At 47.5% G+C, this 57,671-nt stretch carries 44 protein-coding genes, 2 tRNA genes and 1 pseudogene (1 of these 47 running past the window's edge); 28 read left to right on the forward strand and 19 right to left on the reverse strand.

What is annotated here, in order from left to right:
- The coding region (locus B0I18_RS25225; RefSeq protein WP_219905987.1) for a hypothetical protein at nucleotides 1–195 on the forward strand (195 nt) is incomplete at its 5' end.
- Between the two features lie 41 nt (nucleotides 196–236).
- The gene (locus B0I18_RS25510; protein WP_425444929.1) at nucleotides 237–494 is read left to right on the forward strand and encodes a DUF4209 domain-containing protein; all 258 of its coding nucleotides are present in this window, start codon (nucleotides 237–239) and stop codon (nucleotides 492–494) included.
- 33 nt (nucleotides 495–527) lie between these two features.
- Here the strand turns inward: B0I18_RS25510 and B0I18_RS15270 are convergent, their stop codons facing one another.
- On the reverse strand, nucleotides 528–1,967 hold the full coding sequence (locus tag B0I18_RS15270) for a hypothetical protein (RefSeq protein WP_106523605.1): 1,440 nt from the start codon (nucleotides 1,965–1,967) through the stop codon (nucleotides 528–530).
- A gap of 212 nt (nucleotides 1,968–2,179) precedes the next feature.
- Here B0I18_RS15270 and B0I18_RS15275 point away from each other — a divergent pair, with 212 nt between their 5' ends.
- Both B0I18_RS15275 and B0I18_RS15280 read left to right on the forward strand, forming a co-directional pair.
- The gene (locus B0I18_RS15275; protein ID WP_106523606.1) at nucleotides 2,180–2,509 is read left to right on the forward strand and encodes a nucleotide pyrophosphohydrolase; all 330 of its coding nucleotides are present in this window, start codon (nucleotides 2,180–2,182) and stop codon (nucleotides 2,507–2,509) included.
- Nucleotides 2,506–4,716, forward strand: a complete 2,211-nt coding sequence (locus B0I18_RS15280) for a DNA/RNA helicase domain-containing protein (protein ID WP_106523607.1) — start codon at nucleotides 2,506–2,508, stop codon at nucleotides 4,714–4,716. Before B0I18_RS15275 ends, B0I18_RS15280 begins: the two co-directional genes overlap by 4 nt.
- Before the next feature lie 232 nt (nucleotides 4,717–4,948).
- Here B0I18_RS15280 and B0I18_RS15285 read toward each other — a convergent pair whose 3' ends face one another.
- The 7 genes from B0I18_RS15285 to B0I18_RS15315 all read right to left on the reverse strand — a co-directional run bounded on the left by B0I18_RS15285 (nucleotide 4,949) and on the right by B0I18_RS15315 (nucleotide 17,260).
- Nucleotides 4,949–9,754, reverse strand: a complete 4,806-nt coding sequence (locus B0I18_RS15285; protein WP_106523608.1) for a RecQ family ATP-dependent DNA helicase — start codon at nucleotides 9,752–9,754, stop codon at nucleotides 4,949–4,951.
- Between the two features lie 269 nt (nucleotides 9,755–10,023).
- Nucleotides 10,024–10,662: a ligase-associated DNA damage response endonuclease PdeM gene (pdeM, locus tag B0I18_RS15290; RefSeq protein WP_106523609.1), complete on the reverse strand. Its 639-nt coding sequence runs from the start codon at nucleotides 10,660–10,662 to the stop codon at nucleotides 10,024–10,026.
- Nucleotides 10,663–10,689: 27 nt separating this feature from the next.
- Nucleotides 10,690–13,113, reverse strand: a complete 2,424-nt coding sequence (locus tag B0I18_RS15295) for a ligase-associated DNA damage response DEXH box helicase (RefSeq protein ID WP_106523610.1) — start codon at nucleotides 13,111–13,113, stop codon at nucleotides 10,690–10,692.
- Nucleotides 13,110–14,705, reverse strand: coding sequence for an ATP-dependent DNA ligase (locus B0I18_RS15300; RefSeq protein WP_106523611.1), 1,596 nt, complete (start codon nucleotides 14,703–14,705; stop codon nucleotides 13,110–13,112). The genes B0I18_RS15295 and B0I18_RS15300 overlap by 4 nt, the downstream gene beginning before the upstream one ends.
- Complete coding sequence (locus tag B0I18_RS15305) at nucleotides 14,702–15,742, reverse strand: ligase-associated DNA damage response exonuclease (RefSeq protein ID WP_106523861.1); 1,041 nt, start codon at nucleotides 15,740–15,742, stop codon at nucleotides 14,702–14,704. Before B0I18_RS15305 ends, B0I18_RS15300 begins: the two co-directional genes overlap by 4 nt.
- 28 nt (nucleotides 15,743–15,770) lie before the next feature.
- Nucleotides 15,771–16,511, reverse strand: a complete 741-nt coding sequence (locus tag B0I18_RS15310; RefSeq protein ID WP_106523612.1) for a metallophosphoesterase family protein — start codon at nucleotides 16,509–16,511, stop codon at nucleotides 15,771–15,773.
- Nucleotides 16,512–16,516: 5 nt separating this feature from the next.
- A complete protein-coding gene (locus B0I18_RS15315) occupies nucleotides 16,517–17,260 on the reverse strand; it encodes a nucleotidyltransferase (protein WP_106523613.1) in 744 nt (247 codons plus the stop codon).
- Between the two features lie 359 nt (nucleotides 17,261–17,619).
- Between B0I18_RS15315 and dinB the strand changes: the two genes are divergently transcribed.
- The 3 genes from dinB (at nucleotide 17,620) to B0I18_RS15330 (ending at nucleotide 22,727) form a co-directional block, all read left to right on the forward strand.
- Nucleotides 17,620–18,834, forward strand: coding sequence for a DNA polymerase IV (gene dinB, locus B0I18_RS15320; RefSeq protein ID WP_106523614.1), 1,215 nt, complete (start codon nucleotides 17,620–17,622; stop codon nucleotides 18,832–18,834).
- Nucleotides 18,818–21,754: a DNA polymerase III subunit alpha gene (locus B0I18_RS15325; protein WP_106523615.1), complete on the forward strand. Its 2,937-nt coding sequence runs from the start codon at nucleotides 18,818–18,820 to the stop codon at nucleotides 21,752–21,754. The genes dinB and B0I18_RS15325 overlap by 17 nt, the downstream gene beginning before the upstream one ends.
- Nucleotides 21,755–22,046: 292 nt before the next feature.
- The gene (locus tag B0I18_RS15330; protein ID WP_146146759.1) at nucleotides 22,047–22,727 is read left to right on the forward strand and encodes a hypothetical protein; all 681 of its coding nucleotides are present in this window, start codon (nucleotides 22,047–22,049) and stop codon (nucleotides 22,725–22,727) included.
- A 17-nt stretch (nucleotides 22,728–22,744) separates the two neighbouring features.
- Here B0I18_RS15330 and B0I18_RS15335 read toward each other — a convergent pair whose 3' ends face one another.
- Nucleotides 22,745–23,437 carry a hypothetical protein gene (locus B0I18_RS15335; protein WP_106523617.1) on the reverse strand — a complete coding sequence of 231 codons (693 nt, stop codon included), beginning with the start codon at nucleotides 23,435–23,437 and terminating at the stop codon, nucleotides 22,745–22,747.
- Nucleotides 23,438–23,617: 180 nt separating this feature from the next.
- On the opposite strand from B0I18_RS15335, the gene B0I18_RS15340 reads away from it, so the two are divergent.
- On the forward strand, nucleotides 23,618–24,952 hold the full coding sequence (locus B0I18_RS15340; protein WP_106523618.1) for an APC family permease: 1,335 nt from the start codon (nucleotides 23,618–23,620) through the stop codon (nucleotides 24,950–24,952).
- Nucleotides 24,953–24,963: 11 nt separating this feature from the next.
- Here the strand turns inward: B0I18_RS15340 and B0I18_RS15345 are convergent, their stop codons facing one another.
- Nucleotides 24,964–25,764 (reverse strand): S1/P1 nuclease, encoded by an 801-nt coding sequence (locus tag B0I18_RS15345; RefSeq protein ID WP_106523619.1) that lies wholly within the window; start codon nucleotides 25,762–25,764, stop codon nucleotides 24,964–24,966.
- A gap of 462 nt (nucleotides 25,765–26,226) precedes the next feature.
- The gene (locus tag B0I18_RS15350) at nucleotides 26,227–27,267 is read right to left on the reverse strand and encodes a nucleoid-associated protein (protein WP_106523620.1); all 1,041 of its coding nucleotides are present in this window, start codon (nucleotides 27,265–27,267) and stop codon (nucleotides 26,227–26,229) included.
- A gap of 192 nt (nucleotides 27,268–27,459) precedes the next feature.
- Between B0I18_RS15350 and nfi the strand changes: the two genes are divergently transcribed.
- From nfi to B0I18_RS15370, 4 genes are all read left to right on the forward strand, one after another.
- Nucleotides 27,460–28,176, forward strand: coding sequence for a deoxyribonuclease V (gene nfi, locus B0I18_RS15355; protein WP_106523621.1), 717 nt, complete (start codon nucleotides 27,460–27,462; stop codon nucleotides 28,174–28,176).
- Nucleotides 28,177–28,245: 69 nt separating this feature from the next.
- Nucleotides 28,246–29,286, forward strand: coding sequence for a DNA topoisomerase IB (locus B0I18_RS15360; RefSeq protein ID WP_106523622.1), 1,041 nt, complete (start codon nucleotides 28,246–28,248; stop codon nucleotides 29,284–29,286).
- A gap of 36 nt (nucleotides 29,287–29,322) precedes the next feature.
- Nucleotides 29,323–30,531, forward strand: a complete 1,209-nt coding sequence (locus B0I18_RS15365) for an NAD(P)/FAD-dependent oxidoreductase (RefSeq protein ID WP_106523623.1) — start codon at nucleotides 29,323–29,325, stop codon at nucleotides 30,529–30,531.
- 302 nt (nucleotides 30,532–30,833) lie between these two features.
- A complete protein-coding gene (locus B0I18_RS15370) occupies nucleotides 30,834–33,068 on the forward strand; it encodes a bifunctional alpha,alpha-trehalose-phosphate synthase (UDP-forming)/trehalose-phosphatase (protein ID WP_106523624.1) in 2,235 nt (744 codons plus the stop codon).
- On the opposite strand, the gene B0I18_RS15375 is transcribed toward B0I18_RS15370, so the two are convergent.
- Nucleotides 33,055–34,839, reverse strand: a complete 1,785-nt coding sequence (locus B0I18_RS15375; protein WP_106523625.1) for a glycoside hydrolase family 15 protein — start codon at nucleotides 34,837–34,839, stop codon at nucleotides 33,055–33,057. The genes B0I18_RS15370 and B0I18_RS15375 overlap by 14 nt on opposite strands.
- A 227-nt stretch (nucleotides 34,840–35,066) precedes the next feature.
- On the opposite strand from B0I18_RS15375, the gene B0I18_RS15380 reads away from it, so the two are divergent.
- The 5 genes from B0I18_RS15380 (at nucleotide 35,067) to B0I18_RS15400 (ending at nucleotide 38,973) form a co-directional block, all read left to right on the forward strand.
- A complete protein-coding gene (locus tag B0I18_RS15380) occupies nucleotides 35,067–36,182 on the forward strand; it encodes a M42 family metallopeptidase (RefSeq protein ID WP_106523626.1) in 1,116 nt (371 codons plus the stop codon).
- A gap of 38 nt (nucleotides 36,183–36,220) precedes the next feature.
- Nucleotides 36,221–36,796, forward strand: a complete 576-nt coding sequence (locus tag B0I18_RS15385; protein ID WP_106523627.1) for a DUF4240 domain-containing protein — start codon at nucleotides 36,221–36,223, stop codon at nucleotides 36,794–36,796.
- A gap of 129 nt (nucleotides 36,797–36,925) precedes the next feature.
- The gene (locus B0I18_RS15390; protein WP_106523628.1) at nucleotides 36,926–37,489 is read left to right on the forward strand and encodes an HPP family protein; all 564 of its coding nucleotides are present in this window, start codon (nucleotides 36,926–36,928) and stop codon (nucleotides 37,487–37,489) included.
- A gap of 64 nt (nucleotides 37,490–37,553) precedes the next feature.
- Nucleotides 37,554–38,003, forward strand: a complete 450-nt coding sequence (locus tag B0I18_RS15395; RefSeq protein WP_106523629.1) for a helix-turn-helix domain-containing protein — start codon at nucleotides 37,554–37,556, stop codon at nucleotides 38,001–38,003.
- 208 nt (nucleotides 38,004–38,211) lie between these two features.
- On the forward strand, nucleotides 38,212–38,973 hold the full coding sequence (locus B0I18_RS15400) for an SDR family NAD(P)-dependent oxidoreductase (RefSeq protein ID WP_106523630.1): 762 nt from the start codon (nucleotides 38,212–38,214) through the stop codon (nucleotides 38,971–38,973).
- 75 nt (nucleotides 38,974–39,048) lie between these two features.
- Here B0I18_RS15400 and B0I18_RS15405 read toward each other — a convergent pair whose 3' ends face one another.
- The 3 genes from B0I18_RS15405 to B0I18_RS15420 form a co-directional block, all read right to left on the reverse strand.
- Nucleotides 39,049–39,864 carry a universal stress protein gene (locus B0I18_RS15405; RefSeq protein WP_106523631.1) on the reverse strand — a complete coding sequence of 272 codons (816 nt, stop codon included), beginning with the start codon at nucleotides 39,862–39,864 and terminating at the stop codon, nucleotides 39,049–39,051.
- A 114-nt stretch (nucleotides 39,865–39,978) separates the two neighbouring features.
- Nucleotides 39,979–40,440 (reverse strand): MarR family winged helix-turn-helix transcriptional regulator, encoded by a 462-nt coding sequence (locus B0I18_RS15410; RefSeq protein ID WP_106523632.1) that lies wholly within the window; start codon nucleotides 40,438–40,440, stop codon nucleotides 39,979–39,981.
- A gap of 745 nt (nucleotides 40,441–41,185) precedes the next feature.
- Entirely contained in the window at nucleotides 41,186–43,231 is a 2,046-nt protein-coding gene (locus tag B0I18_RS15420; protein WP_106523634.1) for a M13 family metallopeptidase, read from the reverse strand.
- Between the two features lie 177 nt (nucleotides 43,232–43,408).
- Here B0I18_RS15420 and B0I18_RS15425 point away from each other — a divergent pair, with 177 nt between their 5' ends.
- The 5 genes from B0I18_RS15425 (at nucleotide 43,409) to B0I18_RS15445 (ending at nucleotide 47,131) form a co-directional block, all read left to right on the forward strand.
- The gene (locus tag B0I18_RS15425) at nucleotides 43,409–44,155 is read left to right on the forward strand and encodes a 5'-nucleotidase C-terminal domain-containing protein (protein ID WP_106523635.1); all 747 of its coding nucleotides are present in this window, start codon (nucleotides 43,409–43,411) and stop codon (nucleotides 44,153–44,155) included.
- Nucleotides 44,145–45,077, forward strand: coding sequence for a bifunctional metallophosphatase/5'-nucleotidase (locus B0I18_RS15430; protein WP_106523636.1), 933 nt, complete (start codon nucleotides 44,145–44,147; stop codon nucleotides 45,075–45,077). Before B0I18_RS15425 ends, B0I18_RS15430 begins: the two co-directional genes overlap by 11 nt.
- Before the next feature lie 275 nt (nucleotides 45,078–45,352).
- Nucleotides 45,353–46,825 (forward strand): chromosomal replication initiator protein DnaA, encoded by a 1,473-nt coding sequence (gene dnaA, locus B0I18_RS15435; protein WP_106523637.1) that lies wholly within the window; start codon nucleotides 45,353–45,355, stop codon nucleotides 46,823–46,825.
- A 103-nt stretch (nucleotides 46,826–46,928) separates the two neighbouring features.
- Nucleotides 46,929–47,017 (forward strand) — tRNA-Ser (locus tag B0I18_RS15440).
- Nucleotides 47,018–47,057: 40 nt separating this feature from the next.
- Nucleotides 47,058–47,131, forward strand: a tRNA-Pro gene (locus B0I18_RS15445).
- A gap of 781 nt (nucleotides 47,132–47,912) precedes the next feature.
- Here the strand turns inward: B0I18_RS15445 and B0I18_RS25515 are convergent.
- A pseudogene (locus B0I18_RS25515) lies at nucleotides 47,913–48,647 on the reverse strand (recombinase family protein); the annotation flags it as partial.
- 318 nt (nucleotides 48,648–48,965) lie between these two features.
- Between B0I18_RS25515 and B0I18_RS15460 the strand changes: the two are divergent.
- Nucleotides 48,966–49,709, forward strand: coding sequence for a hypothetical protein (locus tag B0I18_RS15460; protein WP_106523639.1), 744 nt, complete (start codon nucleotides 48,966–48,968; stop codon nucleotides 49,707–49,709).
- 66 nt (nucleotides 49,710–49,775) lie between these two features.
- On the forward strand, nucleotides 49,776–50,426 hold the full coding sequence (locus B0I18_RS15465; protein WP_106523640.1) for a hypothetical protein: 651 nt from the start codon (nucleotides 49,776–49,778) through the stop codon (nucleotides 50,424–50,426).
- A gap of 13 nt (nucleotides 50,427–50,439) precedes the next feature.
- Here B0I18_RS15465 and B0I18_RS15470 read toward each other — a convergent pair whose 3' ends face one another.
- The 3 genes from B0I18_RS15470 to B0I18_RS25520 form a co-directional block, all read right to left on the reverse strand.
- On the reverse strand, nucleotides 50,440–52,464 hold the full coding sequence (locus B0I18_RS15470; RefSeq protein ID WP_106523641.1) for an ATP-binding response regulator: 2,025 nt from the start codon (nucleotides 52,462–52,464) through the stop codon (nucleotides 50,440–50,442).
- Nucleotides 52,457–53,857, reverse strand: coding sequence for a S41 family peptidase (locus tag B0I18_RS15475; protein WP_146146761.1), 1,401 nt, complete (start codon nucleotides 53,855–53,857; stop codon nucleotides 52,457–52,459). The genes B0I18_RS15470 and B0I18_RS15475 overlap by 8 nt, the downstream gene beginning before the upstream one ends.
- A 102-nt stretch (nucleotides 53,858–53,959) precedes the next feature.
- Nucleotides 53,960–54,172 (reverse strand): class I lanthipeptide, encoded by a 213-nt coding sequence (locus B0I18_RS25520; RefSeq protein WP_219905988.1) that lies wholly within the window; start codon nucleotides 54,170–54,172, stop codon nucleotides 53,960–53,962.
- A 667-nt stretch (nucleotides 54,173–54,839) separates the two neighbouring features.
- Between B0I18_RS25520 and B0I18_RS15480 the strand changes: the two genes are divergently transcribed.
- From B0I18_RS15480 to gwsS, 4 genes are all read left to right on the forward strand, one after another.
- Nucleotides 54,840–55,040, forward strand: coding sequence for a hypothetical protein (locus B0I18_RS15480; RefSeq protein ID WP_106523643.1), 201 nt, complete (start codon nucleotides 54,840–54,842; stop codon nucleotides 55,038–55,040).
- Nucleotides 55,041–55,107: 67 nt separating this feature from the next.
- The gene (locus tag B0I18_RS15485; protein ID WP_106523644.1) at nucleotides 55,108–56,217 is read left to right on the forward strand and encodes a hypothetical protein; all 1,110 of its coding nucleotides are present in this window, start codon (nucleotides 55,108–55,110) and stop codon (nucleotides 56,215–56,217) included.
- A gap of 11 nt (nucleotides 56,218–56,228) precedes the next feature.
- A complete protein-coding gene (gene gwsG / locus B0I18_RS15490; protein WP_106523645.1) occupies nucleotides 56,229–57,203 on the forward strand; it encodes a grasp-with-spasm system ATP-grasp peptide maturase in 975 nt (324 codons plus the stop codon).
- Nucleotides 57,204–57,331: 128 nt separating this feature from the next.
- Nucleotides 57,332–57,671, forward strand: partial view of a grasp-with-spasm system SPASM domain peptide maturase gene (gene gwsS, locus B0I18_RS15495; protein ID WP_106523646.1) — the 5' portion only. Its footprint extends 836 nt past the window's final position; 340 of the gene's 1,176 nt are visible here — the first part of the coding sequence; its start codon is at nucleotides 57,332–57,334; the stop codon falls past the right edge of the window.

Genomic DNA, 57,671 nt, shown 5'->3' on the forward strand with positions numbered 1-57,671 from the left:
TGGCTTTCTGTGAATTTTGACTTTTTCATTGCTTCAACTTTAAAGTTAGTGTTTTTATCTACTTTTAAACACTACGGTTTTAAGGGAAGCTTACAGTTCCTCGCGGCTGTGGGCTTTACGCTGCTATCCTTCACGCGGCGCCCGCTCCTGGATGATCCGAATGAAAGGAAATTCCCAAAAAAATCGGCTATATAGTAGAACTAAGTGGCAGAAACACTATCAAACTTGCTGAAGACATTCAAAATGACAATACTTTAGGCAGCATATTAGGCACAGAAGAGAACGGAAAAATGCTTGACGGTATTTGTGACAGAGATCTGCTATTGGAGCTAAATAGCTTTTTAGTAGATGGCAATAGCACCAATTTTAGAAACCGCATATGTCACGGATTAATGTCACCATTCGAGATAGATTACTACGGTGTCTATTTATGGTGGCTTGTTTTAAAAATGATAAAACAAACTTCTAACTATTTCAAAATATCCGAAACATAAAAAATAGAATAAAATACTTGATGAAAAGCGATACTAACTCTCAGCCTTAATCAGGTAGAGAAGAATTGGCCTGCCTGTTTCTTCGTCCTTTTCGAGTTTGATTAAGCCGTTATTAAATTGCCATGAAAGCTGAACGGGAGCCTCTGCATAAGCAAATTCTTTCTTCTTAGTTTCAATATCCTCTTTGGTATAACTGCCGCCGAAGAACGTGCATACTTCCTCAACAAGCTTTTCGGTTTCGGTATAATAAATAAATCGTGAGTAGTTTTTAAATGTCCTTTTAAAAACGATCATCACACACTTCTCCTCTTCATAATACTGATAAACTCCATAATTGAAAAAGTCGAAATAGAAAACCGGTAGTTTAGCCACATAGGTCACAAAATTATTTTCTTCAGATGCAGGAAACGTTTCCTCAATATACTCCTTCTTGAAAAAGCTAAACGCTTCACTTATAAAATTATCTGGCGTTGTTCTGACGTGAATTACTTGCTTAATCTGCTGCAGAAACTCTTCGGGAGTTAATATCGGAACAGGCAAATTAAACTCGTTGTATAATACCTTACTTTTTGTGCGTAGCTTCTTATCAATAGCGACAAAGTAATCGCAATGGCCACCATAAAAAGAATGTTCGCCATCGGCTTGAATGTTTTGCATGTTATCAGTGGGTTTAGGAAGTCCGTCAGCTTTATATCCCATTATATCAAGCATCAAATACGCCGTTGTATAAAAGTCGTAATAGGTGTATGATTCTTTCTGGTTTTTGAGGGCTGTTTCAACATATTCCAAGAACGTCATTTTAATATTCTTGGATAGGAGAAAATCATCAATGTTTTTTAACACCTGGTCGGCATCCCAATTGCCTGAGTTTGCTTCTAATTTGAAGCCGTATTCTCCCAAAGATTTCCGGAAGTCTTTATAGTAATTGCCATTATTAAGGAGGTTATTCATGAAAGGGCCAAAGTCTTTCATGAAGTCCCACATAGTAGAGTTGCTATTCAAATTGGGGAACATTTTTGAAAGCATTTCCTTGTTTTCTTCTGTTACTTCTATACCTGTCGGTTGCAGTTCGAAAAGTGTTTTTATTAGTTGCCCCATATTTCCAAGTCCCAACTCCTGTGTATCTTCATCCAACTGTGAGAACATTTTTTCAAAATCAAAATCTGCTAAAACGTTAGTCACTTCGTTTTCTTTTTCACCTTCAAAATATTCCTGAGGTGTTCCAAATAATGGTTCAATGTTTTCTTTCCCCCAGCGAATTAGGTGTTTGCCAGATAAATAATCCAGCTTTTCTAAATCCATATTGAAGTAAACGTTCTCTGGTGAGTAGCTTTTCATCAGGTCTTTAAAGTGCGCCGGAGAATAGGGAAATAGTAGCTTTTCTTTATGTTCGGCAATAAAGTCGTTGAGTTCCTTAAATTCCGGCCTTTTCAAGTTGCTAACTACGTTCCAATCAAGATATATACGAATCATTGTTTTCTCAGTTTGACAGTACGTTATGAATCATCAGACTTTTGGATGATATATACTCAAAAATACAAAAATGATTCCAGCCTATTGTTATATTGAAAGACTTATAAATGATGCAATGCATTCCCCCGCGTGAGGGATAGTAGCGGTAGCCCACAGGCCATCCCATTAGTAACAAATTTATTTGTCTTAAATTTGAACCTCAATCACCAACCATGACTGATATTCAAGAACTTATTCGTGATCTTACCGCTTTCCGTAATGAAAGAGACTGGAATCAATTTCATAATCCTAAAGACCTGGCACTAGCCATTAACATTGAAGCGGGCGAGTTGCTGGAGCTGTACCTGTGGAAACATGCCGAAGAGGCTAATGTGGAAAAGGTAAAGGAGGAGCTGGCAGATATTTTATCCTTTGCGCTGCTGCTGGCTGATAAATACAAGCTGGATGTAAAGCAGATTGTACAGGATAAAATTAAGAAGAATGGAGAAAAATATCCGGTTGATAAAGCCAAAGGAACGGCTAAGAAGTATGATGAACTATGAGCACAGTCTTCCCTGAAGTATTAATAGATATATCGGAGCCTTACTCTTTCAGCAAGGAGGGGCTTGAGCAAATAAAACAAAACCGCTGGGCCATAAACCAATGGCCGCTTGTGTATTTTATAGATAGCAAAGGGCAAAAAAAGAAATGCTATATTGGTGAATCTACCCATGCTATAACACGCATCGCCAGCCACCTTGCCAATAAGAAGAAAGCGGTTCTGGACCAGGTACTACTGATTGGTAGCGACTGGTTTAATAAATCAGCTACACTTGATATAGAGTCGACTCTTATCCGCTATATGTCGGCCGAAGGAAGCTATGACTTGATGAATGGCAACTATGGACTAAAAACGCATAATTATTACGAGCGCAAAATATACCGCGAAGTATTTAGCCGGATATGGGAACAGTTGATAGAACGGCAGGTAGTACGCCGCTCCCTGACGGATATTGAAAACTCACAGATATTTAAATACTCTCCTTACAAATCGCTAAACGAAGATCAATACAGATCATTGCTGGAAATGCTGGACGGCCTTACCACTAAACAGTCCAACAGGATATTTGTAAGCGGAAGCGCAGGTACGGGCAAAACCATACTGGCTACTTACCTGATGAAGCTGCTGAAATCGGATATCGACCTGTCTGACAACGAGGAAGAGCTGGATAGCAGCAATGGTACTTTGCGGGAAATACGCTACATCAGGCGATTTCAACAACAATACCCCAATGCCCGGATCGCGTTAGTGATTGCGATGGATTCGCTGCGCGCCACGCTAAAGGATGTATTCAGCAAGATGCCCAACTTAAATGCGGGCATGGTCATTAGTCCCTCCGATACCTTTAAAGGTCCGAAATACGACCTGCTGATTGTAGACGAAGCACACCGCTTACGGCAATACAAGAATATTAGCTGGATGGGCGCATTCAAAAAGAACAATGAAAAACTGGGGCTTGACAATACAGGAACTGAGCTGGATTGGATATCAAGCAATAGCAAGAACCAGATATTCTTTTATGACCGCGACCAGGAAGTACGTCCTTCGGATATAGATGAAAGCCGTTTTCTAGATCTGTTAAAGAATAAGGCGACACTAAAGCTAAAGCTCCGTTCGCAGATGCGGGTAATGGGCGGTGCTGACTACATTACTTTTGTAGATGAACTGCTGCGCCTGAAGCGGGAAACAACCGAACACTTTGAAGTAGACGAATATGAATTGAAAGTGTTCGATTCAATTATTGATATGCAGCATGTGCTACAAGAAAGAGAGCGGAAATATGGCTTATGTCGTATGATCGCAGGCTACTCCTGGCCCTGGTCTTCCAAGAAAGATAAGAAGGCAATGGACATAGAGATTGAAGGCATTCATTTTCAATGGAACCAGGTAAGTCGTGACTGGATCAATTCGCTTACGGCTGTAAACGAGATTGGTTGTATTCATACAACGATGGGCTATGATCTAAATTATGGTGCCGTCATATTCGGGCCTGAGATCAGCTATAACCACGCTAAACAATGTATCGAAGTTGACCCTGATCAGTACTATGATAAATACGGTAAACAGGGAGTGGATGACAAGCAACTAAAAGACTATGTCATTAACATCTACAAGAATATGATGTATCGTGGTATCCGCGGTACATTCGTATATGCCTGTGATGCTGCATTACGCGACTACCTGAAAAAACATATACCCACCTTTGGCGCAAAGACTGCTGCAACACCTGCATTCAGAATATTATCGGCGGAAGAGGCGCTTGACAATAGTCGTGCTGTAGCCTTATTAAATATAATGGCCGCTGCCGGTAGCTTCAGCGATAACCAACTACCGGAACAGCAGCAATGGATAGAGCTACCCAATGACATAAAAGATATAGATAATCATTTTGTGTGCAAGGTAGTAGGCGAATCAATGAATAAGATAATCAAAAACGGTTCCTATTGTCTATTCCGGCGCGATACCGGCGGTAGCCGGGAAGGAAAGATCGTATTAGTGCAAAGCACGGACATACAGGATGCGGATTTTGGCTCGGGCTACACGATGAAGGAATATCATAGCAGCAAGCAAACTACAGAAGAAGGCTGGCGACATGAATCCATCACTCTAAAGCCTTTGTCAGATGACCATAGCTATAGGGATATTGAGTTGTCGGAAGATGCATTACTGTCTTTGAAAGTGGTTGGTATTTTTGAGCAGGTATTGTAGTGCCGTTAATGGTATTCCCCCTGTGTTGGGCTTCGCAGCGACATCCTTTTTTGAAGACCTTCGACAGGCTCGGTACGGGTTGTGTGAAGCATAAGATATAGCGGATAGCCCGGCCCCGGTTTAGGTTTTGAAATAGGACAGTTATTATGGACGCTAGGCTACAAATTACACCAGCGCTGCATTTGCCCATCGGCCCTACACCGTGGAGACACCCATACCATAAAAACAGTCCTTAATTTTTTTTCAACACCAGCGACGGCAATACGATCTTCGATTCTTTTTGTTTGGCCTCGTCTTTCCAATACACTATGAAGTTCACCTTGGCTGCGGTAATGCTGAAACCGCCATGGTAGCGCTCCTCCAATGCGGTCTTAAAGCTTTGGGAGTATTTAAGAATGAGCTCGCCATTTAAATTTTCCAATCCATCAGCTGCCGGCTTTAAGGATGCACCGCTGAAAAGCGGGTCGATCCGGTGTTGTACATATTCAAAATAGCCCAGTTGTACATCGCGGTGGGTGAGGTGCAGGGTTATTTGCTGCGGTTCGGGATACGGGGTCTGATCGTCATTGAAGACCAGTCCATCTACAGCAAAGGACTGAAGATAGCGGCCATGATAGTGTATAGACAAATTGGATTTAGCCCGGGTAATGGCTACGTAAAACTGCCGCTTGTCCTCGTCGGTAGCCGGTGTAAAATGCTGCAGCAAAAGGTACACGTTATCAAACTCCTTGCCCTTGGCTTTATGAATGGTAGACACATATACCACATCGGTATTGATGTCCAGGAAATCCTCGACCTTGGATTCGAACAAGAAAGCCTTCCAGTCGCTTTTATATTTTTTAACGGTATTCACTTCTTCAAAAGCTTTGATGGCGGCATAAGCCAGGTCTTTCTGGGCGCTGGTATGGATATGCGCCTTTAAGCGACGTTTGGCGTCGGCCCAGTCTTCATCCGTTATCGAAGGACTACCGGTGTTGCCATCGATTATATCCGAAAAATAGCGAAGCTCGTACAGGTTACTAAGGATAAACCCATCGTTGGACTGAACCAGCTTTGCCCGCAGACCTTGCTGCAAAAGCAGACCAGAGAGCAACAGGGCCTCCTCATTTGTTTTGGTAAGCACGCAGGTAGATCCCGATAATGCAGCCTCACCTATCCTACGGGCAAGTGGAACGATGATATTACTATGAGCGTACTGTGTTATCTGGACAAGACCATTTTGCCGCTGGCTGGCAAAGCCGGGCTCCGTTTTCAGCCGCGGCCCTATGGTGCCGGCCCATTGGTTCGCCAGCGATACAATATTGTCTTTGCTCCGGTAGTTCTCAGTTAGTTCGTATTTAACAGCGCCATTACCGGTAATGAGGCGTTGCATATAGGCGCCGTTGGCGCCGCGGAATCCGTAGATGTTCTGGTCGTCATCACCCACCAGTATGACCCGCATTTCTTCGTTCTGCTGCATCAGGGCCTGTACCAGCGCATACTCATCCTGGTTCATGTCCTGGGCTTCATCTACTACTAATACAGATTTAGTAATTCTGAAAGTCTCTATTTCGCCAGCCCGTATTTTCTCTACCGCTGTATGGATGATATTTCCGGATTCACCCAGGCTACCTACCTTGCCTAGCACATCGAAGCAATAAGCATGAAAGGTCTTGATCTCGATATAATGGGCCGCATTGCCAATTAGTTCCAGCAGGCGTTTTTTAAACTCAGTGGCTGCAGCCCGGGAAAAAGTGAGCATCAGCATTTGCTCGTGTTTTACATCTTCTGCCATGAGTAGTGAAGCCAGCTTATGTACCAATAGCCTCGTTTTACCGCTCCCTGGCCCGGCGGCTACCACCAGGTACTGGCTGGCAGAGTCATTAATAATCTGCAATTGAGCCGTTGACAGGGCGCCAAATAATTTCCTGAACTTTTCGGGCGTTAAGGTGCGCTGGATCTCATCCTGGCGGCTGCCCGGAAAGTATTTTGATAAGAAGGAAGAATAGTTCAACCTGAAATAGTCGTCTACGAACTGCAGGGCTTCTTTGTAGTTGCGGATCATTTTCTTGGCATACTCCCCTACAATATGGATCTGCTGTACTTTCTGCTGGTAAAACTGTTTCAGCTTTTCATAATCGCTTTCTTTGTATTGTATACGGTTGTTCTTTTCGATACGCTCGATCGTGAGCCTATTGTGTACAACCAGGAAGCCGCCTTCAATTTTTATAGCCGCTATGCGCGAAAGGTAAAACAGGCTATCCTCCACGTCGTCGATAGTGGCTTGTAGCGAAAACATGCCCTGCTCCTTTTCGATCATTTCTTTCAACTCCTGTACCGAGAACTCTATCAATACCTCTTCCTGTTGTTGATCCGTGGCCGGCAATGCCGCAACCTTCCGGTGCAGGTAGCCGGTAATCAGCTTCGAGCACAAATGCCGTTTTTCCTGCTTTTCCTTTAAGGCCGTTTTATCAGTCAATAAGCCGATCTGTACATGATTCCCGGAATGCTTCAAATTGCGGCGCCTGATCCAGTTCTTAATTGCCCAGAAATTAAGAATCGTCTTCAACTGGTTAAGCGAAGCGTCTTTGATGCCGGCCTGAAGAAACAGCTCGATAATCTCTTTTAAATGATAAGCAGCTTCTCCATCCTGTAAGTACGTCAATAAAAGCACCTCCTGTTGTCTAAAGCTATCGAAGATGGCTGATGATTTAGCGGCAGATTCTGTCTTCCTGATAAAGGCGGTCAGATCTTTGGTATGGGCCAGTATTTTTTCTTCCCGCATCAATTCTATCACCCGGATCACCTGCTCTTTTGCAATGCCTAACTGATCGGACATATAGTCGATCCGGGATTCGGCTGCTTCGTCGGTGGAAAGCCTTTTGCTTTTGCTGGAAAACAGTTTTTTAATGATCCGTACTGCCTGTTCTTTCTGTATATCGGAAAAACTCCCTGATACATTGATCTTGTCAATAGCCTCCTGCGCATTTTTGCTGAGAATACTCGTAGCGAAAACACGGGGCGTGTTTTGCGCCCGTTTTAAATAGCCGGCATCTTCGAGGGCGGCAATGGCAGTAGTTACCCGGGTTTCAGTTTCATTGATGCTATCGTCCCAACCGGCCTTCCTGGCTATCTCCAGCGCCGAACTGGAAGCCCGGTCTCTTGTTCTTGTCAGATCCTTTATGGCTTTCCATACCTGGTTGATCTCTTTGCTGCTGATCTTGGTCTGGTTGAGTAAAATGAAGTGTTTGTCGAGGTCCTCTTCATTAAAGAGTACAAAACAATCGGCATGAATACGCTCATCACGACCGGCTCTGCCGGCTTCCTGTACATAGTTCTCCAACGAATCGGAGATGTCGTAGTGTATTACCGCGCCCACATCGCTTTTATCTACGCCCATACCAAATGCCGAAGTAGCCACCATAATGTTGACTTCGCCGGACATAAAGGCATCCTGGTTGCCCGATTTTTCCTCCTTATCCATTTTACCATGATAAGGTCTGGCCACCAAACCATCGCCGGCCAGCCTTTCCGCCAGCTTATACGCCCGTTTTGTACGCGACACATATACGATCGTAGGACAATCCTTTTCTTCGATGATACTGCGTAGCTGGTTATATTTTTCTTCTTCGTTGTCTTTACGATATACCTGGTAGTGCAAATTGGTCCTGGCGGCATCGGCCCGGAACACCTTTAGATCCAGCTGCAACTTTTCCCTGAAATACGACCTGATATCTTCTATTACTTTTTGCTTGGCAGTAGCCGTAAAACAGGAAACAGGAATAGTATAGTCCAGGCCTTTCTGTTGCTGCAGATTTTTGATAAAGTCGCCGATGTATAAGTAATCTACCCTGAAATCCTGTCCCCAGGAAGAAAAGCAGTGCGCCTCATCGATCACGAACCGGGCTATCTTTCTTTTGAGCAGCAATCGCTCGATGGTAACAGAACGGAGCGATTCCGGTGAAATATATAACAGGCTGGCCAATCCGCTTTCGATCCTTTCGACGGCTTTGCCCCGCTCTATGGGATCCAGCAAGCCATTAATGGTAACCGCTTCGGTAATACCTTTCTTTTCCAGGTTATCGACCTGGTCTTTCATCAACGACTGTAAGGGCGCGATCACTACGGTAAGGGCTTTTGCATTTTCGCCGCTCATTAAAGCTGGCACCTGGAAGGTAATGGACTTGCCGCCCCCGGTAGGAAATACAGCCAGAATAGATGCTCCATGGATAGCAGCCCTAACGGCATCTTCCTGCAAGGGCTGATCGCCATACTTGCGGAAACCCGGGAAATCAAAATGTTTTTGCAGGGCACGTACAGGGTCGAGCGCCAACCTGCAATAACTACAGCCGGTTACACAGGGATTATTACGCATCAGGAAGAGCAAACGTTCCACATCGGGGTAGTTTTTCAGGACCCAGGCCGGCGTTATGGAAAAACGGTCATCGCAATTCAGCAATGCCAACGTATAAGCCAAAGCCACCGGGGTTGTTGCTATAAATGAAGCGAGATCGCTGTTGTTGCAGATGGTATCCTGAAATCGCGTGCTGATGATAGTTTCCAACTGCGCCTTGCTTGCAGGGCCGGTGTAATTAAGGTACCTGAAGAAATTGCCAAAGCCTTTTTGATCGTACAAAAGCCCGTATAGAATGGCCTTAAACTCCTTATCCAGCGCCTGGAATGCCGCCACCTCGTCATAAAACAGGTCCCGCGCTTTACGAGCATCATTTAAAGGATTGTTCAACTCGTCGGTTTGCACCTTGTCGTCTTTAAGCAGGCGGTGATAAGGCTGCTTCGGAAATAGTAAAGGAGATAAAAGCAAGGTGTCTATTGCCTTGTGATTGCCCCATTCGATATTACCGAAGTGTTTTTGCAGATAGGTCAGATCGTGCGCTACAATGTTGTGCCCGCAAATGAAATCACATTGCGCTACAAACTGTGCAAATTCCTGCGATTGGTTTTTATGGAAAGCCGAATCGTCTGATAAAACACAACCGATATCGAGCAATTGCTTACCTGTAGCGCTTACTTCAATATCGAAAAAGGCAATAGCAATCATTTACAGGGCGAATTGGTAAGCACCACTAAAATAAACAAATCATTCCATATAAAAATGTTTGCTATTTCACAAAGTCCCCTTTTACCTCGCAGTATCTCTTCACGTCATTGTGAAGCCGGGGCTAGCAGGAATAAACACTACTTTTGGCAAGCAAAAGCAATCTTTCCCTATGCAAGTTTTTAAGAGGATTAAAGCTTCTTCAGCTGCATACCGGGCAGCCCTTGCCATGCAGGTTAAAAAACAAATTACGATAAACCCCGAGGTAGCCATCACACCGCCACTACCCTTTCCGGCAATACGGCAAATACCGATGTCGCACGATCGCGGGACAGCACGTGTAAACCGGTGAGGCGACCGAATGCCGGGAGTAAAAAAGTCTGACCGCTCAGGTAGAAGCAAGGCAGGGTAAGGCTTTGACGGCCCAGCCCGCGCAACACACAGCCCGGATGGATATGGCCCGCAATATTGATGGCGCCCTCCGGTATTTCGGTCATAGGCTCATGGGCAAAAATAAGATCACCGAGCCGGAGTGCACCTTCGACCACCTGCAGCCCGATCTGCCGGTACTCGCTGTCTTTAAGTATATCATGATTGCCGCGGATGAGGGTAAAACTGATACCCGGGTATTGATCCAGCAGCTGCCCGAACTGTTGCCATTCGGAGTTATGCAGGCTATGAAAAAGATCGCCCAGGAAGAAGACCTGGCGCGGCTGGTAGGTCTGGAATAGCCGGTGCAGCATCGTATAATCGTCGGCCGCACTGGCCGCAGGCATAAATATACCGGCTTTACGGAAATGCATGGCCTTACCCAGGTGCAGATCGCCCAGCACCAGCAGGCTGTGCTCTGGCAGGAACAGGGCTTTTTGCGGTAATAACTGTATGATCGTTCCGGCTAGGGTAATTTCCATATCTGACTCCTTGGTAATCGGCTGGGACTATAATTTTTCCAGCTGCGCTTTTATCTTGTTCATCCGGTCTTCCAGGCTTTCGTTGCTGAATTTTTCGCGGAACACTTCTGCAAAGATAGGAAAGGCAAAAGGAGTAAGCGTACCCGGTTCGCGGATAACGATACGATGCGTGCTGATGCGGGTAAAAGCGGCCCGCATACGCACAATTTCCAACTGGAAATCAAACACTTCTTCATAGGCCTGCCTGAGCAGCAGGTTGTCTGCATCATAATCTTCGAATACTTTGAAGAAGAGTCCCGAATTGGCCTGCAGGTGGCGCGTCTTGACCTGCCTGCCCGGGTAACCCTGGAACACCAGGCCGGCAATACCGGCAATATCCCTGAATTTTTTACGGGCCATCTCGGTGGTATTAATACTCGCCGTTATATCTGCGCTGAGTTCGGTGGTATTAAACAAATCCTGTACCAGTGCGGCATCCAGGGGTATATCCTGGTCGCTCAGCAATTCAAAACCATAATCGTTCATGGCGATCGAAAAACTGAAAGGTCTGATCTTGCCCAGCCGGTAGGCTATAATGGCGGCCATCCCTTCATGTACAAATTTACCTTCGAAGGGATATACGAATAAATGGCACCCCTCTTTGGTCTGTATCTTTTCGAGCAGTAACTCGTTTTCGGCCGGCATATAGGAACGTTTTTCCTGCTCGGCAAATAAGGGCTGCAGGAAGTCGATTTCGCGCTCGCGTTTACCCATCCTGGCCTCCTGCAGCTTATGCCGCAGCGCTTCAGTAAGGTAAGAGGACAGCGGCAAACGGCCGCCCATCCAGGAAGGTACAATCCCCTTCTTTTTATTAGAACTGCGCACGATGGCCTGTAAATGCTTTACCATAACCAATTCCAGGTTACGGCCGGCAAACCAGAAATGATCGCCGGGTTTAAGACGGGAAATAAAAGATTCTTCTACACTGCCGATATATTTACCACCCAACATTTTTACCTGCATCATCACATCATTAACGATAGCGCCAATACTCAGCCGGTGTCTTAAGGCGATCCTTTTGTCGGTAACCTTGTAGAGGCCGTCTTCCAGCACCACTTTATGAAATTCGTCGTAGGCCTCCAGCATACGCCCACCCTGTATGATCATCAGGATACAGGCATCAAACTCCGCGCGGGTTACCGACCGGTAGCAATAGGTTTGCCGGATCAGTTCATATACCGGTTCGGCCTTAAAGCCATCGGATACCGCCAGGGTAACCAGGAACTGGATCAAAACGTCGAAGGAGCGGATATAAGGAATGCGGCTTTCGATCTTGCCTTCCTTAGCCGCATAACGCAGGGCTGCACCTTCCAGTATTTCGAGCGAATGCGTGGGCAGGAAATAAATGCGGCTGGTAGCGCCGGGATGATGCCCGCTACGGCCCGCCCGTTGCAGGAAGCGCGCCACGCCCTTGGGCGAGCCCACCTGGATGACGGTATCTACCGGCCGGAAGTCGACGCCGAGATCGAGACTACTGGTACACACCACGGCCTTCAACACCCCGCGATGCAGGGCTTCTTCTACCCATTGCCGGATCTCCTCACCCAGCGAGCCGTGGTGCAAGGCGATCTGCCCGGCCAGGTCGGGTTGCAGCTGTAAGAGGTGCTGGTACCAGATCTCGGCCTGCGAACGGGTATTGGTAAACAATAAAGTGGAATTGCTCTGGTCGATAATGGGCAATATCTTACCGGCCAACTTCAGGCCCAGGTGACCGGCCCAGGGAAATTTATCGAGTGTATCGGGCAGGATGGTCTCGATCAGGGTTTTCTTCGCGATCCGAGCGCGGATCAGTGCCGATTGCTGCCATTGCGCGCCCAGCAATATTTCGCGGGCTTCTTCAATATTGCCGATGGTAGCCGATATGCCCCATATTTTCAAAGCGGGATTGATGTGTTTTAATACGGCGAGCGCCAGTTCGACCAGCACGCCCCTTTTGCTGCCCATTAATTCGTGCCATTCGTCGATCACGACAAATTCCAGGTTTTTGAACTGGTCGGCATAACCTTTCTGCGCCAGCATCAGGTGCACGCTCTCCGGTGTGGTGACCAGGGCCTCGGGTGGTTTTCTCTTTTGCCGCGCGCGCTCCGCTGCCGCGGTATCGCCCGTACGTAATCCTATTTCGTAAGGCAGGTCCAGGTCGTCGCTTACCCGTGTGGTGGCTAAGAGTATTTCTTTGGAAAGCGCCCGTAGCGGCGTGATCCAGAGACAGTGCAGGCCTTTCTTCTTTGTGGTTGCGCGGTGACGCAGAAAGTGTTCGAGTACGCCAAACCATATGGCATAGGTCTTACCGCAACCCGTGGGCGCGTTGAGCAGTCCCGAACTGCCCGCTGCCAGGGCTTTCCAGCATTGCCGCTGGAAAGGATACGGTTTCCATCCTTTAAACTCGAACCAGTCTTCCGCTATTTTGCTCATAGGTTACCCATCGCTATCAGGTCCAGTAAATCTTGTTTGGTATTGGCTTCCGAAGCCGGCTTATCGCGCCGCCAGCGGGTGATGCGTGGGAAACGCAACGCCACGCCCGACTTATGCCGCGACGACAGGTTAATGCCTTCGAAGGCCAGCTCGAAAACCAGCACCGGCTGCACACTACGCACCGGTCCGAATTTTTCGAGCGTATGTCTTTTGATCCAGTTGTCGACCTCCAGTAATTCTTTATCCGTAAGCCCCGAATAGGCTTTGGTAAAGGGTACCAGCACATCGCCATCCCATACGGCAAAGGTATAATCGGTAAGCAGGTTGGCCCTGCGGCCATGCCCTTGTTGTGCATAGATCAGTACGCCGTCTATGGTAAACGGATCGACCTTCCACTTCCACCAATTGCCGCGCCTGCGGCCTGTTTCATAGACACTATCCTTCCGTTTCAGCATCAGTCCTTCACAGTTGCGGCTCCTGGAGCCCAACCTGGCCTGCCGTACTTCTTCCCAACCGGTACAGAACAGCTCCGGCGACAGGATCAAAGGTACAGGTTCCGGCAATTGCTGCAACAGGGCCGCCAGCGCATGCCTGCGTTCCCGGAGGGGCTTATTGCGTATATCTGTTCCGTGCTCTTCCAGTAAATCGTAGCAAACCATCACCAGGGGCGCATCCTGTAAGGCCTTCCGGGTAATTGCCTTGCGACTGATGCGGGTTTGCATCAGGGCAAAAGGCAGCGGCTGCCCGTCTCTCCAGGGTATGATCTCGCCATCCAGCACGGTACCATCGGGCAGTAAACCTGCCAGTGGTGCAAACTCGGGAAACTTATCGGTCAGTAATTCTTCGCCCCGGCTCCAGACAAACAACTGCCCGTCGCGTACGATGATCTGTCCGCGTATACCATCGAACTTATCTTCTACCTGCCAGTCGGCAATATTACCCAACATCTCCGGCTCCATATCGAGCTGGTAAGCCAGGAAAAAGGGATAGGGTTGATAACTGCGGTCTGTAGTGCCGGCGCCGGAAAGCAGTGCCGGCAAGGTGGTTTCCTGTGGTTGCCATTGTCCCATAAGGCGATGTGCGATCTCGTTCTCTTCCCGGTCGTAAAAGCGGGCCAGGGCCTTGATGACCAGTTGCCGCGATACGCCCATACGGAAATTGCCGGTGATCAGTTTATTAAATACGAAGCGTTCGGTGGCCTGCAGTTCCGACCAGCGGCCGGTTACCTGCTGCTTTTTGTCAGCCTCAGACAACGCCGCCAGGTTATGCAGGAACTGGATGGTGTCGGTAAGGCTGTAATTGCTGGTCGCCAGCGGTTCAGGCAGGCATAAGGTAATCGTTTCGGCGAGGTCGCCCACGATATGATACGACTCTTCGAACAGCCAGAAGGGAAGGCCCGCCTGCTCTGCAGCCCAAGCCTTAAGCTCGGCCGTTTTTACGGTACGCTTAGGCGTCTTACCGGTAAGGATGGCAATACACCACAACACATCGGGGGCCGGCGCCGTGGCAAAATACTGAACCAGTGCTTCGATCTTTGCATTGGTCTTGGTGGTCTGTTCTATAGCCGTAAATAAGGCGGTGAATGCTTTCATAGTTCGGGGTTTAGATCCTGGTCGCCTGGTCCGGCTGCGCCGGGCACTACATCCTCCTGCCCGCTGTCGTAAAGGGTTTCCACCTCGGCGGCATCCAGGCCATAGGCTTCGCGCAGCCAGCGGGCGTATACAGGCTTATAGCCATGGGTAACATATACGTGCTCCGCACCGGTGGCCTTTACAGCTTCGTTCAACTGGTCCCAATCGGCATGGTCGGATAAGATAAAACCGCGGTCGGCCGAGCGCCTTCGTCTTGTACCCCGCAGCTGCATCCAACCACTACATATGCCGAGGCTGAACGGCGCGAACCTGTTCATCCAGGATGTACCGATAGCCGAAGGCGGTGCAATGATCATCGCGCCCTGTATATCTTTCTTCTGCATATCGGGCGTCACCCTGCGGGCAGGCGGCAATACCAATCCCTGTGCGGCCAGCAGCGTATGGATATTGTCTACGGCGCCATGCGTGTACACCGGACCGGCATCAGGATCGAGATGGGCTAAGATACGCTGCGCCTTGCCCAATGCATAACCGATAATAACCGAGTTGATACCGGCTGCGGCATTGTCGCGCCACCAGGTATTGATAGCTTCATGCACGGCTGCCGGCTGCGGAAATTTGTATACCGGCAATCCAAAGGTGGATTCGGTAATGAAATGATGACAGCGCAAGGGTTCGAAGGGAACGCTAACACCATCGGCCTGCAGTTTATAGTCGCCCGATACCACCCAGACCTCGCCTTTGTACTCCAGCCTGATCTGTGCCGAACCGATGATATGTCCTGCGGGGTGAAGGCTGATGCGTACACCATTTACCGTAAATACCTCGCCGTACCCTACCCCTTCTACCCGGATATCGGCGCCCAGCCTTAATTTCAGGATGGCCACCGAATCGTGGTGACAGAGATAGGCCTTACTGCCCGGACGCGCATGGTCGGCATGGGCGTGGGTAATAAGCGCTTTATCTACAGGTTGCCAGGGATCGATATAGAGACCGGCCTGTTCGCAATAAATACCTTTGGCGTCGAATCGGAGCATAAACGGAAAATGGATCAGCAAAAGGAAGTCAGACCTCCAGGATAAAAAAGCCTTCCTGCACGCCTTCCTTATGCAGTACATGTTTGGCCACATTGAATACCTGTACACCGGATACATTGGCCGAAAGGTGCCCTGCATGGGCATGACCGTGAAAAGCGGCTACCACCTTGTGCCGGATCAGCGGTTCGGCCAGCCGCGAAGAACCCAGGAAGGGATAGATAACGGCCGGTTCGCCCTTTACCGTTTCGCTGGTGGGGGAATAATGTAACAAGGCAATCTTCTGGATACCTTCATGTTCCTGGTCGAGGCGCGATAAAGCGCGTTCCAGGTGCAGGGCCTCGTCTACGGCTTCCTGTACAAAGGCCTTCATGGCCCCTTCGCCGAACATGGACAACATATAATTGTCGAAGCCGCCGCCAAAACCTTTTACGCCTGCAATACCGATATTACCGATCACCTTGCTTTCGCCATCCAGTACGGTAACCGCCGGATTACGCTGCAATACCTGGCGGATGAGCTTATGCCGGTTCTTTTCATAATCATGATTGCCCAACACACAAACTACCGGTATGGTACAACTCCGCAGTTCTTCGAGCAATACCTCTGCTTCCATCTCGTCGCCGGTATTGGTGAGGTCGCCCGCGATCAGCAGCAGGTCGGCTGCTTTGGATATCTCTTCAAAATAAGCAGTCCATTTACCTTTATCGGTCTCCTGTACATGAATGTCGCCCACAGCGGCTATCCGCGTTTTTTTTGATTCCTGTTCCATGATTTTTAAACCGTTTTTATCGTGTATGATTTGTAGTCCCACTCCTTAATGTCCACCTGGTATTGGGTTTGATCGATAAGCGGCCCACGGCAGATGCGTTCTACCGGCCTGGGCAGGTCGTACTGTTCCTTAGCACGTTCTATAAGCCTGTCGAAAAGCGGGCGGGGAATAATATCCGCATAATCGGAAGGATAAACGAACTGGAACAGCAAAAGGTTGGACAGGAGCAAATGCCAGTTGGGTTCCATCAGTTCGCTCAGCCGGCGCCAATCCAGGTCCCGGCCCTGTTTCAGCAGCAGGTGGTTTACATCGGCGCCATCGTAACGCTCCCGGTTCATAACATACATTTTGCCCCATAACAGCTCCTCGGGACCGATCAGGGTTACTTCCATATCGCATACCGAAGCCCGACGGCCGTTGGCAAACCAGGTATCGTCGACCTTACAGATATTGTTGACCGTATCGAAGATGATATCGATAAAATGTTTTTCGGCGTCGAAAACCTTAGCCAGCCAGCGCACATCCGTAAGCTGTGTTTCGTAACCATGAGCAGCAAATAATTTCAGGATCTCCGGGTAGTCAACCGGGCGGCAATAAATGTCCATATCCTTGGTTTGCCGGAATGTGCCGGTATACTCGAATACGGCAAACGAGCCACCGATCATAAAGTCGATGTCCGACGCCTCCAGGATAGCCAATACCTTCTGGTAGAATGCTGCGGCATGGTGTATTTGTTCTGTTCCATTCATAGTGATGCTTGTATAAGGGTAACACCGGCAGGGCCAAAAAGATCAAAACAAAACCCCAAAAACAGGATTTACCTCCTTGTAAAATTGAACCCCGGCAGCATTTGTTACACATTTTCCCCAAACAGGAAAAATAATACACATGCAAATAATCACCCTGTATATCAAAGTGCAACAAGAGAACAGCCAGGCAGTTAAGCGCCTGCAATGCCCGGCAAGACAGGCCGGCAGGATGCATATCCGGGCTTGCCGACCACCTGCAGGTATTGCAGATCAAAAAAAATGATTTTGGCGGCATCCGGAATATTACTACTTTAGGTGTCATAAAAATGACATTATTAATGTCATTTTTATATTCACAAATGGAAAGACAAATTGTGCACCTGGACCTGGACGCTTTTTTTGTAAACGTGGAGCGGCTTAAAAACCCGGAGTTGAAACATGTACCCGTATTGGTTGGCGGGCACAGCGACCGTGCCGTAGTGGCGGCAGCGAGTTACGAAACCCGGAAGTTTGGCGTGCACTCGGCCATGCCCATGAAGCTGGCCCGCAGGCTTTGTCCCGAAGCTGTGATCGTAGGCAGCGATATGGAAAGTTATGCGCGGTTCTCGCACCTGGTTACCGATGTGATCGAAGCGAATGTGCCGGTGTATGAGAAAAGTAGTATCGACGAGTTTTATATCGACATGACCGGCATGGACCGCTTTTTCGGTTGCCGCAAATACGCCGCCGAACTCAAGCAAACGATCTATAAAGAAACCGGCCTTATCATTTCGTATGCGCTTGCCTCCAACAAACTGCTGAGTAAGGTGGCCACCAATGAGAAAAAGCCAGAAGCCGCGGAGTACGTACCTCCCGGCACGGAGAAGGCCTACCTGGCGCCGCTGCGGGTAGACCGTATGCCTATGATCGGTAAAAAAACAGCCGACCTGTTGTTCAGCATGGGCGTGGAAACCATAAAGGTGCTGAGCGAGATACCAAGACCGATGCTGGAAAACCTGATGGGCAAGAACGGCGCCGAGCTCTGGAAAAGGGCCAACGGCATCGACGATACGCCTATTGTTCCCTACCGCGAACAAAAGAGTATCAGTACCGAAACCACATTCCCCCAGGACACGACCGATATGCTTTTCCTTCGGGCCCAGTTAACTTACCTGGCCGAGCGTGCAGGGTTTGAACTGCGGCAACAACAGAAGCTGGCCGGTTGCATTACCGTAAAAATAAGATACGCCGACTTCGATACGGTGACCCGGCAGGCTACGGTGACCTATACCGCACAAGACCATATTATCCTGCAACAGGTACTCGACCTGTTTAACCGTTTATATGACCGCCGCGTACGGATCAGGCTGGTAGGCATCAAACTTACCCGGCTGGTACCGGGCAATTACCAGATCAACCTTTTTGACGATACCAGCGAAATGATCTCCCTGTTCCAATCGATGGATACCATAAAAAAACGTTTTGGCCCGCAATACCTCTGCAGGGGCAGCGCCTTTGTAGAAGCGCCGCCGGGCCGCAGCAACAGCCAACATCAGCCAGCAAAAAAAACCAGCATCCATGTATCTAAATTGTAAAACCCAGTTCAGCTTCCGTTACGGGACCTATAAAACCGAAGACCTGGTGCTTGCTGCCAAAGCGCAGGGTATTAAAGCGCTTGCGCTTACCAATATCAACAATACTGCCGATATCTGGGACTTCGTACAGTTTTGCGAAGCGCAGGATATAAAACCTATAGCCGGTATAGAGATCCGCAACGGCGATACCCTGCTCTACCTGCTGCTGGCCCGTAACAACCAGGGCTTGCTGGCGATGAACCGCTTCCTCAGCCGGCACCTGCAGGCCGGTACCCCTTTCCCGGCGAGGCCGCCGCAGGATGAGGACTACTGGGTGATCTACCCATTGGGCGCTATCGATCCGGGCGTTTTACAATTGCATGAAAAAATAGGCGTTCGCGCTGCAGAACTGAATAAACTGTACCGCTACCGCGACCAGGCCTATGCCGATAAATTCGTGATGCGCCAGCCCGTAACCTTCGAAAACCAGACCAGCTACAACATACACCGGTTGCTGCAGGCGGTAGATAAAAATATATTGCTCAGCAGGCAGGACCGTGATACCCTTGCCGCGCCCGACGAGACCTTCGGCTCGCCGGATGCGCTGCTGCAGGCCTTTGCGGCCTACCCCGGCATTATCCTGCAAACCCGTATCGTAACCGACAGCTGCAGCATCGGTATGGATTTCAGGAAAGACAAAACCAAAAGCAGCTTTAAAGGCAGCGCAGATGCCGACCGCGCTTATCTGCGGCAACTGGCCTTCGACGGCATGCAACAACGTTACGGCAGCGATCATAAAGAAGCGCAGGCCAGGATCGAAAAAGAGTTGCAGATTATCGACAGCCAGGGTTTTAATGCCTACTTCCTCATTACCTACGATGTGATCCGGCATGCCCGCCATCGCGGCTTCTACCATGTAGGCCGGGGCAGCGGAGCCAACTCTATCGTGGCTTATTGCCTGCAGATCACCGACGTGGATCCCATCGAACTCGATCTTTATTTTGAACGTTTCCTTAACCCCGAAAGGGCCACCCCACCCGACTTTGATATCGATTTTTCCTGGCGCGACCGCGACGAGATTATCCGCTATTTGTTCGAGACCTATGGCGCCGATCATGTCGCGTTGCTGGGCGCGTTCAGCACCTTCCAACAAAGCGCCCTCACCCGCGAGCTGGGCAAGGTGTTTGGCCTGCCCAAAGCCGAGATCGACCAATTGGTACACAATCCCTATGCCACTTACGCCGAAGACTCTTACCAGAAACTGATCGCCGGCTACAGCCAGCTGATCAAAGACTTTCCCAACCACCTCTCTATCCATGCCGGCGGCGTACTGATCAGCGAGGCGCCCCTTTGCCGGTATACCGCACTGGAACTGCCGCCTAAAGGGTTTGCTACGACGCAGATCGATATGCACGTGGCAGAAAACATCGGCCTCTATAAACTCGATATCCTGAGTCAGCGCGGCCTGGGGCATATCCGGGATTGTATACAACTGGTACGCGAAAACAAAGGGATAGCCATCGATATCCATGCCGTGTCGCAATTCAAAAACGACAAACGGCTTGCCACAAAGCTCCGGGAGGCCGAAAGCATCGGCTGCTTTTATATCGAAAGCCCGGGTATGCGGCAACTGCTTAAAAAGCTGCGTTGCGACAACTATATTACCCTGGTAGCCGCCAGCTCGATTATACGGCCGGGGGTGGCCCAGAGCGGGATGATGCGGCAATATGTATATAACTTTCACCACCAGGACGAGGTAACCTACCTGCATCCCAAAATGGAAGCCCTGCTCAAAGAAACTTTCGGCATTATGGTGTACCAGGAGGACGTGATCAAGGTAGCACACCAGTTTGCAGGCCTCGACCGCGGCCAGGCCGATATCCTGCGCAGGGCCATGAGCGGTAAATACCGCGGCGATAAAGAGATGCAGGCCATCAAAACCCGGTTCTTTGCCAATTGCAAAGCCGCTGGTTATCCTGATGCGGTAAGTAACGAAGTATGGCGGCAGATCGCCAGTTTTGCCGGCTTCTCTTTTTCCAAGGCCCACTCGGCCAGCTTTGCCATCGAAAGCTACCAGAGCTTGTACCTGAAGACCTATTTCCCTATGGAATTTATGGTGGGCGTGATCAATAACTTCGGCGGCTTCTACAACACGGCCGTATACTTTATGGAGCTGAAACGTACGGGGGCGCATATCCATGCGCCCTGCGTCAACAACAGCCGGCAACTGACCACGCTGCGGGATAAAGAGGTGTATGTGGGCTTTATCCATATCCAGGGATTGGAAGACACACTGATCCTGCGTATCGAGAACGAACGCCATCAATACGGCAGCTTTATCAACCTGTATGACTTTATAGAAAGAACCGGCGCCGGTATCGAACAACTGAATATCCTGATCCGGATCGGCGCCTTGCGTTTTACCGGCAAATCCAAAAAAGAACTGCTCTGGGAGGCCAATTTCCTGCAGCGCAGGCGACCGCAAAAGATACCGCTGGCAGCCGGCAGCCTGTTTGAAGAACAGCCTGAAACCCTGACCCTGCCCGAGTTACAGCATCACCCGCTGGACGATGCCATGGATGAACTGGAATTGCTGGGTTTCGCCCTGGGCAACCCTTTCGACTACGTAGACGATGATATCCGTAAATACCCATTGGCGACCACGTTGGAAGGCAATACCGGCGATACCATAACCCTACTCGGCTACCTGGTTACCAAAAAAGATATCTATACGCGGCAAAACGACCGCATGTTTTTCGGCACCTTTATCGATGCCGCAGGCAACTGGCTGGACACCGTGCATTTCCCGGCCATAGCCCGCCGGTACCCGCTTTCGGGCGAAGGCTTTTACCGCATTACGGGTACCGTTATGGAAGAGTTCGGTACCTATAGCCTGAACGTAACCCATATGGAAAAAGCCGGCATCAGGAACAGGCGCTAAAGCAAGCCCCGCCTGCTTCTACATCATTTGCTGCCTGACTGTTTATAAAAAGATTAACGGTTCTGCTGCGGTCAACCGGGCATAGATTTGAATCTTTGCACAGCACAACCAGGCCTGTTCGCCGTCCGCAACCAGGGATTTTATCCGGGAAGCATGCTTCCCCTTTCAAGATCGTTAAACGCGGTATACGGCGGGGCCCATGCCTTAGCTGCGGGTTGCTTTTTTGCCTTAACAGGAATAGCAATAACGCGGTATGCATGAAAACAGGTTTCCCGGCCAATAACAGCAGCAAATGATGAAGTACAGTACCAAAGCCATGCTGATCCTGATCCTTTGTACAGGTTTTGCCTGTGTAGGAAAAAACAAACAGGAAGCACCCAACCGCGACAGCGAACAACCCCGGATCGGCTACCGGGATATTACCGACGAAATGGCCGGCTCTTCCTACCGGACCAGGGCCCGCAGTTATTTCCTGGTAAGGGGTACCGACACTTCTGCATTTTCCTGTATGCTGTCGGAATCGCGTGCCGACAGCAGCGTGCTGATCAGCGTGACCTTCCGCGAATCGCTTACCTACGACGAACAGTTGAACGAATTGAAATTATTATTGCCGGTGGCTGCCACAGATTTCGACCTGAAACGGCTGGACGGCATAGGCATAGGGCGGCTGATCACTACGGGCGACCTGGCCGTACGTATTACGCAACAGTACCGGGAGCGGTTTGGCGACAATACCACCATCGGCAGTTATGCCAAGGTAGCTTTATTCCTGAAGCAATCTCCGCTCGGCACCGACTTCAATACGCTGCTGCAACCCTATGGCTACCGGGTAGACGAAATCTCCGTCGAGAAGGTTTTCTTTTCGGATAAACAGGTGCTGTATAAACAAAGCGTCATCAGCACCGATGCCGATGCCATACCGGAGCGCATACTCGACTGCATGACCTGGATCCGGGTAGAACCCGCAGCCTGAGCGCTAACCGGTAAAGATTAAGGCTCGATATGATAACTGAGTAAGGAATCGTTGTATTTGCGCGAATAAAGCGAACCAATCGAAATATCAAAATCAGAACGGATAATACCGATGCCTTTGGCAAACCACATCCGGGCTTTTCCCGCCTTTGCATAGATAGGGGTCAGCTTGGGTTTGAACTTCAGGGCATTTTCAATCTCCGTTACATCCGTATAGGTAATACCATTCAGTACCATTGTACCGCCGGTAGATTTTACCTCGCCTTCGGTAAGGAGATCGAAGGGAAAGCCGCCATAACTGAGCGAACCGGTGTTCGACCAGGTCTCCCCTACTGCCGGATTTTCTTTCTGCACCACCACGTTCATATAATTCTGCTTATTGCCGTTCAGGTCCATATCCACCAGCATCAGGAACTTGTCCTGGTTCTTGCCAAAGTACTCCGGGGTGATGTATTGGGAAGTGGTGTCCGTAGTTTCGTAATAATTATAAATACGGCCCAGCATGGTAGAATCTTTGCCGGTAGCGCGCCTGATGGTCACCGTACCTTCGTTGGAGCCATACATCCACCAGGAATCTGCCCTGGTCGACATAAAATCAGATACGGGATTATTATCGCCATCGAGTTTCTGGTTATCTCCTTTTTTACAGGCCGTAAGGCTCATAGTGGCAAGCAGGCTCAGCGCCGCAACGGGTAGTATATATTTTCTCATCAAGTATCGGTCAGTTCTTACAAACTTAAGGTTTTTACCTGTTAAATCATAGTCCTGCTGCGCATTTTGCCTATACCCGTCCCTTACTCCAGCATCCTTAGGCCTATAAATATTACCAATTGCATAAACCGTTATTAATTGCAATCTTTACCGCCGCTATAATAAATCAGGAATACCGATATGCCGGAACACAATATGGAACGCAAACTGGGACTGGGTCAGGCCACCGCAATTAATATGATCGACATGGTGGGTATCGGTCCTTTTATTACCCTGCCCATGGTCATCGGTATGATGAACGGCGCTTACTTCCTGTATGCCTGGGTGGCCGGCGCCCTGCTTTCGTTTGTAGATGCCATGATCTGGAGCGAGCTGGGAGCGGCTTTTCCACGGGCAGGCGGCTCTTACAATTTCCTGAAAGAGGCTTATGGTAAAGACGGTGCCGGCCGGTTTATGAGTTTCCTGTTCGTATGGCAAACCATGATCCAGGCGCCGCTGGTAATTGCGTCGGCAGCCATAGGCTTTGCCTCTTACTTTACCTACCTGGTACCCTTAAACGGCTGGCAGGAGAAAATGATGAGCGGCGCAGTAGTGGTATTGATCGTCGTATTGCTGTATCGTAAAATTGAAGCCATCGGTAAGATCAGCGTCCTGTTGTGGTCGGGGGTGATCATCACCCTGCTCTGGATTATCGGGGGCGGCATTGCCCATGGCAATTTCCTGAGTCCCGTGCGGCATATCAACGACGGGCTAACATTCAATTATGCCTTTGTATGTGCAATCGGTTTTGCCAGCGTTAAAACGGTATACAGTTACCTGGGTTATTACAATGTATGCCATCTCGGTGGTGAAATTACCCGCCCGGAACGCAATATACCCCGCAGTATGTTTATCTCCATTACCGGTATCGCGATCTTGTACCTGGCCATGAATATCAGTGTGGCGAGCGTGGTGCCCTGGCAGGAAGCCATGCACAGCAAATATGTGCTGAGTGAATTTATGCAGCAACTGATGGGCAGTACTGCCGCTAAGGTCATTACGGTACTGATCCTGTGGGTGGCCTTTGCTTCGGTATTTTCCGCCACCCTGGGGTATAGCCGTATTCCCTACGCGGCGGCGTCAGACGGTGCTTTTTTCAAAGTGTTTGCCCGCCTGCATCCTACCAAAAACTTTCCCTATGTGTCCTTATTGTTCCTGGGCGCCCTGGCCTTTATCTTCAGCCTGCTGTTCAAACTTACCCAGGTCATCAGTGCGATACTGGCCATGCGGATCATTATCCAGTTTATCAGCCAGGCCATCGGATTACTGATCCTGCGCCGTAAACGGCCTGCATCCGATTTCCCCTATAAGATGCCCTTCTTCCCCGTTCCTGTCTATATCGCTATTGCGCTCTGGATCGGTGTATTGCTGTCTACCGGCCGGGATATGGTTATCTCCGGCCTGGTGGTGATTGCTGCCGGAACAGTGGTTTACCTGGTAAAAGCCAGGCTGAATAAAGAATGGCCTTTTAAGTAAAGCCCGGGTGTTTAACGGCCCAAAGCGTCATTTAATAACGCAGCAAGGCGGATACCACTTTTCAGCAACTGGTCGTTAAGGTCCTGGGCAAACAGGTAGTTATAGCGATAGCTCAGTTTCGCATCCGGCGGGCTAAGCGCATATATTTTATCGGAAAGCACATGCGATTCATAAAAACAATCCTCGAGCGGTGTACGCTGCCAGGCAGCCACCTGGTCTTTACCTGCAACATCGAGTACGGTTGCATATTCGGTATAACTCCATTGCTGGAAGTCGATAAGGGCCTCGTCCCATAAGGCATGCAGGTTGGTCTTTTTGTCGAACCAATAAACGGTTATCTTATTGCCGCCCTGGTCATCACTCCTGCCTACGTGCAGGGGCTGCCCCAGGTCGCCTGCCAGGTGTATGAGGAACCGCAACGCGATCTGCCGTTGTTCCAGGGGCAGTTTTTTATCCGCGAGTTGTGCAGCCATGGCTTTGATCTGGGTATACAGGTTTTCCCCTTTCTTTTCTTTGAGTTGCTGTACAAAATCTGCCTTGCTCAATTGTCCGGGCAGATCCACGTAATGCCATTGTCCCATGGCCTTCCAACGGCCGGTCGTATCCGATTTGATAAAATCGGGCCAGTTGACCCAGAATGCCAGTTGCTGATCGCCGATTAATTGCCGGAGCTCGCGCTTTGCCCTGCCCGATAAGTGCCGCTGGGCGATCTCGGCCACAACCCTGTGCCCGGTTACACCCCAGCCAAAGCCCGTTTGCGCTGTCGCAAGCAACAGGAACAGGAGGAGTAGTTTAGTGATGTTTCTTTTCATAATTGTGGTATGAGATGTGAGATATGAGATGTGAGATTTTAGATATGAGGTATCACCCGGGCAAAGGATAAGATTCCTCGCTGCGCTCAGGATGACACGCTCCCTTTGGGTACTTGATGCTTTACACGCCAATAAAGCCAGCTAACTGATGAGATCCTTCGCTGCGCTCAGGATGACAGACTCCCTCTTGATACTTGCTACTTGATACCTGATACTGAAAAAAAGAGATCCTTCGCTGCGCTCAGGATGACAATCGTCCTATTGATACTTGATACTTGCTACTTGATACCTGATACTAAAAAAGAGAGCCTTCGCTATGCTCAGGATGACAGACTCCCTCTTGATCCTCATTCAAAATTCAAAACTCAAAATTCATAACTACTAAAACCCCTCATTCAAAACTCAAAATTCGAAATTCATAACTACAAAAACCCTTCATTCAAAATTCAAAATTTATAATTACTAAGATTCTTCTTCGAAATAGATCTTGTAGTACTTCCTGCCGTCCTGGTCTACACCCTGTTCGATGAGCTCGCGGTCGCCATGGATATAGATGTGAAAATTCTTATCGAGTTTTAAAACGCTTTTAAATACACGCGCCTGTTTTTTCAAGGCCTGCGCCGAGATATCGAAATGATCGGAAAGCTCGATCTGGTGCTCCTCGCGGTACGATTCGTCGTAGTTATTGAATGCCTCGATCACTTTTTCATCCTGGAATACTTCGGTTACAAACTCTTCTTTATCGAAGGTTTCATTGTTCTTAAAATAGTTTACCGAACGGTTCAGCAGATCGATCTGGTCGGCCCGTGTAACCTCGAACTCCTCCGCAAACTGTTTGGTCACGAACTCTTTGGCAATATCCAAAAAGTCCTTGGTATGATGGTAATCGTCGGCACAAGGCTTCAGTTGCAGGAAACTATCCTTCCAGTATTGCGCCTCCGACTTGTTCGCCTTATCGATTACACATACCTTAAAACCCGTTTCCTGCCCGGCATTGAAGATCAGGCAACCTTTGTCGAGTTTGTCGATATTGATACCATCCTCATAATCCAGATCAAAACTGCCCGTACCGGCATTCAGTTTCAGGAACGATTGTTTGTTCTCCGATTTAAAAATGCCCAATGCTTCTACCGCACGGCCTTCCATAACGATATTGGAAAAATGGGCGATAAACAGGTCGCCGGGTTTGATCTGCGGATGCACCGAAATTTCGTACAGGTGACGGGCAATATCCGCACCGGTATCCTGTAATACACCGGCATCTTCAAAGATCCTCGAAGCATAGATATAAAGCGGGTTCAGGGTAAAATCGCCGTTGGAAAACGTAAAACTGTGAAATTCCGGGTTGGCAAATGGTGTCAGGAAAAAACGCGACAATAAGGCGTCCAGGGTCTTATCCGTATCCAGCAGGCTTTTGGAAAGCACCAGCTCTTCTTCATTCGTTTTATTGCCCACATGGTGCACACTTACCCGCTCCAGCAAACTTTCTGTATAATCCATCATAACCGTTACTAAAGTATTTACGGACCCGGAGGCCCTTTTTGAGGCTGCAAAATTGGGAAAAATTTGTGTACAATTTCAATTATACTTGCATTACGCAACCCGGTTTCCCTCCAGATGCCGGCAGTACCGGTCGCAAACACAGGCCGGGCCCGGTCAACCGGTATTTACAGCACCATTTAAACGCCGCCTAGTATGTCTACAACGCCAGCCGCCTACGATACACTTACCGTTCCGGAAGCCACACTGATCCAGAAAGAACTCCGGGCCCAGCTCGATCTTAGCCCATTAAGCAAACCGCCGCAGTACATTGCCGGCGCCGACATATCGCTTAACCGGTTCAGCGAGGTGATCTATGCGGGTCTCGTATTGCTGCGCTACAGCGACCTGCAGCCTGTCGCCTGTTCGCTGGTGCAGAGCATTACCCGATTTCCCTATGTGCCGGGTTACCTGGCCTTCCGCGAGGTGCCTGCATTGGTGCAGGCCCTGGAACAGATGCCGGTACGGCCCGATGTGATCATGCTGGACGGGCATGGCATCGCGCATCCGCGCCGGATGGGCATTGCCGCTCATTTTGGTACGCTTACCCAAATGGCAACCATGGGCTGCGCCAAAAAGAAACTATTTGGAAAGTATGAAGAACCCGGACCGGCAAAGGGCGATTACAGCCCGATCATGGATAAGGAAGAAACGATCGGTTATGCCCTGCGTAGCAAAAATAAAGTGCTGCCCGTGTTTATTTCCCCCGGCAACAGGATGAGCCTCGACGACAGCCTGCGTATCGCGTTACATTGCTGCGGCAACTATCGCCTGCCCGAGCCCACCCGTAAGGCCCACGAATTCGTGAACCTGTTCCGCACCGGGCAGTTACAATCCGGGTACCACGAAATCGGCTCTGGCAGCCTTTTCTGAGGCCTCATCTACCTGTATACAACTTTTATTGCCCTGCACCTGTTATAGCTACAACCCTAAGATTGACAGATGACAGAGATACAGGTAAGCTACCGCGAACTGGCCAGGAGTGCAAAACTGAGGTATGTATATGCCGGCAGAAGCGGCTATAGCAGGCAGAAAAAAGGTAAACGCTTCATTTATCTTGACACAACAGGAAAGATCATTGCCGACCAGGAAGAACTGGACCGTATAACCGGCCTGGTACTGCCCCCGGCCTGGACTTCGGTATGGATCTGCCCTTTTGCCAATGGCCACTTACAGGCTACCGGCCTCGATGTTGCCGGTCGCAAACAATACCGCTATCATGCACGCTGGTCAAAAGTCAGGAACGAAAATAAGTTCGATAATATGTACGCCTTCGGCAAAAAGCTGCCGGGGCTGCGTCGCCGTATCCGCAGGGATATCAGGAAGAGAACCCTGCAACGGGAGAAAGTAAGCGCTATTGCGCTAAACGTGATGGATGCCACCTTTATCCGCGCCGGCAATACTGCTTACGAAAAAGCATATGGCTCCTACGGTCTTACCACGCTTAAGAACCGGCATGTGGCGATAACCGGCAGTGGTGTGCTGTTTAAATTTAAAGGCAAAAAAGGTGTACCGCAACAGATTGCACTAAAAAATGCTTCGCTGGCCCGCCTGCTGCAACACGTCAAAGAACTGCCCGGGCAGGAGCTGTTTCAATACTACGACGATAATGAGGAGTTGCACCAGCTGGGTTCGGCCGATATCAACGACTACCTGAAAACCAATATGGGCGCTGAGTTCACTTGTAAGGACTTTCGCACCTGGGCGGGCTGTATCGTAGCATTGCAATTGATGGCCGATACCCTGGTCGTAGAAAACGCCCTGAGTAAAAACGGGATCAATACCATTATCGATGGCGTAGCCGCAAGGCTGGGCAATACGCGTGCCGTATGCCGGAAGTATTATATCCATCCGGGCCTGCTCCAGGCCTATAGCGCAGGCAAGCTCGATCCGCTGCTGCAACAACTGCTCCGTTATAAACAGGATAAAAATTATAACCAGAAAACCGAACTGCTGTTGCTCCGGTTCCTGAAAACCAAGTAATCAAAACCAAGTCATCATTTCCACTCAGAAGCGCCTATGGACCTGTATTCCGGTTACCCTTACTGGCTGATCAAAAACCCGCTGTACAACCATATACACGAATTGCGGGAATCCATAAATACCGATACGGTGATTATTGGTTCCGGTATCACCGGCGCACTGGTGGCCCACGAGTTATGCAGCCATGGCCTGCCTTGCGTTATCGTTGATAAAAGGGCCCTTGCTACCGGCAGTACCGCCGCAAGCACGGCCCAGCTGCAATACGAGATCGATGTGCCCTTATCGGAACTGGTAAAAAAATTACAGGTAACAACCGCGGTAACCGCCTACCAGGCCAGCCTGCAGGCGATCAGCGATGTGGAGCAGGTATTTTTGAAAACCGGGCTGGACGCTGACTTCGAACGTAAATCGAGCCTCTACCTTGCCAGCAATAATAAAGCCCTGCAGGAACTCGAAGAAGAACTGGCCATACGGCAACGTTACGGGTTGCCGGTAACCGGCCTGGGCGCCACAGCATTGCAACAACGTTACGGCATCAGCAGGCCCGGGGCGCTGTACAACGATGCCGCTGCGCAGATAGACACTTATAAAGCTACTACCGGCTTACTGCATTATCACCACGGGCAGGGCGGCCTGCAGCTGTTTCCCTATACGGAAGTTACCAGGCACCAGGCCACACGCGATGGTTATGAGCTGCTTACCGGCAATGGCAAAATCATAAAATGCCGGAACCTGGTTATCGCCTCGGGTTATGAAGCCGGCACTTTTCTACCCGAAAAAGTAATGGACCTCGTCAGTACCTATGCCCTGGTAACGGAACCGGTGCCCCCTTCGGCGATATGGCCGGAAGCCAGCCTGATCTGGGAGACGGCAAGACCTTATTTCTACCTGCGCACCACGGGCGATAACCGCATTATGATGGGTGGCGAAGACATTCCCTTCCGCAACGAGCAGTTGCGGGACCTGTTGCTGAAAAGAAAAACAAACCGGCTGCTAAAGACCTTCCGGCAACTGTTTCCCGGCATCGACATAAAATGCGAAATGACCTGGTGCGGCACCTTCAGTTCCACCAAAGACGGCCTGCCTTTTATCGGTTGCTACCCCGGCCTGGAACGTATGTATTTCGCCCTGGGTTACGGTGGTAATGGCATTACCTTCAGTATGATTGCCGCGCAACTGATCTGTAAACACTTGCTGGGCCAAACCGATGATCGCGCCGCCGTGTTCGGCTTCGAACGCAGGTAAAGCTGCCGGTTTCCTGATTGTCAACACCATGACCATCTCTACAATTTAACCGGGAACAATTACCGGACAGGCTCGTCATTTAACATTTATTGAAGCTTTAAACCACTGGTTACAAGCCCGTTTTAACACGACCTTACCACTTCATTTTTACCTTTCATATATATTAAACGCCAAGCATAACGCTTTGCTGGAATACACTATCGGCAAGGCTTTCGGCCGGCTATTACGAAAAGCGTCCAACATTTCGGGCACAAATTTGTTTATAAACGGACCATAGCCAATAGACCGGCAAAACCAGTATTATGAAAGATAGAAAGACTATTATTGTATCTAATCGCCTGCCCGTAAGAGTCGAGATCAAAGATGAGGAATGGAATTATCATCAGAGCGAAGGCGGATTAGCAACGGGCCTGGGCAGTATGTTTAAAGAAGGTAACAATGTATGGATCGGCTGGCCCGGCGCTTCTATACCCGACCAACGCATCCGGCAGATCATTACCCGCGACTTCAGGGCACAACACCTTTATCCCGTCATGTTATCGCCCGAAGAAATAGAGCACTACTACGACGGCTTCTCCAACGACACACTCTGGCCCTTATTCCACTACTTTCCCAGTTATGCCAATTACGATCCCGAAGACTGGGAATATTACCAGGCCGTCAACCAGAAATTTGCAGACGCCGTACTCGATATTGCCGAACCCGGCGACATTATCTGGATCCAGGACTACCAGCTGATGCTGGTACCGGAAATGGTGCGCCGCGCCAACCCCGGTGTAACCGTCGGCTTTTTCCAGCATATCCCCTTCCCTTCTTACGAGGTATTCCGCCTGCTGCCCTGGCGCGACGCATTGCTGAAAGGATTGATGGGCGCAGATCTTATCGGATTCCATACCTTCGACGATGTACGCCATTTTATGAGCGCGGCCATGCGGATCGCCAATACGCAATCCAATGCCAACGAGATCGTGCTCGACGACCGCTCCGTGGTGGTCGATGCCTTCCCGATGGGGATCGATTATGAAAAGTACCGCGACAATGTGCTCAATAGTAAGACCAAAAGAAACGAGCATAAGCTGCACCAGCTGATGGGCGATAAAAAACTGATGATCGCCATCGACAGGCTCGACTATAGCAAAGGCATACCCCAGCGGCTTGAGGCATTCGAACTCTTTCTCAGGGATAACCCGCAATTCCGCGAACAGGTCATCTTCCTGCAGTTGGTCGTGCCTTCCCGCGATACGGTAAAACAGTATGCCACGCTCAAGGAAGAGATTAACCGGCTGGTATCCGAGATCAATGCGAAATACGGCAGCCTGAGCTGGCAACCGATCCATTATTTTTACCGCTCCTTCCCCATCGAAATGTTATCCGCCCTGTACGCCTCGGCGGATATAGCGCTGGTAACCCCGGTGCGCGATGGCATGAACCTGGTCTGCAAAGAATATATCGCCAGCCGTCTCGATAAGACCGGCGTACTGATCCTGAGCGAAATGGCCGGCGCATCCAAAGAACTATATGAGGCGCTGCAGATCAATCCGACCGATAAACAAGCCGTTGCCGCCGCCATCCGCGAGGCGCTCCTGATGCCCGAAGCAGAGCAGATCAGGCGTATGGAAGCCCTGCAGCAAACGGTAGAACGATTTAATATTCATCATTGGGTAAGCAACTTTATGGAAAAACTGAACGAAGTAAAGCACAAACAGGAACAATTGAGCACAAGGATCATCACCCCGCAATTTGAACAACATATAAAAAGCCAATACGACAGCGCAACACAACGGCTGATCTTCCTGGACTACGACGGCACCCTGATGCCTTTCCACGACGATCCGCTGAAAGTGGCTCCGGACGAGGATCTGATCAACCTGCTCAAAGATCTTTACGAAGACGAGCATAATAAGGTCGTGGTGATCAGCGGCCGGAAAAAAGAAACCCTGGAGCAATGGATCGGCTACCTGCCTATAGATATCATTGCCGAACACGGCGCCTGGTTCCGCAAAAACGGCGGCAGCTGGGAGCTGGCCAACGACCTGAGCAAAGACTGGAAACATGAATTTTATCCCCTGCTGAAACAGTTTGAAATGCGCACCCCGGGCTCGTTTGTGGAAGAGAAAGACTACTCGCTCGCCTGGCATTACCGCCGGGTAGATAAAGCATGGGGCGAAGTAAGGGCCAAAGAAATGATCAACAACCTGAAATACGCCGCCGCCGACCTCGGCCTGCAATTGCTTGAAGGCAATAAAGTGATCGAGATCAAAAGCGCCAATATCAATAAAGGTAATGCAGCTAAAGAATGGCTGAAACAATACCCCGCCGACTTTATCGTAACCATAGGCGACGACCAGACCGACGAAGACACCTTTAAAGCCATGCCAGAAGGCGCTTTCACCATAAAAGTGGGCGCCGGTATCTCTTCGGCAACCTATTACCTGAAAAACCCGGCAGAGGTCCGGTCTTTTCTCAGGAGGCTGATCGACAGGGATTCCCGGCGCCACGAGGACGAGGGCATTACGACCTCGCTTATAAAAAATTAGGCATATCCATCTTCTTCGATATACGGTAAGCAGCATTCATCAGGCCTACGTGACTGTAGGCCTGGGGAAAGTTGCCCCACTGGCTGCCCGAGCCGGCATCTACATCTTCGCTTAAGAGGCCCAGGTGATTGGTGTAAGTAAGCAATTGTTCGAATCGTTGTCTTGCCTCATCGATCCTGCCTGCACAGGCCAATGCCTCTACATGCCAGAATGCCGTGATCAGGAAAGTCGATTGCGGTTTGCCGAAATCATCTTCATGTTTATACCGGTAAAACAAGCCGCCGGGAGCTGCCAGTGCGGCTTCTACCACTTTTAAATGGTCCTGCGCCCTTGCCGAGGCCGGATCGAGGTAACCCATCATGATCAGCTGCAGCGTGCTGGCATCCAGGTACGGCGAGTCTACCGCATGCTGGTACACTTTACGTTCAGCATCGTAGCAGGACTCGATCCGGTCGGCCGCTTTCTGCGCCAGCTTTTGCGCCCAGCGTTCCAGCTTTTTATCCCGGATACGTTGCGCGATCTTTATCGCCGCTTTACAACCCGCCCAGTGAAAGAGATAGGTATAACAGAAGTAACCGGCAATATCCCGGAACTCCCATAGTCCTGCATCGGGCTCGTCGATCACCATCTCTATCTTTTTCAGCAGCGAGGAGATCCAGGCCGAGGAGTCGGAGCGTTCTTCCACCACGAAACGCTCATCGGTATACAGGGGTAATAAAGAGATCAGCACCTGGCCGTATACATCGTTCTGGATATGTTCGCTGGCCTGGTTACCGATGCGTACTGGTTTATTGCCCAGGTAACCATTCAGCGCGATCTCGCGTTCTTTCAGATAACGTTCGCCGGTAACGCTGTATAACGGCTGGTAACGCCCTTCTTCTTTTACCGATATATTGGCGATAAAATTAAAATAGCCTTCCATTTCCTCGAAGTGGCCGATATGGTTAAAGGCCTGCAGAATATAGTAGGCATCGCGCAGCCAGCAATACCGGTAGTCCCAGTTGCGGCCGCTGCCGGGATGTTCGGGCAGGCTGGTCGTGCTCGCGGCAATAATGGCGCCGGTATCTTCGTACTGGTGTATTTTTAATACGAGCGCACTACGGATCACCGGGTCCTGGTAGAGGTTGCCGATACTCGTTTTCTTGATCCATTGCTGCCAGTAGGTCTTGGTACGCATCAGGAAATCCTCTACGGTATTGGAAAGCGGCGCTTCGAGCGGGGTACCGTAAGTCAGTACCAGGTATTTCGTTTCGTTCAGTACGGCAAACTGCTCGTCGAGGATATGATTGATCGAAAAATTAGTGGTTAGCCGTATAGGGCTGTCCGCACCGAAGAAGTCGATGTGGTTGCTTGCCGGGAAAGCCTGCAGTGGGCGTTCTCCATAGTCCGTAACAGGTTTGCAGGTGATCTTTACCCGCGGGCTGCCGCTGAGCGGTTCTATCTTGCGGATCAGCATCAGGGGTTTGAAATAGCGTTCGTACAAGCTGAACCGGGGCGCGAAATCGGTTACGCGGTACCGGCCCGACTTGCCTTCGATCTCCGTACACAGGATATTGGTATTTTCAATATAGTACTGCTTCGTGGAAAAGGTGCTGTCGGGCAGGATCGAAAATTCGCCGCCGCGCTGCTGGTCCAGCAGGCTTCCGAATATAAAGCTGCTGTCGAACCTGGGCATACAAAGCCAGCTTACATTAGTGCTCGTGTCGATATGTGCGATAAAAGAACAATTACCCACAATACCGGAATGATAAACATGTTTCTTTTTGGCCATTACAGAATCGGTTATGATGAATACCCTTTTATAAAAAATTTGAGGCCAAAAGGTTCGGCACGAATAGAAATTGCCGGGGCACAGGCCGGGCGCCGGTCGTTAAAAACAGCTTAATTTGGAAGCGGCCCGGTATAAATCACCGGATGATTGTACATTTGCTGCAATACGGTATCTTGTTCAAAACAACAAGGGTATACGTTCCTTATTAAGTTCAACTTTAGAAACCTATGGCAAAAAAAGAACAGAAAAAAGAGCAGAAGCATATCCCGGTGGTCAATAAGAAATCACTGGCTTTTTTTGAAAAATACATCAATAATGCCGCCCCTACCGGTTTTGAGGCCGAAGGACAGAAATTGTGGCTGGACTATATCAAACCGTATATCGATACCCATTACGTCGACAGCTATGGCACCGCAGTCGGTATTATCAACCCCGAAGCCGAGTACAAAGTCGTGATCGAGGCCCATGCCGACGAAATTTCCTGGTTCGTTAATTATATCACCAGCGACGGGCTTATCTACGTGATCCGCAACGGCGGTTCCGACCACCAGATCGCCCCGTCTAAAAGAGTAAATATCCATACCGATAAAGGCATCGTGAAAGCGGTGTTTGGCTGGCCGGCTATCCATACCCGCAGCGGGGAAAAAGAGCAGTCGCCCACCCTCAAGAATATTTTCCTGGATTGCGGATGCACCTCTAAAGAAGAAGTAGAAGCAATGGGTATCCACGTAGGTTGCGTAATCACCTACGAGGATGAATTTATGGTGCTGAACGACCGGTATTATGTAGGCCGTGCGCTGGATAACCGTGCCGGTGGGTTCATGATCGCCGAAGTAGCACGCCTCTTACACGAAAACAAAAAGAAACTGCCTTTCGGCCTGTACATCGTCAACTCGGTACAGGAAGAGATCGGGCTGCGCGGCGCCGAAATGATTGCGGATCATATCAAACCCAATGTAGCCATCGTAACCGACGTTACCCACGATACCTCTACCCCGATGATCAATAAGATCACCCAGGGCGACCTGGCCTGCGGCCGCGGTCCGGTAGTATCGTACGCCCCGGCGGTGCAGAACAACCTGAACCGGCTGATCATTAAAGCGGCAGAGGATAACAATATCCCCTTCCAGCGCCAGGCCTGCTCGCGTTCTACCGGCACCGATACTGATGCCTTTGCCTATTCCAACGGTGGCGTACCTTCGGCACTGATATCACTGCCCCTGCGTTATATGCACACTACGGTAGAAATGATCCATAAAGAAGACGTAGACAATGTGATCCATATAATCTATCATGCCTTGCTCAGCATCAAAAACGGGCAGGATTTCCGGTATATCCGGTAATTTATTTTTTACCACCCCACGGGGTAAAACCAAACGTAATGACACAAGATATTTTCTGGCAGCTGATCGATAAAGCCAGGGCCAAAACCAACATCAACTTCGAGACGCAGTGCGTAACGCTTACCGAATTGCTTACTCCTTACAACAAGGAAGACATTATCGATTTCGAACATATACTGCGTGAAAAAATTGAAGAAGCCTCCTCCTTCCCGATCATGGCGGCCACCTTCCTGGTATGTAGTTTTATTTCGGACGATACCTACGAAGACTTCCGAGCCTGGCTCATTGGCCAGGGTAAGGACAATTTCTATAAAGCGCTTAAAAACCCCGACGATATCGCCGATATGCTGAGCAAAAAGCAGGCGCAGAACCTGGGCGGGGAATTCATGCTGTTTGTAGCCGTTAACGCCTACCTCGAAAAAACCGGTAGCGACGACGACGAAGCCTTCTACCAGCTGATCGAGCACCCCGAGGAAAAAGAAATCAAACAACAATGGCCCGAAAGCAAAGCCGACTACCGCAAAATATTGCCCAGGCTTTTTGATAAATTCTGGGATGAAGACCGGATCGCTGCCAAGCTGCAGGAAGCCGAAGAGAACGGCGAAGACGATTAATGATCTTTTCAACGAACACAGCCGCCTGCTACAAACCAGGCGGCTGTTTCTTTTAAGGGGTTTTGCGAATATCCCCGAAAAACACCATTACATCTGCGCCGGGCATAGTAATATTGCAGCCGTTTACTTATGCGACAAAAAATAAAACGGACCTTCCGCGTTGCCCGTTACATCGTGTACCGCGAAACGCTCGTAGATAAAAAAGATATTTTCTGGTCCTTTACAGGTGCATTTACCGGTATCGGGCTCATCGGGCTGATCCACCAGTACTGGCTTTCGGCCAGCGATAACCTCTTCCTGGTCGGCTCTTTCGGCGCCTCCGCCGTATTAATCTACGGTCATACGCAAAGCCCGCTGGCACAACCCCGTAACCTGGTGGGCGGTCATATCCTGAGTGCACTGGTCGGTATCAGTATCCGTTTCCTTATCCCGCAACCCGAATTACAATGGCTGGCCTGTTCGCTGGCTGTGGCCCTGGCCATCGTAGTGATGCAGGTTACCCGTACCATACATCCACCGGGCGGCGCTACCTCCCTGCTGGCCATTATCGGCAGCAGCCAGATCCGCGATCTCGGTTACCTGTATGCCTTGTCGCCCGTGGCCAGCGGTGTCGCCATTATGTTGCTCATCGCCTGGATCGTCAATAATATTCCGGGCAACCGGCGTTACCCGGCCCATGGCAAATGGTGGTAAGCCATTCCTTTTCTTTATGCGGGCATAATCCGGGCAATAGGGTACTTTCCTATCTTTGTGACCGATGAGCATACCTAAAGACATACAGACCGTCATCCAGGCTCCCGGCAACCGCAACGAGGAGATCACCAGGGATTACCTGGCTTTTCTTGATCAGCATATCGGGGAACTGCTCGAAGGCCGCGAAACAGAGATGTTACATATCAACGAAATCGCGCAAAAACTCTTTATCTCACCGGTTCACCTCAGCAATACCGTAAAGCTGGTTACCGGCCGCCATCCCTGTTATTACTTCGACCTCAAGATTATACAACAGGCCAATCATTTGCTGGCACATACTGCCTTATCGGCTTCGGAAGTAGCCCGCAGGCTTACGTTCGACCCTTCCAACTTCCTGAAGTTTTATAAAAAGCTCACCGGGCTTACCCCCACCGAATTCCGCGAAGGCAAAGGCGGCGATCCGAGCACTACCCTGCTCTTCGTTATGGATATGCATGCCAGAGCGCACCAGTAGCCCGTTCTTTTCAACAAGACCTGTTCCTGAGAATAGACCATAACCTGTAACCAGGCCGGTAACTTTTGTGCCCGGGTGCAAGCGTGCAGAGTCCTGTTTTCTCCCTAATTCTGAACGCCTCACCATGGTAATGCTGAAAATTCTGAAGCTATCACCATGACCGGTTGACCGGGGCTATGGACCTTTGTATCGTAAAAACAAATAAACAATGCATACAAAGAAAATAGCCCTTATAACCGGCGGCAGCCGTGGTTTGGGTAAGAACAGCGCCCTGGCGCTGGCCGGTAAAGGCCTCGATGTAATCCTTACCTACCATACCCGCAAAGAAGATGCGGACGATACCGTACAGGCCATCGCTGCCAAAGGCGCCAAAGCCAGCGCATTGCAGCTGGATACCAGTAATACAGCGGGTTTCGAAGCCTTTGCCCAACAACTCGCAACCGTGTTAAAAGAAGAATGGCAACGCGACACGTTCGACTTCCTCGTCAACAACGCCGGTACCGGTTTACACCAGGCCTTTGCCGATACCTCCGAAACCGAATTCGACAGCCTGATGAATATCCATTTCAAAGGGGTGTTCTTCCTGACCCAACGCTTATTGCCGTTGATCGCCGATGGCGGTAGTATCATTAACCTCAGTTCCGGCCTGGCCCGCTTTGCTACACCGGGTTACAGCGCTTATGCCGCTATGAAAGGCGCTATCGAAACGCTGACCCGATACCAGGCCAAAGAACTCGGCAGCAGGGGCATACGGGTTAATGTAGTGGCCCCGGGCGCTATCGAAACCGATTTTACCAAACCGGCCATGACGCACAATCCCGGTATGAAAGACTTTATCGGCTCGCAAACGGCGCTGGGCCGTATGGGTGTACCCGACGATATCGGCGGACTGATCGCCGCATTGTGCAACCCGGAACTATCCTGGGTTAATGCACAGCGTATAGAAGCATCCGGCGGTATGTTCCTGTAAGCATTAGCGATAAACCAAAAACGCCTGCCTGTGTCTTTGCAACACAGGCAGGCGTTTTTAATTCCGGTCATTCGATTAATCGTGCAAGGCAAGCATCGGCAGGTAGTTGAGCCGGGCCAGGCGGCGGGTATGGCTCTGTTTAAAAATGGTGTCCCAGATACCGTAACGGTGCGGGATCACGATAAGCAGATCCAGGTTATAGTCTTTCGCAAAACCGGATATGGCCGGGATCACATGCGGGTCCTCGATATTGTGATAATCAGGGTTAACCTCCAGTAAGAGCTCCTGCATCAGGGCCTCGTTTTCCTGCCGTGCTTTCGGGTCGTGCGGGTTGCCGCGGGTTATATGCACCACATGCAACCTGGCACCGGTATACTCCACCAGCCATTTAATGAAACGGATCTGCGCGGCATTACGGTTTTTGTAATCGCAGGCAAAACCGATATTCCTCAGCGGTTGATAGGTAACATGCCCGGGTACTACCAGCACCGGGGCATCCAGGTCCTGCAAGGTGCTCAGCAGATCATTATCCCAGGTCCAGAGGTCGTCGTAATCCGTGAGCGCGCCGATCAGGATAAGTTGTGGCGCTGTGGCCTCGATCTCGTCCCGGAGCGCATCCATCATGGTGGCTACTACAGCTTTCGTCCTGACCTGTACACCCGGAAAGTTATCGACCGCCCATTGCTTTTCCTCCTGCAGTTGTTCCTCCGCGTTGATAAAAGCATCGCCCATAGCCGCCAGGGCTACGCCCTCGGTAGTATAAGTTACCGGCATGGCATAGGCATGCAACAGCAGGATCGTAAACGCTTCGTTCCCGAACAGGCCGCAGGCATAAGCCAGCGTATTGCGTGAAGATGCAGAGAAATCGGTAGTTACCAATATTGTATTCATAAAAAAACTGGTTTTGTTTATCGGGAGAAAAGGACATCAACCAGCCTTCGCCGGCTTTCCATCCTATTTATTAAATAACAAACAGTAAAGTATTTAACTAATTATGCAAATTTTTTAATCCGCCGCCTTCCGTAAATTTTCGCTCATATTGCCCAGTACGCGGATACAAACGCCCAATTGGTCGGCAGTAACGTTTTTATTCACCACGGCGTACATTTCCGTAATCCAGGGCTGGATCTGCTGTTCCATATCTTTTCCTTTTTCTGTCAGGAAGATCAGCTTGTTGCGCCGGTCCTTTTCATCTTCCAGGCGGTATACGAGTTTACGTGCGGTCAGGTTATCGATCAGGTAGGTCATACTGGCCTTATCCTTTACGGTAATGTTAGACACCTCCTGCTGGTTGATGCCATCCTGTTTCCAGAGACAGGCCATTACCTGCAACATTTCGAAGGTAAGATCGATATCATGCAGGCGGAATTTGGCCTGCAGGTATTGCTTCAGCGCCAGGTTCACTTTGGTGATCTCCCGCGTAAACTCGGTCGTCATTTCCTGCTTCGATCGGCTTGCTTTCGTCATACACAATAAAGTTAGGAACTTAATAGTAAAGCATCAAACTAATTTTTGGATGAGAGGTGTGAGGGTGTGGGGGGTGTGCTAACCCTGAACAAAGCCGGCTATGGGATGAGATCCTTCGCTGTGCTCAGGATGACAGGCTTCCTCTTGCCACTTGATACCTGATACTTGATTCTAAAAAATGAGATCCTTCGCTACGCTTAGGATGACAGCTAATCCCTTTAAAGTTAAGTGCATTTAGCATGCCTGGGGCAGCATTTGCTGTTGCTTCATCTGGGGTTAGCCTTTTGTCATGCTGAGCCTGGCGAAGCATCTTATCGGCGTTAGCTCATGCGGCACAGGTGCGGCTGCATTGCTAAACGCTTAATACTAAAAAAGCCGGCCATCCCCAATTGGAATGACCGGCGCTTTTATAGGTTCAGGTACCGCCGCTTATCGAGGTGCGACCTCCCTTCAGTAAGATCCTTCGCTGTGCTCAGGATGACACCCGGCTTAACCCATAGTAAAGCCAGCTAATGGATGAGATCCTTCGCTACGCTCAGGATGACAACGCAACTCTACTACAGCTACTCCGGAGAAGCCAGCTAATGGGTGAGCTCCTTCGCTGCGCTCAGGATGACAACGCAACTCTGATACAGCCACTCCGGAGAAGCCAGCTAATGGATGAGATCCTTCGCTGCGCTCAGGATGACACCCGACTTTCTCTAACATCTAATACCTAACATCTAATATCTAACATTTAATCTCCCTACCAAATCCTTACACGCAGGCTGTCGGCGATATACATACCATCGCCGGGTTTTACTTTAAATACCTCGTAAAAGGCATCCACATCGGAGAACGGACCGTTAACCCTGTATTTGGCAGGCGAATGCACATCCGTCAGGATCTGCTGTGCCAACGACTCCTTACGGGTATTGTACAACCAACCCAGCGAGTAACCCAGGAAGAAGCGTTGCCCGGGGTTGAGGCCCGCGATCTTTTCGCCTTTCTTATACTGCTCTTTCTTTACAAAGGCATCCCAACCCAGCAGTACACCACCCAGGTCGGCGATGTTCTCCCCTACCGTGGCTTTACCGTTAACGTGCAGATCGTCTACAGCAATATACTTATTGAACTGGTTGATCATAACTTCCGTACGCGCTTTAAAGTTCTTTTCATCGTCTTTGGTCCACCAGTTTTTCAGGTTACCTTCGGCATCGTACTGTGCGCCCTGGTCGTCGAAACCATGCGTAATTTCGTGACCAATGGTAGATGCAGCGGCATAACCATATACCAGGGCATCATCCAGCTCTTCGTCCCTTTTACCCGGTACGGTAAAGATACCAGCCGGCAATACGATCTCGTTGTTAGAAGGATTGTAATAAGCGTTATACGTTTGCGGGGTCATGCTCCACTCCTCGCGGTCTACCGGTTTGCCCAGCTTCGCGATCTCGTAATTGTACCACCATTCCCTTGCAGCGATCACATTGCGCACATAACTCTGCGCTTTGATATTCATCGCAGAAAAATCCTTCCATTTATCCGGGTAACCTACCTTTTTACGCATCTTCGCCAGTTTGTCCAGCGCTTTAGCCTTCGTGGGCTCGCTCATCCAGGTCAGTTTTTTGATCCTGTCTTTCAGGGCCTCGCGGATATCTTCAACCATATCATTATAGCGCTTCTTGGCTTTTTCGTTAAAGTACTCTTTCACGAATAACTGGCCCAGCGCTTCGCCCATGGCATCTTCTTCTTCATCCAAAACCCTTTTCCAGCGCGGCTTCTGCTTCTTCACACCACTCAGTGTTTTTCCATAGAAATCGAAACGGGCGTCTTCCAGCTGCGGGTTGAGGAAGGGCGCCGTAGAACGGATCACCTGCCATTTGAGGTAATCTTTCCAGGTATCGATACTTTCGGTTTTCAATGCATTATTGATCGCTGTAAAAAACTCGGGCTGTCCTACAATCACGGTATCCAGGTTATTGATCCCGGCTTCGGTCAGCCATTTTTTCCAATCGATATCGGCAGTCAGTTTTTGCAAACCGGATACTGCATATTTATTATAGTTCTTATACGGGTCGCGCAGGTCTTCCAGTTTCCGGCTTACTTTGGCCAGGCTGGTTTCCAGCTTGAAGATCGCCGCGCTTTTGTTTTTGCCATCGGCAATACCGGCCAGACCCAGCATGGTTTCGATATGCGCCGGGTAAGCCTCCCGTATTTTCCGGGTACGTTCGTCGGTATTGAAATAATAGTCGCGGTTGGGCAGTCCCAATCCGCCCTGGTGCAGGTTGAAGGCCATTTTTTCGCTGTTCATATCGTCCTGCGCCACATACCCGTTAAACAGCGGCGAAAAGCCTTTGCGGTTCAGCTGGGCGATAACGTTCAACACATCTTCTTTCGTCTTGATATTGTCGATCAGCTGCATCTCGGGCTGCAATTGTTCTACCCCCTGTTGTTTCAGGGCAACGGTATCCATACCGCTGCTCCAGAATGCCGCTATTTTTTTGGCGATAGCGTTATCCGCTTGTTTCAGTGCCTGTTCGTTGATGGTCTTTAAGCGGTTGTACAGGTCTTCCTGCACCAGGTAGGCAATGCCCCAGCTTTTCTGTTCGTCGGGGATCGGGTTGCTTTTAATCCAGCCGCCATTGGCGTAATCGAAGAAATCCTGCGCCGGGTTGACAGTGGTATCGAGGTTAGCCGCGAGGATATCGGGACCGGCGGCAGTTCCTTTTTGTCCGCCTTCGGAAGTGTTGTTGCCACAGGACCAGGCCAGTAAGGACAAAGCGCTGCCGACCAGTATTCCGGAATATTTCATAGAGGTATATTTTTTTGAATAAAACCAGGCATTTATATTAAAATGATGGCGTCAAAGATAATGGAAAAGGGGCAGTACCATCTCCCCCCTGCGGAGGTAAAATTTGCTGTTAATTAATCGCGTTGAAAATCTGCGGTAAGTAATTCTGTGGTACTTTCGCATTCGAAAACCAGCTGTATGCAATCCAGATTTTATGCGCTCCTTCTGTTGCTGGCGCTGAGCTTTACCGCCTGCAAAACCCAACAGCACTTCATAGATAGTTACCAGACGTCCTTTACCCCCATCGATTCTACACGGCCGCATGACAGCAGTATGGATAAAATGCTGGAGCCCTACCGGGTAAAAATGCATGAGGCCATGGACCAGGTAATCGGTTACAGCGAAGTACCTATGTCCAAGGCGCAACCCGAATGCACCCTTGGTAATTTTATGGCCGATGCCCAGCTGGCAATCGCCCGTAAAACGGACCCGGCCACACAGGTATCTATTATGAATTACGGCGGCATACGCATTCCCTATGTGAGTCCCGGTGCTATTTCCAAAGGGAAAATATATGAAATGATGCCCTTTGACAATAAACTGACTATTGTAGAAGTACCGGGTAAGGTGATGCGCCAGTTATGCGACCTGATGGCCGCATGGGGCGGATGGCCGGTAAGCGGTATCACTTTCCGTATTAAAGATAAAAAGGCTGTAGACATTATGGTAGACGGTAAACCGCTGAACGACCAGCTGATCTATATTACTGCCATGTCGGATTATATTGCCAACGGTGGCGACAATTGTGCCTTCCTGGCAGATTGCAAAAAACATTTTCTGAATATTTTTGTCCGCGACATGCTTATCGAGTATGTAACGGATCTGCAGGCCCGGGGCCGCAAACTCAACCCGCAACTTGAAAAAAGAATCAGTTATGCAGAATAGGAGAAATTTTATCAAACAGGGCATGATCGGCGGCGGACTGCTGGCAGCAGGCGGTTTTCCCTTTTCTGCATTTGCCGCTACCGGCGCCACCCGCATCACGATCCTGCATACTAATGATGTACACAGCAGGCTCGATCCCTTCCCGATGGACGGATCCAAATTCCAGGGCATGGGCGGCGTGGCTGCGCGCGCCGAACTGATCCGCCAGATCAGGACCGAGGAAGAACATGTACTGCTGCTCGATGCCGGCGATATATTCCAGGGTACGCCTTACTTTAACCTGTATAAAGGTGAACCCGAAATAAAGGCTATGAGTATGATGGAATACGACGCTGCGACGATGGGTAACCACGACTTCGACGCCGGTGTGGAGGGCTTTGCCAAACAGCTGCCGCATGCCAGTTTCCCGATCCTGGTAGCCAATTACGACTTCCGCGATACCGAGCTGGCAGATAAAACACAACCTTATAAAATATTCACGAAAGGTGGTATAAAAATTGGTATATTCGGGTTAGGAATTCAATTGCTCGGATTGGTGCCGCAAGACGCCTATGGCAAGACAAAATTCCTGGATCCTTTGCCTATAGCGATTGCTACGAGCGATATGCTCAAAAACAAAAAAAAGTGTGATATGGTCATCTGTTTATCCCACCTGGGCTACGAATATAAAAGCGATAAAATAAGTGACTGTGTATTAGCCGCCAATACCGAGCATATAGACCTGATTATCGGCGGTCATACCCACACCTTCCTCGATAAGCCTACACTGATAAAAAACAAGGCTGGCAAGGAAGTTATCATTAACCAGGTGGGTTGGGCCGGCATACGGCTCGGCAAACTGGACTTCGTTTTCGACAGCAAAAAAAGTGCAAAACTCTCCAATGCCCAAACTGTAATTCTAAGGAAACAAACAATAGGTTGACAATTTTTTTTTTCAACAAAATGTTGAGAATTTCGTGCTCTGGTTGAGAGAAAAAACCAACATTTTTTTTAACACAGAAGTACACTGCAGCGAGCGCAAGACGGAATATTCCATTCGTGAGGTAATTACAAAATAATTAACAAGAGATTTTTTAGACACGGATTGTTTGGATTACTTTTTGATACAAACACCATCCGTAGGGGGGCTTGACGGCGATAGTAACGGAGACATTCACATTTTTTGAAAACAAACAAGGACAACAGGAGACGAACAATATGATTCCAAACCAACCCATACCATCTTCATCACCAACGGAAGCAGTTGTAGCATGGGAAAAATGCCTTGCCATTATTAAGGACAATGTGAACTGGCGTGCATTTCAAACATGGTTCGAGCCGATCAAGGCTGCTGCATTAACCAATAGTGTACTGACCATCCAGGTACCGAGTCAGTTTTTTTACGAATGGCTTGAAGAGCATTATGTGGAGTTGTTAGGAAAAACGATTAAAAGGATACTGGGCCGCGAAGGCCGCCTGGAATACCGTATCCAGATGGAAAACGCGGGGCAACGCCAGCCTGCTACCATGCAGCTGCCGGGTAGCGCCCACCCCAAGCCTTCCAAGGAGAGCAATTATGTGAATATGGACTATGTGATGGAGGATCCTTTAAAAATTAAGAACCCGTTTGTAATACCGGGTATGAAGCGCGTGCAGATCGACCCGCAGCTCAATCCCAATCTTACTTTTGATAACTATATAGAAGGTGAATGCAACAGGCTTTCCCGCACTGCCGGTATCCATATCGCTCAGAAACCGGGCGCTACAGCGTTTAACCCTTTGATGATATTTGGTGGAACAGGTTGTGGTAAAACACATTTGCTGCAAGCCATCGGTAACGAGGTGCGCAGGCTGCATCCCAATAAGTCGGTATTATATGTAAGCACCGAAAAATTCATCAACCAGTTTATCGACCATTCGAAAAACCAGGAAGTAAATGACTTTATTCACTTCTACCAGTTGATCGATGTATTGCTGCTCGATGATATTCATTTATTCGTAAGCGCATCCAAAACACAGGATGTATTTTTCGCGATATTCAATCACCTGCATCAAAACGGCAAACAGATCGTATTGAGCAGCGATACGCCGCCCAAAGACCTGGAAGGCATGCAGGAAAGGCTTTTGAGCCGTTTCCGTTGGGGATTGCATGCAGAGATCTCTGCGCCCGACTACGAAACCCGTAAGGCCATTCTCGAAATGAAGATGCGCAACGAAGGACTTGAAATTCCGGAAGAAGTGGTACAATACGTTGCCTATAATGTACAGAACAATGTAAGAGACCTGGAAGGCACCGTTATTTCTCTGTTTGCACAGGCTACCCTCAACAAGAAAGAGATAGACCTCGAACTGGCTAAGCGTGTACTGAAGAACTTTGTCAAGACATCGTTCAAAGAACTCAGCATCGACGACATCCAGAAAATGGTCTGCAACTTCTATAACGTTCCTTACAATGACCTGCTGACCAAGACCCGCAAACGGGAAATCGTACAGGCCCGCCAGATTACCATGTACTTGGCCAAGAAGTTTACAAGAAGCTCTTTAAAAACGATCGGCGAACACTTTACCGGTAAGGATCACACTACGGTAATACACTCCTGCCAGACCGTAGAAAACCTGATGGAAACTGATACAAGCTATCGTGAAAAACTGCTTGAAATCCAACAGAAAGTGCAATTGGCAGCGATGTAGAAAAAAAGCAAAAAAAAGTATCCAGATAATTTCATTTTTCGAAAAGTTGTCATTACCTTTGCACTCCCTTAACGGGGCAACGGAAGTTCTTCAAAACAAATACGGTGAGGTGGATGAGTGGCTGAAATCAGTAGTTTGCTAAACTGCCGTACGGGTCAAACTGTACCGCGGGTTCGAATCCCGCCCTCACCGCTGAAAATTTTCACTCATAATTTTCGGCAAGAATTTCCACCGGGAAGTAGCGCAGGCCGGTAGCGCACCTGGTTTGGGACCAGGGGGTCGCAGGTTCGAATCCTGTCTTCCCGACTTGAAAGGACAAAACAGATTCACTTCTGTTTTGTCCTTTTTTATTTGGGCTTAATTGGCTATCCAATAGATAGATAAGTCTTGCCGCTTCATTTACCCTGCCGGTTCGAACAGCACTATTTTCAAAATGTAGTTTTTCCGGGAACATCGAACTTATGATTTCCCTCTTCTTTTCTACTTCTGCGGTTTCATAAACGGAGCCTACCTTTAAAAGATTAGCTAATCCCTCATCCAGTAGGGTTTTCAAATCTACAGTATTGCTACTGTTGGCATCTTCCTTAACTCTTAGCCGTTGCAACTGTTCGGTATAATCAGCTTTCATCTCCCGGTAATCTTCCGGTTCTATCTGCTTTGATACTAACAGCTCTCTCAGGTAAGCCAGCTTTCCTTCTGTTTCCTTAATCTTGTTGGCAACCTGCTTGCGGTCGTCCTTTATTGCGCCGGTCTGCTCCTGCCATTCCTCTAATAGAACGGCCTTATAGATTTCCAGCATTTCGGGTTTTGGTATATACTGCTTAAGTATCCTTTCAAATTGGTTGTTGGCTTCATCTGCCCTGAACCTGAATTTACATCCGCCGTAGCAATGGTAATAGGCATAATACTTGGTGTTGCCTTTCGAGGCGCTGCCTGTAAGTAATTTGCCACAGGACGGACAGGTCAGAAAGCCTCTTAACGGCAATGATGCAGCAGAAACAACTTTAAGCCGGTAGGTACCTCTTTTCCTCCCGTCCAATACATCTTGCACCTCGTAATAAAGCTCCTCTGTTATAATCGGCTCATGCAAACCTTTTACAAACCTGCTTTCTTCGTCTTTGTATTTATTGATAAAAATCTTCCCGCAATAGATGGGATTACGGATGGCAAACCAGAACAGGCTTTTGGTGCCGGTAAATCCCCGCTGTTTTGCCATTTTAAAAATCTGCTCTGTGTTATATACACCTTTGGCTATTTCTTCAAAAGCCCATACCAGGATTACAGAATTTTTGCCGTCTGGTGTTATATACTTCCTGCCGCTTTCATCGGTTTTATTTACGTAGCCAACGGGCGCTAATCCCATATAACGGCCTTCCTTTCTAGCCCTGCGCATACCAACGATTACGTTCAAAGCCCTCCTGTCGTTTTCCACTTCAGGGGCTGCCAAATAAAACGCCAACATCATTTTGTTCTCAGGAATAGATAAGTCCAATGGCTGTTCGATGGCTTGCGGTTCCACGCCCAGTTTTCGAAGCGTGTTGATCATTTGATAGGCATCGCCCGCATTACGACTAAAACGGTCCCATTTAAGGAACAATACGAAATCGCTTTTGCCCTTATGCCTTTTGAGGTCCAGCAAATAGGCTTTCCATTCAGGGCGATTGAAAGTCTTCGCAGAATGATCTTCATAAATAACTTTTCTTACGCTGATCTTATTGAGGTCACAGTATTTACGCAATAACTCTTCCTGTCCCCGTTGGGAGTAGCCCTTATCTGCCTGTTCATCTGTACTTACCCGGATATATAAGTCTGCAATCTTCATAGTTCAAAGGTTTTTCTAGTTATTATTCAGATGCCGCCCAATGACAGACCTGGCTAAAATCTTCATAAATTCCAATATCTGCGTAGCCTGCTGAACAGATATTTCGCATTTTTTTGCACGTAAAATTTCCCTCACCTTCTCTGGTGTTAGCTTCTCCATATAATCCCATCTTTACAATCTCCACAATTCCCTATATGGGTTTCACCTAGCTAAAATAAAAAATAGTTTTGATAAAATGTAAATTACACAAACTTTTATTTATTTTTGACCAGGATCTATCCTTTAAGAAAGGGTGATCCTCTCTTAAAATAATACGACATGCAGCGTCCTTATAAAATAACATACAAAACGTACTTCAACGACAGGCTAAAAGAAGTGGATTTCCACGGAGAACAAACATATCCCTTGTACATTCAGGTTACCTACCGGAAAAAAACTATTTTTTTTAAAAGTTATTATTTCGATCTGCTTTCCCAAGAACGATATGCATATAAAATTGGCAGAAAGGTAATTGCCCCGAAACTTAAGGACGTTATCGGCTTTGAATTAAAGCTTATCCAATTAATTGTTGAGCAGCTCGGAGATGCTATAACATTAGAAGCATTTAAAGAAGCATATAACTTTTATGGTCAGGACCTCTGTTCGTATGCGGAGAAAATGCTCGTCCCTAATCTATTTTTATATTTTAAGGATATTGATTGCTCCTCTTTTGCCTGGGCGGTGGCCGCCTTCAATCAAAAGAAAAACGTGCTGTATGATTTATTGCTGGATATGAAGAAGCTCTTTACGGATGATGCATGGAAAAGGTTGATTCAATATGGCGATAGCGTTACTATTGCCTATTTGGAAATGTATGCATTTGTCATATCCAAACGCAAGAAACCCTATTGGCTCTTAACGGTGATGGAATGGGAAAAAGAAGAAGTTGCAGAAGAATTTAGAGCTTATCTATCAGGTGTTGAAATAAGAGGGGAAGAGCAGGATCGAATACTTAAAAGTATGAATAAACTGATTGCTTATGTAAAGGAGGAAGTTGCTAATGGGACGCTCAACATTCATTGATATTTTTTATTATAAATTCTTTACGTCACAAATCGGTGTTTTGTGATAATTACTTAATTTTATTCAATGGGATATCATGTTATTACGAGTACAGATAATAAGCTCACTGCTCATTATATAAAAGATATAAGGGGGTTGGTGTACTTGGAAGATATAAACGAAAAAACTTTAATCTATGAGGGCAAAGAGTCCGACAGACCCTTCCTGCTAAAAGATTATGATCCTGCCAATAAATATTTTACGCAGATAGCAAGAATAGGAGCTATGGGAGAAGATCTTTTCAAAAACCAAGCCGAAGACAATGCTTTTGTAGTTCAAGTTATAGAACAAGGCAAAGAAAAGATGTTACATTTTACAAAAGCTATGGGCAAAATAAAAAGACCTGATTTTTGTGTTCTCAATGCAAATGCTGATGTAGAAGTTAAGTGCATTAAAATATATGGTGGGCAAATACAATATTTTTATTTAAGCATAAGTGAGATAAGAAAGCTAAATACATATTCTCAGAATTCCGGAAGACCAGTAGTATTTGCTGTATATGAACAGAAGAACTTTAAACCCCTTAAAGACAATTTATATATGATAAAGCTTATCGATATCGTAGAGATAAATAAAAAAGACCCCTTTGAACAAAAGGATAATGCATATATAATTCCATTGTCTTTTTGCGAACAGGGATTTGAAATATTAAAAAAAATAAAAAGACATTCGAATTAGAATTCGGAATTTGCTAAATCGTAGACATAACTTGTACCATTTCAACACGGTTGGAAACCTCCAGTTTTTCGTAAATCTTCCTCGTATGAGCATTTACCGTTCGCTCTGAAATGAACTTCACTACGGCAATTTCCCTTGCTGAGCTTCCTGTAATCAATAGTTGGGCTATTTCTATCTCTCTAACGGTTAAACCATATTTCCGACAATTAAATTCGAAAGGAGTTCCCTTGTCCTGATTGTTGGATTTATTTTTAACAGGCTCAATCTGTTGTTGTAAAGGATGCTTTCTTAGGGATTTCATAGTGCGATAGGCATCCTCGTAAAGTTTCATTTCCTGCTTCCGGGTATAAGACAGTATTGCCTCTGCCTTAAGGACAAGTTCTTCCGGTTCAAAGGGCTTTAAAATATAATCAATTGCCCCCAAATCGAGCCCCCGTCTTCGGTCTTCGTTTGTTATTCGAGCTGTCACGAATATTATTGGTATATGGCATAAATCCGGATCATTCTGTATTATCTCCGCCAACTCAAAGCCGTCCATTTCATCCATCATCACATCAGTGATAAGCAAATCCGGAACCTGTTGCTTAATCTTTTTTAATGCCTCCCTTCCATTTAAGGCGTAGTTGACGTTGTAGCGTGTAGAAAACTTTTGAATAAGAAAACTGTTCATTTTGCGATTGTCTTCAACAATCAGAATACTCGATATGTCATCGGCTAAGTAAATATCTTTAAGTTCATCTTCCTGGAGCATAGGATGGTCTGGAAGATTAAGATCCGGGATACTCGCTTCTGATTCGGACTTTTTAAAAGTCACTTTAACGATAGTTCCCTGCCCTTCTTTACTTTGCAGATCTATATGACCATCAAGCGAGTCAATTATATTTTTGACCAGGGGAAGCCCTAGTCCCATACCTTGAATGTTACGCTTGGGTGCATTTAGCAGTTGGTACGGCTTGAAAACTTCTTTGATTTCCTCTGTTGAGATTCCTGCCCCTTGATCTTCAACCGTAAAAATGATTTCGTTACCATTCGCGGAAAGGTCAATTGAAATTACACTATCGTTGAATGAGTATCTTACTGCATTTTCCAGTAAATTGTTTATGACCCTGTTGATCGCAAGCGGGTCGGCCTGAATACAAAGTCCAGACTGAATAGATTTGACAAGCCCGATGCTCTTTTGACTACAATAAGCTTCAAATGCGTTGCAGGCATGTTGAACAAGCTTAGACATTTCAAAGACTTGATTGTGATCGAACATCTGAACCCCTTTTGAAAACCGTTCAATATCGAAAAGGTCAGTTATATCCTGACTTAACTTGGATACTGTTGATTTTACATTAATGAGTTCAGGGGAAGCACCGTTCTTTTGAATGTGTTCGCTTATGTAGTTATTTATTAAAGCAATCGGGGTTTTTGTTTCATGCACCAGGTTTATAAATGTGGATTCTCGCTGATCATATAATTGTCGTATGCTTTTTGCCTTTTCTTCATTGATCTCCTGAATATGCAGGATTTTCTCCTTCCTGATGTTCTCCTCCAATGCGCTACGTAGCTCTTTTTCTTTTTTCATGAATCTGACAACAAAAAAATAGGCTAACGCTTTCGCGAAAAATTCCCATAGCCAAAAGGAAGCCATCACTAATTCTTGCTTAAGGATCAGCTTTTCCTGCTCATAGCCTCGCGCCCGATCCATGTAAGGGAAAACATAGAAATTTAGCGAAAATCGCAAGAGAAGGAAAACAGCTACTAACGTGAGTAATGTGGCGATACTTATAAGTATGCGTCTTAGTGACCGGACAGAAAAGGTGCTTAGGAAATAAACAAAGGCGTAAAAGAGGTAAAAAGGATGGCTAAGCACCAGTAAAACTTCTTTCGAGAAATAATACGACTTTCCATACATTATCTGGTCCGTGATGTAGCAGTACAGCAGATATAACGGCCAGAAAACGAAATGCCATTTGTATTTTAGAATCCAGCTAACAACTTTTTGATCGGCTATAGCCTTCTTGGTTTCATGGTACAAGCTTTCTTCACTCATAGTATTTTTTTACAAACTCAACCCAATTTTCCTGCAGAGTAGGTATTGTAACATCAGGTGTTATTCCGATAGAATCTATTGTTTTTTTCCCTTTGGGTATTTCTCTTTTAAATGTGGGCAAGGTCATCATGTACTGTCCGGAAGGTAAGGTGAAAGAAATTGCGTTCAGGTAATCGACCGCACCAAGTGTATTTTCTCCAAAGACTTTAACCTTTTTGCTCTGCTTAAAATCAAGGACCATCAACTCCGCAGCACTTTGTACAGCGAAGTTTGTTATTATAGCCACATTTTTAGGCATGGGCATTGTACCGTCATACTTTAGCGTGTCGCCCGGCTCAAAAACAAATTTCCCGAGATTGTTATAAATTTTAGACGAATCCTTTACAAGTTCGGACAGCTTGGCAGTATCCACTTCTTTCCGTTTTAGCAATTCGGCAATCTGTGATCTTCTATGCTGTAACAGGTCAGCACTACAGTATTTGTAGCCGGCAACGGGAATAATAGGACGAGTTGCAATGTATGGAACCAACGTCCTATACGTACTTACAGTACCGCCAAGATTATTTCTGATGTCAAGAATTAGCGTCTTTGATTTCTTTATCTTGTCACTGTCAGCTTTAACGATACTGTCAACCAATGAGATGTTAGGTCCGGTAAAGTCAGGGAGGGTTAGTAAGTAATTATCATTGTCCAACACCTTCCCGCTAGTGGTGGAAATAGGAGCAGCAACAGTGTTCGGAAAGTCGAACTTTGCGTTTGTCGCCATCTTCCTCCAAATTGTAAAATCACCAGTTACTAATGTACTGTCATTCCGAAAGGTCGAGCGAAGAAAAAAACGTGTATTTACCCTTGGGGATTGAAAATCCATTAGATATCTGCCTGACGGCAGCTTTTCAATACAACCAATCTTAAATCCAGGAGGAACCAAAGCGGTTCTTGCAGTCTGATAATATATGTCATAAAAGTCTCGCTTCGATTTATTCCGAACAATAGCGATTATAGTACTCTTCACGTCGTTTATCCAATAACCCTCATATTTATCCTTCCGAATTGCTTTATCTCTGAAATACCCAGAAAGTCGGTTCTGTAAACTTTGACATTTAAAGCTGTCAAAAGCCAATTCCGCAGGGGGGCTAAGCTTAAATACCTGGAGGTGATGATCATCAAAATAAGCCGCAACCTTTCCAAGCATTCGAAACGTATCAGTTTCCTCTTCTTCCGCAACCTTGTGAGCAAACTTGTCAAACAGGATCTTGTCATTTTTAGTCAATCCTGGGTATCCGGCATAGGCATTTCTAATTTTTTCAATCAAGAAATCAATGTCGTTACCCTGGGCGTATCCATTCGATACGCATTGAATCAATAATAAACAGAACAAGGCCGTTAGTTTCACTGTATTAGTATTTCATTAAAGGAAGAGTAGCCCTTAATTAAAGCGTACCTGGTACCGCCAATTAAGGGCCAAATAAGAATTTCTGAAAACTTTTGTTCGCGCTTATTTAAGTGTGCAGGTGGTATACGTCTGTGGTCTTAGACCGCTGCAGTCATCGATATAAGATGCACCAGATGGTTTGCAACCACCCCCAATAACGGTTATGCAGTCGCTTGACGTTCCGGCACCAATTACATTCTTAATAAATGCAGGGGATAAGGTTGTTATGCTAACTTTTCTAAGAGATAACTTCTTTACTGAGGTGTTTTTTTTCATTTTTTAAGATTTGTATTTAAAGATAGTTTGTTATCTTGACTAGTATTGCCTAACCTAATGGGGAAGCAGCAAACGTATTTACTTTTATCCAATAAGCCAAACAACATTTATCAGTATTTTAGATTATGAAATTTCTTATCCTGTCTCCGAATTATTTGGCAAAACACTATTAAGAATACAGAGAGAGAATTCGACACTGTTCAAAGTTTTAGGATATTTATTCTTTTTAATTTTTGCGATTTTTTTTGCCGTCTGGTTTGTATACGGAAGGGAACTGATTCAGTAATTAAGTGACTACAACTAAGGATACATTTTTATAAAAATAGGATTAAAATGTTGATAGTTAGTGATAAATAGGCAGAATTGCCTATAAAAACAGGCAGGATTGCCTATTGTTAGGCCCTCATTCCGCCTCTAAATTTGCCTTATCAATTGATGGTTATTCCAGGTGTGATGGAATAGCAAGTTTACCAAAGACGATCACACGGTTTTTGGTAGACCAAATCAGGTGAAAGCTACACCTGAGATTTCAAAATAAATTGTAACCTTAAAATTGATCTTCCGGAAAAGTACACTTCGGATCAAAAAGTTGGTAGCGATTTACAGTATCGATCTGATGAGCTGAAAGGTTAAAAAATTATCACTAACATTTAAAAAAAGAACAAAAATGAAAGTTCAATCATTGAATTTCCCAGCAATTGAAGCGCTTCCTAAAAGCGGTATGCAAAAAATAAACGGCGGAGCAATGTCTCGCAGAGAGACATCCGCAGGTGTTCTTAACGGCATGGAGTATGAATGTGACTCCGCTCTTTACGACGATGGAGTGTACCAGAACACCACATATACCTTTAAAAAGAGGGTAAACTAAAGAAAACAGAAAAGATCGGTTTAAGGCAGTGTTGCTGCCTTAAACCGATACCTTAAACCCATTTATAATGACCAGACTCATCCTATTAATACTTCTTTTTGCAAGCAATGTTGCTTTTGCAACAGATAATAAGATTAAAGCTTATTTGACATTAGTTAATGAAGCGGAACTACTCGTTTGCAATGAAAAATTAAGCGAGGCAATACAACATTATGACAAAGCTTTCTCGCTTAAGCCCTCACCACTCGGCAAAGATTTATTAAACGCTCTATTGTGTGCTTATCAATTAGATGATACCGGAAGATTTAAATTATATGCCGCCAAGCTGGTAAAAAATGGCGCCTTCTCTAATATCAGTAATTTAAGAAGATATATTTCGAAAGTTCCTATCGGCCCGAATAAAGAAAAGTATGGAAAGATATGGGATGATCTGAGTGGCAAGGTAGTAGTTGGATTAGATACTGTTTATCGCAACCAGCTGATCAAACTGGTGCAGGATGATCAGGATGTCAGGCATTACTTTGTAGAAAAATACCACGGAGATTATAATAACGGTGGGAAGGATTCATTAAACGTTTTTGACTCCCTTAATGTAATCAAACTTCAAAACTTATTCGCTACAAAAGGATTTCCTACGGAGAATAAAGTCGGTTATGACCATAATTTTCCAGGCAATCCTCCTTTATACGAATTAATTATCCGGCACGATAGATCCTGGACGAATAGGAAAACGCTGGATTCGGTTTTCTATTTCGCAGTCATAAATGGCGATTTCCCGGCACTGACCTATGGCTATTGGAAAGACCAAAGTTATGGTAATACGCGCGACACTGTCGCTTCCTATCAAAAAGAATCCTATTCCCGATTTGGAACGGATGATCTTATTGTAATAGATGATGTGCTGTATGTCGATCGCTTCAGCGAATTAGATAAAAGTAAGATTAATAGGGCAAGGGCAGCTATATATATGAACTCGCTAGAAGAGGAAGCCGTAAAGGCCAGGTTTCAGATGAAACACAAATACTACCGTTTCCTTGATGGAACAACTTTTCTTCAATGGGACGGCATGTCCCCAGAAGACCTGCAAAAGGTGAAAGACAAGTCCTATAACGATAGCGATATATCGTCTTTTAATGTTATATCAAACAGAAAATGTGAATATGGCCTTGAACATTAAATCAAACCAGTATGATCGTTATACACTCTCAGCAGGACGAATCCACAACCGATGACGTGCTGGATTGGTTGTATTATTTCGGTATGGAGCAAGTAAAACGTGTTAATGGAACCAATCCCATCAATGCAAAAGCCCTTCGAATTAACAACCATACGCAACATTCGAACCTGTTTGATGATGCGGAAAGTTCCGCTATAAATGCCTATTGGTACAGACGGGGACATTTAGCATGCGAAATTAGTGAACCTATTAAACTGGGTTATTCCGGTTTTGTAACCTATTTCGAAAAAGAATATGATCACCTTACAAAAGGTATTAGCCAGGTATTCAAACAGTATCGAAATATCAACTCATTCGAAGATACCGGTACCAATAAGCTTACTAATCTTGCCGTTGCTGCGGGCGTTGACTTGTTGATACCGGATACCTTAGTCACCGCCGATGTAAAAGCAATAAAAGCCTTCTCCGCTATATATCCCAGGATTATAACCAAGGCCATTGGGCACAATCGTATAACGGCAACGATTGACGACAATAGCTATATAAACATTGCTGTCGATACCGCTATTTTTGACCAGGATAAGATCAATGCACTTCCTGAAGAAAACAACTTTTTGCCTGCCGTTTTCCAGGAATACCTGGAGAAAAAATATGAGCTAAGGATATTCTATTTCCACGGCCAGGTCTACAGTATGGCCATATTTTCACAGTTGAATGAAGCGACCAAAGTTGACTTTAGAAAGCATGATACGGAAACGCCCAACCGTTGTGTTCCCTATCAGTTGCCGGAAGATATTGAAAAGAAACTGGGAAGATTTATGCAGCATATAGCTATGAATAGTGGCTCTATTGACATGGTTGTAACCCCTTCCGGTGAGCATGTATTTTTAGAAGTCAACCCTGTCGGTCAACTGCAATGGTTGTCGGCAAATTGTAACTATCCTATTGAACGGGAAATCGCTAAATTTTTATTGCATGATAGCTAGATCGGAAAGCGAAAGACAGAAAACCATCAATGAATTCCTGGATTGGTTGGATGCACATCGCGAAAACTTACCTGTAAATGCAGCAACCTGGACCTTTCAGTACATAGAGCAACAAGCGGTTCCGGAGCATGAGCTGGTTTCATTGGGAAAATATAATGCTCGAAAAGCAGCCTCCATTTCCTTTTATAAACCCTATTCCAAGATCTGCAAATTCTGACATGGATTATTTTTTGTTGTATAGTAATTGCGTCCTGGTTAAAGGGGCGCATCGTGCTACCCTATGCGATCTGCAAAAGGGAGCGGTTTATTTTATTCCTAAACCGCTTGCGGATCTATTCCTGGAAGATCAGGCTGTAGATCTTGTTCAATTAAGGGAGAAAACGGAGGGTGATATGGTTCTATTTCTTATGGAGATTATCGACTCTTTAGTGGAGAATCAACTTGGGTTTTATACCAATCAACAGGAAT

Source organism: Taibaiella chishuiensis (genome assembly GCF_003014535.1).
Classification (GTDB): Bacteria; Bacteroidota; Bacteroidia; order Chitinophagales; family Chitinophagaceae; genus Taibaiella; species Taibaiella chishuiensis.

Coding starts and splice junctions, on each gene's coding strand:
- B0I18_RS15270 (WP_106523605.1), bottom strand. CDS start 1,967: ATGATTCGTATATATCTTGATTGGAACGTAGTTAGCAACTTGAAAAGG.
- B0I18_RS15275 (WP_106523606.1), top strand. CDS start 2,180: ATGACTGATATTCAAGAACTTATTCGTGATCTTACCGCTTTCCGTAAT.
- B0I18_RS15280 (WP_106523607.1), top strand. CDS start 2,506: ATGAGCACAGTCTTCCCTGAAGTATTAATAGATATATCGGAGCCTTAC.
- B0I18_RS15285 (WP_106523608.1), bottom strand. CDS start 9,754: ATGATTGCTATTGCCTTTTTCGATATTGAAGTAAGCGCTACAGGTAAG.
- pdeM (WP_106523609.1), bottom strand. CDS start 10,662: ATGGAAATTACCCTAGCCGGAACGATCATACAGTTATTACCGCAAAAA.
- B0I18_RS15295 (WP_106523610.1), bottom strand. CDS start 13,113: ATGAGCAAAATAGCGGAAGACTGGTTCGAGTTTAAAGGATGGAAACCG.
- B0I18_RS15300 (WP_106523611.1), bottom strand. CDS start 14,705: ATGAAAGCATTCACCGCCTTATTTACGGCTATAGAACAGACCACCAAG.
- B0I18_RS15305 (WP_106523861.1), bottom strand. CDS start 15,742: ATGCTCCGATTCGACGCCAAAGGTATTTATTGCGAACAGGCCGGTCTC.
- B0I18_RS15310 (WP_106523612.1), bottom strand. CDS start 16,511: ATGGAACAGGAATCAAAAAAAACGCGGATAGCCGCTGTGGGCGACATT.
- B0I18_RS15315 (WP_106523613.1), bottom strand. CDS start 17,260: ATGAATGGAACAGAACAAATACACCATGCCGCAGCATTCTACCAGAAG.
- dinB (WP_106523614.1), top strand. CDS start 17,620: ATGGAAAGACAAATTGTGCACCTGGACCTGGACGCTTTTTTTGTAAAC.
- B0I18_RS15325 (WP_106523615.1), top strand. CDS start 18,818: ATGTATCTAAATTGTAAAACCCAGTTCAGCTTCCGTTACGGGACCTAT.
- B0I18_RS15330 (WP_146146759.1), top strand. CDS start 22,047: ATGATGAAGTACAGTACCAAAGCCATGCTGATCCTGATCCTTTGTACA.
- B0I18_RS15335 (WP_106523617.1), bottom strand. CDS start 23,437: ATGAGAAAATATATACTACCCGTTGCGGCGCTGAGCCTGCTTGCCACT.
- B0I18_RS15340 (WP_106523618.1), top strand. CDS start 23,618: ATGCCGGAACACAATATGGAACGCAAACTGGGACTGGGTCAGGCCACC.
- B0I18_RS15345 (WP_106523619.1), bottom strand. CDS start 25,764: ATGAAAAGAAACATCACTAAACTACTCCTCCTGTTCCTGTTGCTTGCG.
- B0I18_RS15350 (WP_106523620.1), bottom strand. CDS start 27,267: ATGATGGATTATACAGAAAGTTTGCTGGAGCGGGTAAGTGTGCACCAT.
- nfi (WP_106523621.1), top strand. CDS start 27,460: ATGTCTACAACGCCAGCCGCCTACGATACACTTACCGTTCCGGAAGCC.
- B0I18_RS15360 (WP_106523622.1), top strand. CDS start 28,246: ATGACAGAGATACAGGTAAGCTACCGCGAACTGGCCAGGAGTGCAAAA.
- B0I18_RS15365 (WP_106523623.1), top strand. CDS start 29,323: ATGGACCTGTATTCCGGTTACCCTTACTGGCTGATCAAAAACCCGCTG.
- B0I18_RS15370 (WP_106523624.1), top strand. CDS start 30,834: ATGAAAGATAGAAAGACTATTATTGTATCTAATCGCCTGCCCGTAAGA.
- B0I18_RS15375 (WP_106523625.1), bottom strand. CDS start 34,839: ATGGCCAAAAAGAAACATGTTTATCATTCCGGTATTGTGGGTAATTGT.
- B0I18_RS15380 (WP_106523626.1), top strand. CDS start 35,067: ATGGCAAAAAAAGAACAGAAAAAAGAGCAGAAGCATATCCCGGTGGTC.
- B0I18_RS15385 (WP_106523627.1), top strand. CDS start 36,221: ATGACACAAGATATTTTCTGGCAGCTGATCGATAAAGCCAGGGCCAAA.
- B0I18_RS15390 (WP_106523628.1), top strand. CDS start 36,926: ATGCGACAAAAAATAAAACGGACCTTCCGCGTTGCCCGTTACATCGTG.
- B0I18_RS15395 (WP_106523629.1), top strand. CDS start 37,554: ATGAGCATACCTAAAGACATACAGACCGTCATCCAGGCTCCCGGCAAC.
- B0I18_RS15400 (WP_106523630.1), top strand. CDS start 38,212: ATGCATACAAAGAAAATAGCCCTTATAACCGGCGGCAGCCGTGGTTTG.
- B0I18_RS15405 (WP_106523631.1), bottom strand. CDS start 39,864: ATGAATACAATATTGGTAACTACCGATTTCTCTGCATCTTCACGCAAT.
- B0I18_RS15410 (WP_106523632.1), bottom strand. CDS start 40,440: ATGACGAAAGCAAGCCGATCGAAGCAGGAAATGACGACCGAGTTTACG.
- B0I18_RS15420 (WP_106523634.1), bottom strand. CDS start 43,231: ATGAAATATTCCGGAATACTGGTCGGCAGCGCTTTGTCCTTACTGGCC.
- B0I18_RS15425 (WP_106523635.1), top strand. CDS start 43,409: ATGCAATCCAGATTTTATGCGCTCCTTCTGTTGCTGGCGCTGAGCTTT.
- B0I18_RS15430 (WP_106523636.1), top strand. CDS start 44,145: ATGCAGAATAGGAGAAATTTTATCAAACAGGGCATGATCGGCGGCGGA.
- dnaA (WP_106523637.1), top strand. CDS start 45,353: ATGATTCCAAACCAACCCATACCATCTTCATCACCAACGGAAGCAGTT.
- B0I18_RS15460 (WP_106523639.1), top strand. CDS start 48,966: ATGCAGCGTCCTTATAAAATAACATACAAAACGTACTTCAACGACAGG.
- B0I18_RS15465 (WP_106523640.1), top strand. CDS start 49,776: ATGGGATATCATGTTATTACGAGTACAGATAATAAGCTCACTGCTCAT.
- B0I18_RS15470 (WP_106523641.1), bottom strand. CDS start 52,464: ATGAGTGAAGAAAGCTTGTACCATGAAACCAAGAAGGCTATAGCCGAT.
- B0I18_RS25520 (WP_219905988.1), bottom strand. CDS start 54,172: ATGAAAAAAAACACCTCAGTAAAGAAGTTATCTCTTAGAAAAGTTAGC.
- B0I18_RS15480 (WP_106523643.1), top strand. CDS start 54,840: ATGAAAGTTCAATCATTGAATTTCCCAGCAATTGAAGCGCTTCCTAAA.
- B0I18_RS15485 (WP_106523644.1), top strand. CDS start 55,108: ATGACCAGACTCATCCTATTAATACTTCTTTTTGCAAGCAATGTTGCT.
- gwsG (WP_106523645.1), top strand. CDS start 56,229: ATGATCGTTATACACTCTCAGCAGGACGAATCCACAACCGATGACGTG.